Raw genomic sequence first — 57,671 nt, 5'->3', positions numbered from 1 at the left:
GAAAAAATATAAGGAGCTGATTTTTACATGTCAAATTCCACATCAAAAAATATTAACCCACCCCAGCACCAGAACCGCCAACCTGGCATTGAATCCGAAATGAAGCCGCTGCCGATATACGAATCTAATTCGTATAAGGCGGCAGGGAAGCTAAAGGGCAAGACAGCTATTATTACTGGCGGTGATAGCGGTATCGGCCGTGCGGTAGCCGTTGCTTTTGCGAAAGAGGGCGCAGATTTAACGATCGTTTATTTGAATGAACATGATGATGCGAAGAAGACGAAGGAAGTTGTAGAGCAAGCCGGCGTGAAATGCCTGCTTATTGCGGGCGACGTAGGTGAAGAGGCGTTTTGCAAGAGCGTAATCGAGCAGACGATTAAGGAGTACGGCAAGCTGGATATTTTGGTTAATAACGCAGCAGAGCAGCATGTGCAGCAGAAGCTTGAGGATATTACATCGGATCAGCTTGTGGCTACGTTCCGTACGAATGTATTCAGCATGTTCTATTTAACGATTGTTGCTTTGCCGCATTTGAAAGCGTCCAGCTCGATCATCAACACGGCATCTATAACGGCATACAAAGGCAATCCGACTTTGATCGATTACTCCGCAACAAAAGGAGCCATCGTCTCCTTTACACGCGCGTTGTCGGTAAATTTGGCTGAGCAAGGTATTCGTGTTAACGGTGTAGCTCCCGGACCGATCTGGACACCACTTATTCCAGCGACTTTTGATGATCAGTCCGTAGCTACATTTGGCTCAGATACACCAATGAAACGACCAGGACAGCCGCATGAGTTAGCAGCTGCCTATGTATATCTAGCCTGTGAGGATTCCAGTTATATGTCCGGTCAAATCCTACACATTAATGGTGGAGAAGTTGTAAACGGGTAAAGAGGGCTTTATAAGAAACCATGCTGCTTCGCATAATTTCCCCAGTGCGGCTGTCTGCCATCGACGTCGGTTATACCGAATTCATCAGACAGCTGCCAGCTTGGGAATATTTGTCCGGATCTTTCAAGCAAGTCGCCGCTTGCTGCAAGCGCTGCGATCCCGCGTCCAATGAAATATGGCGTTTCGGATTGACCGAAATGCTCTGCATCTGGTTTGCCGCCATGCACAGCATCTAGCCAAGTTTCCTCCGTTACTTCAAAATGCTCCAGCATTTCCTCGGAGCGAAGGAAGCCGGGAGTTACAGCAACAGCCGATACATCATATGGCTTTAGGTCAGCTGCCATGGCTGTCGCTAGATGGATAGGCGAAATTTTGGCCAAACTATAGAACAAACTTCCGCGATAACGGAAATCGATTCCATCGGTTACTTCAATGATCAAGCCCTTTCTCCGTTTCACCATTAAAGGAGCCCCATAATGGCTCGTAATAAGATGCGCCTTCACGGCACGCTCTTGCATTAACAGCCCCTTGCTTAAGGAATGCTCCCAAAAAGGCTTTCCCCATTCCGTTAATTTTTCTCCTCCCCATATGTTATTGACCAGCACATCTAGTTGCCCATCTTGTTCCTTGTTGATTTGTTCGAATAAAGCTTGAACATCCGCTTCTACCGTATGGTCAACTCGTAGCGGAATGCCTATGCCTCCTCGTGCTGTGACCAGTTCTGCTGTTTCTTCTATCGTTTCCACTCTGTTTAAATCAGAGGCTTGGCCGCGAATGCTCCTCCCCGTGCAATAAACAGTCGCTCCTGCTTCTCCAAGGCTTACTGCAATACCACGTCCAGCTCCGCGTGTAGCTCCGGCAACGACTGCTATTTTTCCTTCTAATGGTTTCATGACATGTCTCCATTCCGATCGATTTGTAAGGTTTACTCTTTGTCAGTTTAACAAACTATATACGACAACAACTGTCATATATTCATGCTACAATGAAAAAAAGGTTAAAACGGATAAGAGCGTGCCTAGGAGGTTTATCGTATGAGAGCAGGACGATTAATTGCGATTCTATTATGGATGCAGAACAACGGGAAAATGACTTCAAAAGAACTTGCTGAAAAGCTGGAGGTATCCGAGCGCACCATCATTCGTGACATGGAATCGCTAAGTGAAGCGGGCATACCTGTGTATGCGGAGAGGGGAGTGCACGGCGGTTGGGTTTTGTCCGAGGGGTATCGAACCAATTTGACTGGTATGCATGCAGATGAGTTGGTTTCTGTTATCGTTGGCAGTTCATCTGCCTTGCTCAGTGATCTAGGAATTAAAAGTCACTATGAAGCTGCTATCCATAAAATATTAGCTGCTGCTCCTGCTGACATAAGTAAAGGGGCTTATCTTATGAGGCAAAAAATACATATTGATGGAGCGGGCTGGCACCAAATGGAAGAGTCATTGCCTTACTTGTCTGTCGTGCAGGAAGCGGTTTGGGAGGAGCGTTTATTACAAATTCGCTACCATCGCGAGGATGGTATAGCGAAGCGAATCGTTAATCCCTTAGGTCTCGTTGCCAAACGTAATGTTTGGTATTTAATTGGCGAGGTGAACGGGGAGAAGCGGACATACCGAATTTCAAGGTTAATGGATGCCGTGATGCTGGAGGAGCGGTTCGAGCGGCCGGCAAACTTTGACCTAGCTGAGTACTGGGAGCAATCCATAGGTGAGTTTAAGCAGAGTCTTCCGCAATATCCAGCCGTGATTACACTGCATGAAGCAGTACTCACTCGGCTATCCAAAGAACGATATGTCAAAATAGTAGAAAGCAGCCCTTCGCAGAAAATGAATTGGCTAACAGCTCGAGTTGAATTTCAAGCGCTGGAATCGGCTTGCGAAATTGCGCTTAGCTTTGGCTCGCATATGGAAGTCGTTGAGCCTGCTGAGCTGCGACAAAAAGTGATGGCAGAGGCACAAGCAATCCACAATTTATATATGAATTTGTAAAATAAGAGGAAGCCCGAAGTCGGGCTTCCTCTTAATATATTGAGTGTCGCAATACGAACTGTATTACTACAATGGCAAGTCTCGTTTGCTAAATGCAATTACGCCTGCTATAAAGCCGGCAAGACCGATGAGGAAGAGAATGACTAAGGCTAGCACCGCGTCACCGCCGCCGCGTACGATTTCGCTCGGTCTATATAATGAAAAGAGGGAGACGAATCGGAGCCATTGTACACTCTCGCTTATTTTGCCGAGCATATCTAGTCCGAACATGCCAAACGTAATAACCCCCGAGATGCCCAGTGCTTTCTTCTCGTCGCTAGACAGTGCAGAAACGAAGAAGGAAATGCCGCCTATTGCGAAGAACAGCATTAATGCGATGACATTCAATAAAAGGAAACGGGAGCCGTTAAATTCATATCGATCACCTATAAACATGGCGTAACCGATAAATCCTGCAGCTGTCGTAACGACTATAATTAATAGCAGTCCGGCGATTAGAACACTTGCTTGCGTTGCGGCGATATGCCGCCGAGAAGTTGGCGTGGACAGCAGATAAGCCATGGAGCCTTGGTCAACGAGCCTCGCCATTAGACCTGTTGACAGCATGATGCTGAATATCGAGAGCAGAAGCGGCAGAATAAGTCCGTAATACTCCCCGGAGATGAAAGCTTCCATGCTTCCAAAGCCGGCTTGAATGCCAAAAGCATTGACGATTCCCTCAGGCAAAGCCAGCATAAGCTCATTAAGTGAGCCTGTATTTTGTGCGATTCCGGGATACAGCCAAAACATGAGCAGAATGTAGAAGGCCGAGCCGAAGGCATAGTTGCTTATCCCTTTGAGATTGATCTTCAGCATCTGTTTGAAAAGGGGAGCGTTCATCGGACGGGCTCCTTCCGGTCATAATAGTGCATGAATACATCCTCAAGGTTTTGTGCGGTTATATCGAGACTGCGAATAGGGTATTTGGCAGTCTCACGAATCAGCTCGTTATAATTGCCCTGCACAGCAACAGTGACCCGTCTGCCGTCTTGCGAATCAATAGGCACTGCACCGCTTTTTACAAACGTCTCAGCATCCTGCGTATTCTCAAAAACGATCTCAACCAGCTTCCGCTGCATGGATTGAAGTTCATGAATATTTTTGACGGTCATTACTTTCCCATCCTTTATAATCGCGGCACGGTCGCAAGTTCTCTCGATTTCGGGAAAACTGTGGGAAGACATAAGAAAGGTAGTTCCCTTCGCTTTCTCTTCGAGAACAAGCTCAATAAATGTTTGCTGCATGAGTGGATCGAGGCCGGATGTAGGCTCATCAAGAATGATCAGTTCTGGATCATGCATGAAGGCGGCTACGATTCCGACCTTTTGCTTCATTCCTTTAGACATCTTCCTAATCGGTGTGTTAACGTCGAATTGCAATCGTTCGATTAAGTGGCTCCGCTTGTCTGAACTGTCCACTTTCTGCATCGAGGCTAGAAATTCTAGAAAAGCTTTACCTGTCATTCCTTCGATAAATGCGATTTCTCCAGGCAAGTAGCCAATATACCTTTGCACGGTTCCTTGTTGAGTCCAGGTGTCAAGGCCTTTGACGGATACATTCCCATGGTCTGGCTTCATGAACCCCATAATATGCCTTATAGTCGTCGATTTGCCTGCACCATTAGGTCCCAAAAAACCGAATACTTCCCCTTTGTTTACCGTGAACGAGACATCCATAACGCCTCGTCCATTTCGAAAAAGCTTCGTCAGCCCATCAACGATTAACATATCGCGCTGCACCCCGCATTCAAAGTTATGAAATATTACTATGATATGATTTCATTAATTATGATAGATTTGTTGGAGGTAGAAGTCAATGGGTTATGAAATCTAAATGTGCTATAATTTCATTAAATTAAAATGGATATGATTTCGGGAGGCAGAATGAACGGATTCGAGAGAAGGACGGAATTAATCAAGGAGAAGATTAAGAAGACGGTATTGAGCATGCTCAAGACGTGGGAGCCGAAGAAAATACGAATCGCCGATATTGCAGCGGAGGCTGGCGTATCCCAGGTGACGATCTACAATTACTTCGGGAGTAAGGAAGCGCTGCTTAGCGAGGTGTTTAAACAATTTATTAACAAAAGCATTATGGATTTCGAAGCATTCATACAAGGTGATCACTCTTTGAAGGAGATCATTCAATATATTGTTTTTGCGGATAAAGAGGCTTATCGAGCCTTCACTCCACAAGCTTTCTCTCAGTTCCTGAAAGATGAAGAAACGCATCAATATGTGGAGGAATTGTACCGAACGAAGGGGATGCCCCTGGTCGTACAATTCATCGAGGAAGGCAAGCGGAAGGGGGAAATCTCGGCCAAGGTGTCGACTCCGACCATTATCGCATATATCAATATGCTAAAAGCACAATCCCACATGTTCCTTGATTTGGCGCAGCAAAGTGAACAAGTAGACGATTTTCTTGATGAGTTTATTCATCTGTTCTTTTATGGCATTTGCAGCTCTGAGCCAGAGTCTGATTCGTAACCATGTAATTTGACTATGGGCTTGTTTATTCGCTACAATTTAGACTACAGCATGTATGTACATATAGGCATTAACGAAGGGAGAATAAGAAACCATGAGTGGATTTGAACATCATTTAGATACGTACGCAGAATTGATTGTAAAAATTGGAGTAAACGTACAGCAGGGACAAGAGGTGTTCGTAACAGGGGCTGTCGATCAAGCAAAGCTTGTCAGACTTGTAGCCAGCAAAGCCTATGCAGCAGGTGCAAGCAATGTGCATGTGGACTGGACAGACGATTCTTTGTCCAGATTAAAGTATGAGCAGGCAGCCGATGAGGTGTTTACCCGCTATCCTGAATGGGAGACGGCTAAGCGCAACTCGTTCGTGGAGCGCGGAGCAGCGTTTATTTCCATCGTGTCATCAAGTCCTGATCTGCTCAAAGGTATCGATTCGGGACGGATCTCCAGCTTCCAGAAAGCATCCGGCCAAGGGTTGAAGGAATTCCGCAGAGCGATTCAAGCGGATAAAGTAAGCTGGACGGTCGTTGCAGCTGCAAGTGCGCAGTGGGCCCAAAAGGTGTTCCCTGAAGTGAACGAAGCTGAAGCGGTCGACATGCTTTGGAAAGCGATTTTTGATTCGGTGAGACTGCATGCAGCGAACCCTGTCCAAGCATGGGAAGAGCATAATGCGAATTTACATACGAAGGGCGAATTGCTTAACAAGTATCATTTCGAGAAACTGCATTATACGGCTCCAGGAACAGATCTGACAATCGAATTGCCGGAGAAGCACATATGGGTCGCTGCAGGCAGTACGAACGAAAACAATATTCCCTTCATGGCGAATATGCCAACAGAGGAAGTGTTCACAGTACCTCTAAAAACAGGTGCGAACGGCTATGTTTCCAGTACAAAGCCGCTTAGCTACGGCGGCAATATTATCGATCGCTTCAAGCTTACGTTCGAGAACGGACGCATCGTGAAGGTAGAAGCAGAGGAAGGGCAAGAAATTCTCCAGCAGCTAGTAGATATTGATGATGGCTCTCATTATTTGGGAGAGGTTGCGCTTGTGCCGCATGAATCGCCAATTTCGCAATCGAATATTTTATTCTATAACACATTGTTTGATGAGAATGCGTCGAATCATCTTGCGATCGGAAGCGGCTATGCCTTCAATATTGAGGGAGGCAAGACCATGTCGCCGGAAGAGCTTGAGCAGAACGGCGTTAATGCGAGTATTACGCATAATGACTTCATGATTGGCTCTGCTGAGATGGATATCGATGGAATACTGAAGGATGGCACGAGTGTTCCGATTTTCCGCAAAGGGAATTGGGCGATTTAGAAGGAATTAAGCTAAGTACAGCAAGCTAAATAAAGCATGATAAGTAAAGCAAGAAAAAGATCGTCTTGAAGAAGCCATGGCTTCTTTAAGGCGATTTTTTTCTTTTTAATGGGAGTAGTTCCATGTGCTTGGAGAAAATGGGCTAAGCTATATGACATTTGTCATATTCCTGTATTGACGTTTATGACTTATTTGTAATGACATCTGGCTTTACAATGAGATTAGAATACTGCGATAGACGTCTAGGACACACTCCAAGCGTCGTATTGAGGAGGAATTATGAGATGACAGAGCCGAAGCATGCTCACCTAAAGAAAGAAGTAGCCCCTTTTGAGAAAACGGATTTAAAGTCGAGCATCAGACAGCTTATTAACACCTTAGTGCCACTCGTTCTTCTCTGGTATGCCGCCTACTATAGTCTTTCGATATCGTACTGGCTTACTATTCCATTGGCTCTGCTTACTTCTGGGTTTGTTATTCGGACTTTCATTATTTTTCATGATTGCTGCCATGGATCGTTTTTCAAAAACAAAAAAGCAAATGATATTATTGGAACCATTACAGGCGTGATTACGCTTGTTCCTTATAGACAGTGGAAAAACTCGCATTCCATTCACCATGCTACGAGCAGTAATCTAGATAAGCGCGGAGTTGGCGATTTGTGGATTATGACCGTAGAAGAATATGCAGCAGCGCCTATGATGCGCCGAATTGCTTACCGTATGTATCGTCATCCGCTTGTTATGTTTGGACTTGGACCGATCGGGGTATTCCTTATACAGTATCGCTTTAATGTGAAGGGTGCTAGACGCAAGGAACGGATGAACACGTATTTGACTAACGCTTTAATTGTAGGTGTGTATGCACTATTAATTTGGGCTATTGGCTGGCAAGCTTTCGCGCTCGTTCAAGGACCAGTTTTCTTCCTCTCGGGTCTGCTTGGCATTTGGTTGTTCTATGTTCAGCATCAATTCGAGGATTCTTACTTTGAGAATGAAGATGAGTGGAGTTACGTAAAGGCAGCCGTTGATGGCAGCTCGTATTATAAATTGCCTAAAATATTACAATGGATTACTGGCAACATCGGATTCCACCATGTTCATCATCTAAGCCCTAAAGTGCCTAACTACAATTTGGAGAAGGCACATAATGCGACACCGCCGCTTCATAAAGCTACAACAATCAATATCAAAGAGAGCTTGGAATCACTGCAGTTCCGCCTATGGGATGAAACAGACAAGAAATTTGTCAGCTTCAAGGGCATTAAACATCGTCTGCGTAAAGTCGAGACTTCTTCAGAGAAGTTGAAGGCAACAACGCCAAGCTTGAAATTCAAGTAGGCTTGAATAGTTGCTTCGTTAGATTAGTTCGTTTGTATATAAATATGCTAAAATAAAGTACAGCTTCTAAAGCATTCCATTGAGCTTAACAGGAAAAAGGGTGACGACTTTGAACAAGTGGTATCAGATCTTTCACAAAAATACAGGTCTAAGCCCTTATGTCTGGGTCGTCTTCTGTATCCTGCCCTTTTACTTTATATTTCGATCTTCCTCACCGTATGAGGTTGTATCCGGCATTATAATGATCATCCTTTTCTTCGTCTGCTATAGGCTTTCGTTTGTATCCAAAGGATGGCTCGTCTACTTCTGGACTAGTGTGCAAATTGTCATTTCGATTGCGATGACTTTATTGTTCAGCTACGTCTATTTTTCGATTTTTCTTGCTTTTTTTATTGGCAATATACAGAATCGAGCCGGCTTTTTTACGCTCTATACGATTCATATTGTGAGTACTTTTGTTACGGTTAATTATGGCTTTGCCACGCAAAATAAATTGTTTTTCACGCAGTTTCCATTCATTCTGATTAGCCTTATTGTCGTCATCCTGATTCCGTTCAACACGTTCAACCGGAATAGACAGGGGGAATTGGAAGGACAGCTGGAGGATGCAAACAAACGAATTTCCGAGCTTGTGAAGATGGAGGAGCGCCAACGCATCGCTCGTGATTTGCATGATACGCTTGGCCAGAAGCTTTCCTTAATTGGATTAAAGAGCGATCTAGCGGGAAAGTTAATGGTAAAAAACCCTGCCCAAGCACAGGTGGAAATGAATGACGTTCGCCAAACGGCAAGAATGGCCTTAAAGGAAGTAAGGGAAATGGTTACTCAGATGCGCGGCACAAGACTTGAGGATGAGATGTTCCGTATCAAGCAGATATTGAAAGCAGCTGAAATCGAATTCCAGCTTGTAGGCGAGCCGATTCTGGAAAATACAGATCTGTTGACCGAGAACGTGCTTAGTATGTGCTTGAAAGAAGCGGTAACGAATGTGGTTAAGCACAGCGGTGCTTCAACATGCTCTGTTACGATAGAGTCCGCGCGAACCGAGCTGGTTCTTAAAGTGGCGGATGATGGCGTTGGAATTGCGGAACAGGATCGAAATTATAGAGGACATGGCCTGCAAGGGATGAAGGAAAGGCTCGAATTCGTAAATGGAAGTCTCGAAATTGTATCGAATCACGGGGCTACGCTTATTATCAGAGTACCGAAAGTATTGAAACAAACCTAATGTAGAGAAGGAAGGGACTGAGAGTATGATTTCAATCGTTATTGCTGAGGATCAGCGCATGCTGCTGGGCGCCCTCTCTTCTCTGCTTGATCTAGAAGAGGACATGAAAGTCGTCGGAAGAGCAAGCAACGGGGAAGACGCGATCAAGCTGGTACATGAGCATAAGCCTGACATTTGCATTATGGATATCGAAATGCCTGCCAAAACGGGGCTTGATGCAGCTGAAGAGTTGAAGGGCCAAGGCTGTAAAGTAATGATTTTAACAACATTTGCACGGTCGGGCTACTTTGAACGTGCGCTTAAAGCTGGCGTAAGCGGCTATTTGCTTAAAGACAGTCCAAGCGAAGAGCTTGCAGACTCCATTCGCAGCGTGATGGCCGGAAAACGGATATTTGCTTCTGAGCTGGTTGATGAGGCCTACGGCAAGGAAAATCCTTTAACCGAGCGTGAGAAGGAAGTACTTGGACTCGTAGCCGACGGCAAGAATACGAAGGAAATTGCGAGTGAATTATTTCTTACGACAGGAACCGTTCGCAATTATATTTCCGTCATATTGGATAAGCTGGACGTCAGCAATCGGATAGAAGCGATTACTCGTTTTAAAGAAAAGGGCTGGTTTAAATAAAGCGCTATTAAGAACAGCTTCATGTTCTTTTTGGCGTTTTTTTGGTTTTTTACCATAAGCGGCTGTTGGTGGGCTGTTTCTACGAGTTAGAATGGGTGGTAAAGGAAAGAGTAGTAAGGAAGGGAGTTTATGTGATGAGCTATTCGAACTTAACGCTTCATACGGATAAATATCAAATAAATATGATGTACGCACATTGGATTCAAGGCAGCCTAAATGAAAAGGCTGTATTTGAAGCTTATTTCCGCAAGATGCCATTTGGTAATGGTTATGCCGTATTCGCAGGACTGGAAAGAATTATGGACTATATCCGTTCGCTTCGTTTCGGAGATGAGGAAATTGCTTATTTACGGACGCAGGAAGAAAATTATAAAGAAGAGTTTCTAGATGAGCTGCGCCAATTTCAATTTACCGGGAATATTTATGCGGCCAAGGAAGGTTCGCTTGTGTTTGCGAATGAGCCGATAATCTGTGTGGAGGCCAGAATTTTTGAAGCACAGCTTGTGGAGACGGCTATTCTAAATATGATGAACTACCAGACGCTCATAGCGACAAAAGCTTCCCGTATTAAACAGATTGTACCCAATGATGTGCTGCTTGAGTTCGGATCTAGACGTGCACAAGAAGCGGATGCTGCGATATGGGGGGCAAGAGCTGCTTATATTAGCGGATTTCATGCGACCTCTAATATGCGAGCGGGCATGTTATTTGGCATTCCGGCCAAAGGGACACATGCCCATTCCTGGGTGCAGGGACATGATTCGGAAGAGGAAGCTTTCCACGCTTATGCGGAGGCACTGCCTGATCATGTAACGCTGCTTGTGGATACGTATAATACACTCAAGAGCGGCGTTCCGAATGCGATTAAGATAGCGCGTTTGCTCGAGGAGCAGGGCAAGCGATTGATCGGCATTCGTCTTGACAGCGGAGACTTGGCTTATTTATCTATAACGGCCCGTAAAATGCTGGATGAAGCAGGCTTTCCCGATGTGAAAATTGTAGCGTCCAACGACTTAGATGAAGATATCATTGCAAATTTGAAGTCGCAAGGAGCAGAAATTGATATTTGGGGTATTGGGACAAAGCTAATTACAGCTGCCGATCAGCCGTCTTTGGGCGGAGTGTACAAGCTGGTTGCAAGAGAGAAAAACGGAGTCTATGAGCCTGTTATAAAAATATCAGGAAATCCTGAGAAGGTTTCCAGTCCCGGTTTTAAGAATGTTTATCGCATTATAAATACCGATACAGGCAAAGCGGAGGCAGATTACTTAACGCTTAAGAATGAGCAGAATGTGCAAAGAGGCGAGCGGATCAAGCTGTTTGATCCGATCCACCCATATATGAGCAAATATATTGAGCGGTATGAGGCAATTCCTTTACTTATACCGATTATGATGCATGGAGAGCTTGTTTACGAGCTGCCAGCTTTAGAACAAATTCGTGACTATCATGCCGAACAAATGAAGCTGTTCTGGCCGCAATATTTGCGCCGGTTAAATGCTGAGCCATATCGTGTCAGCTTAAGCGAGACGGCTTGGACATTGAAAATGGATCTTATTAAGAAGTATCAGGAATAGGGTAATCAAAGGCGGAACCTAACAAAATTATGTTTTGATTTCTGAAATAAGTAACGTTATGATGATTCTGTTATTAGCATCGCCTTTTCGAAATATGAAACTAAATGAATAGGGTGAATGAAGTGGCAGACTATTTGAATAACGGACTGACGCCGATTAATGAGCCAGTCTCCGGTCATTTTGATTTGCAAGAGCATGCGCGTTACATCGGAAGAATGGATTGGAGCGATCCAAGAGGTCCGATCTTATCCTGGGCAGGAAGCTCGATAGCTATTCGGTTCCAAGGGAGCGCCATAAGCTTGAACATGGTCGTTGTTGAAAGGGAGAATACGTGGTTTGATATCACGCTGAATGGGGGAGAGCCTCGTAAGCTTCATATCGGTGAGACTGGTGGTGTAATATCGATCGCGGAAGGCTTGGATCCTAATGCTGTTCATTTGTTTGAAATTTATAAGCGGACAGAAGCGATGTTCGGTACTGTTCAGTTTCTTGGCGCTGTTCTTCCTGAAGGAGGCAGCTTTCTGGCTCCACCGCCGCATAAGGACAGAAGAATCGAGATTATTGGCGATTCCATTAGTGTAGGCTCAGGAAATGAAGGAAAAGACGGAGATCCTAATATTGCAGAGCATGAGAATAATAGCCTGGCTTATGGAACGTTGGCTGCTCTCGCGTTAGATGCCGAGCATCATACGGTAGCAATATCGGGAATTGGCTTAACAGTCAATTACGGCGATGAGCGTGTGAACACGATGAAGGATCAATATGAGTTGTTAAATCCGCTGCATGCAGAGCCGAAATGGGATTTCTCGCAGTGGATACCCCATGTCGTGGTGATTAATCTCGGTACGAATGATAACAATTATAAGATAGATCCGGCAGAGTTCGTACAGACCTATGCTGAGCTTGTGTCGCGCATACGTAAACGATATCCTGCTGCACAGCTATTTATGACGCTTGGACCATTCCAGGCCTCTCCTGTGAAGGAGCATATTTATGAGGCTAATCGTCAGATTCGCGAAGCCGGGGATGTTAACGTGCATTACTTCCTCTTCGATGAAGCTAATGCAGAGCGAGATGGGATGGGTGAAACAGGTCATCCTAATGTCATTACACATGCACTTATGGCCCAGCAATTAGTGGGCGAGATTAAACAAAAAACGGGCTGGTAAGTAAGCAATTGTTACAAAAAGCGGCTGTCCTTCATGGTTATATACCATGGGAGACAGCCGCTTTTCCTTATTCAAATTTAATTTAGCTGTTTTGCAAATAATCCATAAAAAGCTGTAATCGCGGTGCTATAGAACCGGGCACAAGCTCATGCCCGAAGTAACGATAAACGGCTATGTCTTTCTCACAAGTCAGATGATTATATACAGCGAATACGGTGGATGGCGGTGTAATGTCGTCGACTAGTCCAATGGTCAGCCAAGAATAGCAGTTGACCCGCGGAGCTAGATTCATAATGTCAAAATAGCTTAACGTTTCTTTCGCCTTTATTTCAAGCTCAGGATGACAGGAATGGCGGCGGAAATAATCATTAAGCTCACTGTAAGGCCCGTGCGGTGTAATGTCTATCGCGCGTTCGAAATGCGACAAATAGGGGTGGTCTGCAACCGCTAGCTTAGGAATATTAGATAATGCTGCGGCTGCGAGTGTAATCGCACCGCCCTGGCTTCCGCCCGTTACCGCTATTCGATCAGCGTCAACCTCTGGCATAGCTGCTAATATATCGATCGCGCGAACCGCATCCATATAGACAGCACGGTAATAATATTCCTCTTTATTCTGAATCCCCTTGGTCATCCATCCGGTAACATGGCCATTGGAAGAGACGACATTGTCTTCACTCTCTCCATGCTGGCCGCGGCAGAACATCTTCAGAACAGCATAGCCCTTCAGCGCCTGATTGACAGTATCATGAATGTCCCCGTCAACACACCAATTATAGCCATGATAAGCAACGATGCCGGGAAGCGGCTGCGCTTGCTCGGGCAGCGCTAGAATTCCTTCTATTCTCGCATGATTGAATCCTTTATAGAATACACGATAAACCTTCATGCCCTTTACGGGATAGCTGATCTCAACCCGTTCATAAGCTAGTGGCACAGCAGCTAATTCAGCTAGCGTTGCTGTCCAGAAATCATCGAAATCTTCTCTTCTAGTAAGTGCTGGCTTAAACTGTCGCAATTGATCGAGGGGCAAATCATAAGGCTGTGCCATTTGGTTAACCATCCCTTTTTATATGAAATGAAGACTAGAGTTTAAAGCTAGCCTGATAATATCAAGCATGAAGCGAAAGTACAATGGCTCTTGTTCATCTTCTGCGCGTCCAGCCGAACACCTTCACATGCACCAGCAGCTTCGTTACCCAGTGAGTGATGATGTACAGCAAAATGAATACAATGATTAATGGTTTAAACAAGGCCCACAGCACGATCCAGCTGACAAGAATTTGCCATGGCTTCATTTTTTTGAGGAAATTACCGGGAGTAAGCATGATGCGATAGAGCAAATAATTTTTCTGCAGGCCAATCAGATATTCTTGGCGAATTTGTGCATTGTCCGGATCAAGACGAATCGCGTTTTTGAGCATAAGCAAATAGTTATCATAATCATTTCGCTGCTCGGCCGCCCAAGCAAGGTGCAAGTAGACGAGCTCGGACTCTACATCCAGACGTAATGCTCTATTTGCGGATACTATGGATTCGGAGAAATTCCGCAACAATGCCTCGTTGTAGCTTAAGAGAGATAAATAAAGAGCATTCTCAGGCGTAAACTCCAGCGCCTTTAGAATCATATCTTTACCCTGCGCGAATTTACCTGTTCGGTTGGACAGGCATGCCTGCAAGAAATAATAAAAAGACTCATACGGATCAACACGCATCGCGTTTACTAGCGTATCACCAAGCTCTTTCCAGTTTTCCATATCGTAATAGACGGTGGATCGCACAAACCACGCCAAGGCGTTGTCAGGATCATGCTTAAGCGCCTCGGCAGACCAGTGAAGAGCGTGGTCATACTTTTCGGTTAGCAGATTGATTTGACCGAGCAGTGCGTAGGCATCGGGATCCTCCGGTTGTTCTCGAATAAGCTGCATCGCTTCATCTACAGCCTCATTATATTTCTTCCATTCCATTAGCTGTTGGATTCTAACAAATCGCAGACTGCTCGTATCTACCTCTATCATATGAGTGGCTACCTCTCTATTAATCTACTATTTCAGACCGTTCGCTTTCATATAATCAAGCACGATTTGATAGTCCTGATTGACGTCGCTAAAGGTTGCATAGTTTTTGGCTGTCGCAAACCAATCCAGCGTTGTCGCTTTCCGCTGCTTAGACGCCTTCTTCAAATCATCTTGCGAGATGGGTTGAATATCGCCAGTCTCAAGCGATCTCTCGAGAGCAACCTCGACTGCATCCTTCACAATTTGCTCCAAATCCGCACCGGAGAAATGCTTCGTTTCTTTGGAGATTTTGGTTAAGTCAAGCGGCGCTAACGGTTTGCCAGCCAGCTTCAGCTTGAGGATAGTCTCACGTTCACTCTCTTCCGGCGGCGGTACGAAGATCATATGATTAAATCTGCCTGGCCTGCGCAGCGCCGAGTCTAAGTACCAAGGCGTATTCGTTGCACCGATAACAAATACCTGATCATTGAATGTCCGCAGTCCGTCAAGCTCCATAAGCAGCTGATTAACCAAAATCCGATCATGATGCTGACGCATTTGGTTACGGCTGCCGCCCATTGCATCAAGCTCATCGATAAAGATGACGCAGGGCTTATTTTCGCGTGCTTTCTCAAAAATATCATGGAGGTTATTCTCGCTTTGTCCGACATACATGCCTAAGATCGCTTGCAGCTCAATATGCATGAAGTTGGCATCGATCTCGCCTGCAACTGCTCGAGCTAGAAATGTTTTCCCGCAGCCGGGAGGACCATAGAGCAGCAAGCTTCCGCCGGCTTCCTTGCCGTAGGCTGCGAATAGCTCCGGCTGCTTCAGCGGCAAAATGAAGTTCATGCGAATTTTTTTCTTCACGTCCTCTAGTCCGCCAACATCAGCAAATGATTCGTCTGGTTTCTCTGATTCGACTAAATCTTTTCCGTCTTTGTCGAAATGGAGCACCTTCAATTTATTGCGGCGGCGATCTGCGAGTTCATCACGGTCATTATGATCAGACATCGTTCATCATCCTTCAATAAGCAATTTTGCTACTATTGTACCAAATATCGGAAGAAGGTTGTGCATTTCTATGTAAAATAAACCTGCGTTCGAACCGAAATGGGTGAAGTAGAGCTAGGAGCTAGCTCTAACCCAACGCCGCGACCCGCCAACTGTTCTGGATGAGGCCGAAGCTCACGAAATAGAGCTAGAAACTAGCTCTATTTCTTGAAAACCAACCCCAAATATACGAATAGAGCTAGAAATAGAGCTAGAATAAAAAGTGGACACCTGTTAAGGAGAAATGGATAATTTACTTAACGAAGAAAGAGGTGTCCTTTATGGGGGAGCAACGTCAACGATTTAATGAAGATTTTAAGAAGCAAACGGTTAAATATATTCAGGATCAGACGAAGTCCGTACCGGAGATTGCTACAGAATTAAATATTTCCTCGAGTACTGTACACAAATGGTTAGCCAAGTACCGAGAATTCGACAATGAATCTTTAGCAAACCCCGAGAAAGTTCGTCAATTAGAACAACAATTAAAAGAGAAAGAACGCGAAAATCAACTGAAAGAGCGAGCGCTAGCAGATCTCCAAGAAGAATTGGCCATTTTAAAAAAGGCTCTGCACATCTTCAGCAAAGAAAAGAACTAAGGTTCCAATTTGTCGAAGATCATCGCTCTGAGTATCGACTAGAGAAGATGTGCAAGGTCATGGAGATTTCTCGGAGCGGTTATTATAAGTGGAAACTAGCTAAACCTAGTGAGCAAAAGCTTCGCAAGGCAGCTGTAATCGAGCGAATCAACTATCATTTCCACGATACCAAAGGGATCTATGGTAGTCCGAAGATTACCCATATGCTCTCGTTAGAGGGCATAAACACCTGTGAACGTACGGTAAGCAACTATATGAATGAGGTAGGATTGCGTTCCTGTGTTTCAAGGAAATTCAGAGTAAACACCACCGATTCCAACCATGACCAGCCTGTAGCTCCGAACATCCTGAATCAACAGTTTGCTACAGAGGAGCCTAACCGGGTGTGGGCAGCGGATATTACCTACATTCCTTGTCGTGAAGGACGACTTTATTTGGCCAGTGTTCTCGACCTCTGTACACGTGAAATTGTAGGTTGGCGGCTTGCTGCTCGAATGACTGTTGAACTTGTCCTTGGCGCATTAGAAGATGCTTTTAAGACGAAAAAACCCAAAAAGGGACTTATCCATCACTCCGATCGTGGTTCGCAGTATGCTTCTGCCGAATATCGAGAAAAGCTTTCCTCCTATAAGATGACAGCCAGCATGAGCCGTAAAGGTAACTGTTATGACAACGCGAGTATGGAATCTTTTCATAGCGTACTCAAGAAAGAGCTGGTTTACTGCAAGACATTCAAGACGAAGAAGCAAGCTTATGATGAAATATTCCAATACATTGAGCTTTTCTATAATCGCAAACGTATCCATAGCTCACTTGGCTATTTATCACCAGTTCGCTTTGCTGCGCTTTTTCATAAGAAAAGCGCTAGCTAATTCTCCTAAATAAGTGTCCACTTTATTGACAGAGGTCCAAAACTAGCTCTATTCGGCAGCGCGAACCGCAAATTTGCCGCAATGGCGCCGAATCCCATGAAATAGAGCTAGAAACTAGCTCTATTACTAGAAAACTAACCTAAAATATGAGAATAGAGCTAGAAACTAGCTCTATTCGGCAGCGCAAGCCGCTAACTGGCCATAATCGCGCCGAATACCAAGAAATAGAGCTAAAAACTAGCTCTATTTCTAGAAAACCAACCCAAAACATGAGAATAGAGCTAGAAATGGACCTCTGTCAATAAAGTGGACACTTATTTAGGAGAATTAGCTAGCGCTTTTCTTATGAAAAAGCGCAGCAAAGCGAACTGGTGATAAATAGCCAAGTGAGCTATGGATACGTTTGCGATTATAGAAAAGCTCAATGTATTGGAATATTTCATCATAAGCTTGCTTCTTCGTCTTGAATGTCTTGCAGTAAACCAGCTCTTTCTTGAGTACGCTATGAAAAGATTCCATACTCGCGTTGTCATAACAGTTACCTTTACGGCTCATGCTGGCTGTCATCTTATAGGAGGAAAGCTTTTCTCGATATTCGGCAGAAGCATACTGCGAACCACGATCGGAGTGATGGATAAGTCCCTTTTTGGGTTTTTTCGTCTTAAAAGCATCTTCTAATGCGCCAAGGACAAGTTCAACAGTCATTCGAGCAGCAAGCCGCCAACCTACAATTTCACGTGTACAGAGGTCGAGAACACTGGCCAAATAAAGTCGTCCTTCACGACAAGGAATGTAGGTAATATCCGCTGCCCACACCCGGTTAGGCTCCTCTGTAGCAAACTGTTGATTCAGGATGTTCGGAGCTACAGGCTGGTCATGGTTGGAATCGGTGGTGTTTACTCTGAATTTCCTTGAAACACAGGAACGCAATCCTACCTCATTCATATAGTTGCTTACCGTACGTTCACAGGTGTTTATGCCCTCTAACGAGAGCATATGGGTAATCTTCGGACTACCATAGATCCCTTTGGTATCGTGGAAATGATAGTTGATTCGCTCGATTACAGCTGCCTTGCGAAGCTTTTGCTCACTAGGTTTAGCTAGTTTCCACTTATAATAACCGCTCCGAGAAATCTCCATGACCTTGCACATCTTCTCTAGTCGATACTCAGAGCGATGATCTTCGACAAATTGGAACCTTAGTTCTTTTCTTTGCTGAAGATGTGCAGAGCCTTTTTTAAAATGGCCAATTCTTCTTGGAGATCTGCTAGCGCTCGCTCTTTCAGTTGATTTTCGCGTTCTTTCTCTTTTAATTGTTGTTCTAATTGACGAACTTTCTCGGGGTTTGCTAAAGATTCATTGTCGAATTCTCGGTACTTGGCTAACCATTTGTGTACAGTACTCGAGGAAATATTTAATTCTGTAGCAATCTCCGGTACGGACTTCGTCTGATCCTGAATATATTTAACCGTTTGCTTCTTAAAATCTTCATTAAATCGTTGACGTTGCTCCCCCATAAAGGACACCTCTTTCTTCGTTAAGTAAATTATCCATTTCTCCTTAACAGGTGTCCACTTTTTATTCTAGCTCTAAAACTAGCTCTATTCGGCAGCGCGAACCGCAAACTAGCCACAATGGCGCCGAATCCTATGAAATAGAGCTAGAAACTAGCTCTATTTCTAGCAAACCAACCCAAAATATAAGAATAGAGCTAGAAACTAGCTCTATTCGGCTGCGCATGCCCCCAAAGGTTCATCCCAAAGTGGATAGAGCTAGCTCTATCCGTCAACTGGCGCTCATCATACATGCAAGGCTGTCGCTTTCGTTGTGAGGCGATAGCTGCGTATTCGCTGGCCGCCGGAGGCTTGCTCAATCAATTGCATCTTCAGCAGCTTATTTAAGTACTTATGCGCTGTAAAATGGCTTACTCCTAGCTGCTTCTGTGCCTCTTTCGGACTGAAGGGTGCAGCATGACCGCTCCGGCATGCCCATCTTATGAGCTCGCGCTCGCTTGCAAGCAGCTGAAGCTCAAGTGGATCGGTACGACCAAGGCCATATAGTTTACCTAGCAGCTGTTGCAGGAATTGCTGACACTGCCGTGGCCTCTCCCGAACGTCGTCGTAGGAGAAACGCACGATTGTCCATCCGTCTAAAACAAGCTGGTTTTGCCGAAAACGATCATCTCCGAATACTCTTCGGGAGGCATTTCTTTGATGTGTTCCATAACCATCAATCTCAATAGAAATACGAAACGGTGGACGAATATAGGCGAAATCTAGGAAGCGGCTTCCGTCACGGTAATCATTCACTTCATACTCAGGATGTAAGAATTCGAAGTTGCCAGCAACCGGAAGCCATATGCTCAGCGCAAATAATCGTTCACCGTGATCATCCCGCTCCACTAATCGACGCCTTCGTTCACTGAGAGACTCCCGCAGCTCGCTATGCTCCAGAATCCAATCACTATAAACCTTATCGAATACTCCCGATCTGCCATTCCTATCTAACTTACTGGTTACTCCAATACCCGCACTTGCCAACGTCTCCTGATCATTCATCTGCTGCATCCTGCCCCCACCCCTTGGAAATAAAAAACACCGCTCCTCCACGAACGAAGTTCGAGGATAGAGCGGTGTGCTTCACCTGAAATTATTGTATGCGAACAGTAAGCAGAAGTCACCATCAATTTCTTTATAACCATTCTCGGAGCATTCTTTTTTACTAAGATCGGATAGGATATGGAGTGAATTTCAATTTGAAGCAAACGATCTGCCTTATAGTAATATAGGATGGTAGTACTGCTCTTCAATGAAGGGTGTTCTTTTCCACGTAATGTGGAAAAAGTAGATAATAAAAAATTTACAACTTTTTTGACCCCACAATCGTTTTACTTGCCGAGGTGAACAAATTGCCGACTGATGAACAATTAATACAGGAAATTCAGAAGGGGAGCCAAGCTGCTATGGAGGTGCTCGTTAAGCGCTACTACAAGCAGATTTATGCTTATTTATATCGCAAAACGAGCAGCGCGCATACGGCATATGATCTTACGCAGGATGTATTTATTAAGCTGGTTCAGAAACTTCCTTCCTACAAAAGCAAAGGCTCCTTCAGCAGTTGGTTATTTACGATTGCGATCAATTGCAGCCGAGATTATTACAGGTCTGCTGCCTATCGCCAAGCTGCCGCATCGTCAGAGTATGAGGAGCATCTGGATTTGAAGCAGGAAGAGTCAGTCTCGTATATATTCGAGAGAAATGAATCAAGAAAGCTGCTTAAGCAGGCGGTCAAGGACCTGCCAGATATACAGAGCGAAGCCATTCTGCTGAAGTATTATCATGATATGAAGATCAAGGAAATCGCTGCGATTACAAGCACGAATGAGAATACGGTAAAGGCACGACTGCGACAAGGGCTGGACAAGCTGAGGAAAATGCTTGGGAGGGATGAACATGAGCAAAAACACAATCAATAAGGGAATAACAGAATCCGAAGAGCTCGATGATCTCGATCAGGAGCTGCGTTTATTATTCAAGGAGTTTACGGTTGAATATCCGAGTGAAGACGCCATCATGCAGACGATTGATACGTTAAGGCCATATGTGAAACCTCCTGAAGAAAGCCGAGCGCTAGTATTACCTTTTAACCGAGCTATGTTACAAAGACTTCATATCCGTCCAGGCTTTTGGCTGTTGAACGCGATTTTCTTTGGTTTTGGTTTGCTTGCTTGGGGTATGTGGGATGCTGATCCGTACTTCATTATGCTTTTGCTTTCCCCGGTGCCATTTTTACTAGGCTTGCTGGAGGTTTTCAGGGGACGTGACGAGGGCTTGCTGGAGCTGGAGATGTCCTGCAAGTATTCCGCGCAGCAGCTGATGCTGTTTAAAATGCTGGTCGTAGGGAGCTACAATCTGCTGCTAAGCATGATGCTTCTAGCTGTTTTTTGTTCGTTTGGTGAACCGCTTCTTTTTACAAAAATTATTATGTATTGGGTAACTCCCTTTCTTGTAGCATCCTCCATTGGATTAGCAGTAGCCAATCATGTGCGAAGCATGGTTTCGATGCCGATTACTTTAACGATTTGGATCGGTATCGCATCTGTCATTACGAATGACAGTGAATTTACGGGGAAAACAAACGATTTTCAATTAACACTATGCGCTGTGGCTTCGACGCTTGCCACTCTATTTTTCATTTATCAAGCTAAACGGTTAAGAAGAGGTGATTATGTTGAAATTATCCATTGAAAGAGTCAGTAAGCAGTTTGGTCATAAAAGAGCGCTAGAGAGCATCACTTGTGAATTAACAGAAGGTGTTTATGGATTTCTTGGCGCTAATGGCTCGGGCAAAACAACGCTTATGCGTATTCTGGCAGCTGTATCCAGACCGAGCTCGGGCAGGGTGCTCTGCGACGGTGAAGATATTGGGCTCATGAACGAGCGGTATCGCGATTTGCTTGGTTATTTACCGCAGCAGATGGGATTGTATAAAAATTTCACCGTTGTTAAATTTCTTCTCTATATCGCATCGCTCAAAGGGATCGAAAAGAAGAAAGCTGAGGCAAAGGTAGAGGAGCTGCTTCAAATCGTTCATCTAACCGAGGAGAAGAGGACGAAGGTCGGCAAGCTCTCCGGCGGTATGAAGCAGCGAGTCGGAATTGCGCAGGCGCTCCTGAACGATCCCAAAATCATTATTGTGGATGAACCAACGGCGGGGCTTGATCCGAAAGAACGTATTCGCTTCCGTAATTTGCTTTCATCCATATCAAGTGAACGCATTGTTCTGCTATCGACTCATATCGTCTCCGACATTGAGTATTTAGCGAAGGAGCTGCTTATTATGAAGCGAGGAATGCTTATTCAGAAGGCGCAGCCGCAGCAGCTGCTGGAGGGATTAACGAATAAGGTGTGGACGATTCTTGTTCGGCCGGAAGAGATAAGCACGCTACAGGCAAGGCATAAGGTTAGCAGCCTCATTAACCATGGGGAATCCATTATGGTTCGTATGTTGTCTGATTACAAACCCGATCCACGAGCGGAAGCGGTACAACCCAACCTCGAGGATTTATACTTGTACTATTTTGACGAGGAGGCAGAGAAATGAAATCATTGCTGTCATTCGAGCTATACAAAATATATCGTCAAAAAAGTATTTATATCGCCATTATTCTACTTCTCGGTCTTATTACACTAAGCTTGAACAGTCAATCTGCATCCAACAGGTCCTCTTACTATAAAGAGTGGGAGGGCGAGGTTACAGCGGACAAATATGAACAGGCTGTGGCTGCTAACTCTGCATTGATGAAAAAATGGGAATCGGAGGGCACCCCGTTAACAGAAGAGGAGCGGGCGATGAGCGGCGTATATGAGAAGCTGAGTGTGCTTTATCGGCTAGAGGTGCAGAGACAGGAGAGCGTAGCGTCAGTAACGGAGCAGCTAAACGCGATGAAGGAGAATGGAGAGAAGGGTTACGAGCTGAGGAAGACGTCAACTACGCTGCGTATGCTCGAAGATTACAAGATTGATAAAATGTATTATAATCGGGCGCCAGCGGAGATGATTGATTTCGTCAATACCTTTGCCACGCTTATAAGCGGAGTTTTGATATTGATTGGATTATCCTCTATTTTTTCGAATGAATATGCGACAGGAATGGATCAGTTTCAATTAAGCTCGAAATATGGACGGAAGCAGGTCGTTACTGCAAAAATAATCGCTTCTATTATATATGTGATTTCCATTGTGGGGGCATGGGTACTCTATAATTTCATATTTCGGATTAGCGTATACGGCGGAGGAGGCTGGCAGACACCGTTGCAGGAGGTGTTCAAATACCGTGTCTCCCCTTACGGTTATAATTTAGGAACTTATATTATGGTTCAAATTGGCATGCACCTATTAGGTGCGCTTGGACTTGGATTAATTGTACTGTTAATCTCTGCTCTTTGTCGGCATACGCTGTTATCCTTTCTTATTTCAGGATTTATATTTGCAATGCCTATTGCAGTCCGCAGCATATTCGATCTGCCGCTGCCTTGGCTGAATAAACTGCTGGAGTTCAGCTTCACGGATGTAATGAGAGTAGAGGAGCTTTTTATAACCTTTCAAACCATTAATTTCTTCGGACTTCCAGTATCTTATCCTTCTGTGGCAATAAGCGTTACAATTGCATTATCAGCAGTAAGTGTGTATTTGCTCTATCATACAATGAAGCGTAAAGAAGCTTTTTAAAAACAATGGTTAAGCTATAGGGCTGCAATAAGTTCAAGGGGATATAATGATTTAGAGGGGGGATGGCGTGAGCGGGAATTCTATGTCAATACCGGGGCCGAAAAGGAAACGATCCACAAAGCTGCTCATTTGGGCAGCAGCTATTCTGTTCGCACTTGTTATCATTCTAATCATTGCTTATCCATTTATGATCTATTCACCCTCACCAGAGGCGGAAGCTGCACTGAAAAGTGATGAGTTGGTCGCGGTAAGCATCCAGAAAGATGGATTTCGCTTCGAGCCTGCAGCAATCCAGCAACCGAACGTTATATTTTATCCAGGAGGCCTTGTAGAGCCGGCAAGCTATGCGCCGATTGCGCGGAATCTAGCGGAAGCAGGCCATCGTGTCTATATTGCGAGCATGCCGCTTCATCTTGCGTTCACGGGTCAGAATCGCGCGGATACTTTCATCTCTGAGCATCTTAATGAAAGCTTTGTTATTGGAGGACATTCACTCGGGGGTGTATTTGCTTCTCGCTATGCTGCGGAGCATACGGATCAATTGAATGGCGTATTTTTCCTTAGAGCTTATGCCGACAAAGCAGGAAACCTTGCCGACTCGGATCTTTCTGTTCTGCAAATAACAGCATCCAACGATGGCGTGCTTAACTGGGAGAATTGGGGCAAAGGGAAGCAATTCATGCCAAGTCATACCGAGTATGTGAAAATTGAAGGCGGAAATCATGCCCAGTTCGGTTCGTATGGAGCTCAGAAAGGCGATAAGCCTGCTGCTTTGTCCCCTGAGGAGCAGTTGGAGCAGGTAAGCGCAGAGCTGCTGGGCTGGATGATAGGGATAAAGTGAATGAATAGAGGATTGTTCTCGGGTCATATGGACCTGTGAGCAATCCTATTTTCTTGTTAAAAAGAAAACAAACAACGATCTCGTTTAATTGGTATAATCGACTCATCGATTCAACTAGCGATACAAAAAGAATAATTTGTAATTTATTTATGTAAACAGGGAAAACTTAGCAGGAAATTTATCGAAGATTGTCGAAATACAGGCTTACATAAGATTTTATTAGACGTTTGAGGTGTTGTATGAAAGCTCTACATAGATTTGTAATTGCCCTCGTATTTTCATTCATGATCATATTCCCCATCCTAGCTGCTCCAGCGTTTGCCTTGTCGGATTCTCCGGAAATTAAGATCTCTGAGTGGGAAATGATGTGGGAAAATAATCTGAATAGCACGATAGAGGATGCAATGTCTCAGGATAAAAATAATGATTGGTTTTCATTATCTTCCGGTGATGGTTTGCCTGTTAAACCTGCTGGAATTCAATCCGCTTGGATCAAATTTCGTATTCCTGAATTTAATTTTGCAAGGCCTGCTTTATTAATAAGTGAATTATCATCATCAGATTTAACTATATATATTAATAAGAAGATCGTTCACAATTCCAGTTGGAACATTCCGGTAAATAGTGAAATCATATTCCCCTTATCCCTCAATGAATCTTATGAAATGGTGTATATTAAATTAGATTCAAATTGGAATACGTTTGGATTAAAAGGCTCAATGGCAGTAGGCGAATATCAAAATCTAACAAAGAACTATATGTCGAACGGGTTATTAGATGTAATTTTGGGTGCATCACTTGTTTTTATTGCAACAGGAATGCTTTTATGTTTACAGTTCATTAAAAAGTCTTATTTAACCGCTGGAAACTCTTTGAGTCTTATTATCTTAACTATTGGGCTGATAATATTAACATATTCCCCCTTCGTAATTAATATATATCCTGAGTTAGCTTTTGTTTCTTATCATACATTTGATATTGCTTCAACTTTGTTAATGCCATCTATTTATTTCTTTTTTGAAAGAGTTTTCGGTAAAGGGCCACATCATCTTATATATCGTTTTAAAAATGTACAAGTAGTTTTTGCCATAATTAATATACTTTTCTTTTTAGTTAGTTTTTTATCAAAGGATATAGGTGATTGGTATTCATTTTATGGCGCGCTTATTTTTATGGGGATAACTGTAATTAGTACCGTAATTCTAATTGTTCTACTCATCATATATTGCAAGGAAAAAAATAGAGAAGCAATTATTTTAACAACGGGTTTTGGTTTGTTTGCCTTATTAGCTGTTTTGGAGATTATATGGTTTCTTATTAAAAATAGGCAGTATTCAATGTTTTACTGGAAGTGGGGGATACTATTCTTTATAGGATCATTAGTTATCATACTTGTAAGTCGCAATCTTCAAAACTATGAGCAAGTTGTTAAATACTCAAAACAAATGGAAGTATTCAACAATGAGCTCCAAAGATCTGAAAAGATGGAAATTATCAGTCAACTTGCAGCGTCGGTTGCACATGAGGTGCGTAATCCATTGCAAGTGACAAGAGGTTTTCTTCAACTTCTTGGAGAAAAAGCGAATAATGACAAAGACAAAACCTATATGATCCTAGCTATTGATGAGCTAGATCGAGCCTCAGAGATTATTACTGATTTTTTAACTTTTGCAAAGCCTCAACTTGAAAATACGACTTTGCTTAATATAGGCGAGGAGCTGCAGCAAATTGAAGGAATACTAGTTCCACTCGCTACGATGCAAGGCGGGATAATTAAAGTGGATTTGGGGTCTGATCTGTATGTGCGAGGCAATTCTTCAAAATTTAAACAAGCACTTATTAATATAATCAAGAATAGTATTGAGGCTTTAGGAAATGAAGGGGTTATCCATATCCGCGCATTTGAGGATGAACAATCAAATAACGTCATTATTCAAATTAATGATAATGGTGAAGGAATGAATGAATCTGATTTGAAGAGGCTAGGAGAGCCGTATTATTCTAAAAAATCAAAAGGTACGGGATTAGGACTCATGGTTACTTTTCGTATAATTGAAGTTATGAAAGGATCTATTCATTTTAAAAGCCAAAAAGGGATTGGAACTGAAGCAATCCTTCGGTTTCCAATAGAAATAAAATAAAAACCGGCTTACTGAAAAGTAAGTCGGCTTTATTTTATTTAAGGTGTCCACCTAGGAATAAGCACTTCAGATTCATCAGTAACTTTAAGTTTAGAAGGTTGTTGTGGAAGTACAAAGTAAAATTTATTGGCTGATTCTTCTACTACTTCTACTTCAATTGTGTCAGGTACTTCGATGCCAAAAGCTTCTTTGACGGCTGCTTTAGGATTTGCTAGAAGCTGTTTCTTGAATTCAGCATCTTCCCAAGCTTTTTTAATAATTTTGTCTTGTACGTTTTGTTCTTCGGACACAATGATCAGCCTCCAAGTATGTATAAGTTTACCATAATAAGTCTATCATGTATGTTCGACAAAATCTACATATATTTACAAGAAATCGACAAAAAATACATACTAAAGAACCTGTTTTACTGGATTGGTAGATAAGAAGTATTCAAATCCACCCTTAAGGTGCAATGCTAGATTTGATTCAATAGTCTCAGCAACATCGATCAAATGTCCTATAATATACGCATGAAATTGTATTAACTCATTAGCACCGACCCTAGTAGCTAACAGTTTCTTGTGATTATCTTGGGCGATTTGTGTATAGGGCTTCATGCATCCCCGAATATAAATAGCATTCTCTACTTCTTTTTCTGTCAAAGGTTCAGTGTTGTCTCGGTCCGCAGCAATCATGGCAAGCAAACCGTTATAGCTGCCGTCGGCTAAGTCTTCTTTCCAGTCCGCATAGTCGTCAGCCATTTGCAAAGTCATCAGCACGATATCGATCGCATGCTCAAGCGATGGAATAAGCGCTTCACGTCCCGACAGCAGCAGCGCCCCGGTACTAGCGGTTTTGACAGGGCTGGCTTTGCCAGCTGTACGAATGGGGTCCTTTATAAAGAAGTCTTCGCTATTCTCGTTCACAACACTGTCCGCCCAGTCGAGCACATAGCTGTCGTAATGTTCCCAGAAGGCAGAGCTTGAAGGGAACAGCTTGCGAAATATGTTGAACATCTCAAGCATCAATAGATTGCCAAGCGCGAGCCGCTCCTTCCAATTAGAAGAGGGCTTGCTGTCCATTATGTCATCCTGAATAAAGAAATAGAGCATGCCATATACATTTGCTAATGCCAGCCGTTCACATTGATCGTCATTAATGCCAGCAGATTCCTTGACCCAGAAAGGAAGCAAGCAGCAAATGTAGTCCTTGCCGCTGTCCTGCTTAGTGGGATTGAATTTATCCGCATATGCAAGCCCAATAGAATCCAAAGGAGCTGGAAAGGCTGCGATTCGTTGTTCTGCTTCATTAAATACATAAGCTAATTGTTTTTTATAACGGTTATACCATTCCATAGAGCATCCTCCGCAACAAAAGAAATGATTCATTCGTCTATACTAAAATACAGCTGAATGCATATAAATAGTAAATGAATGATTAATATCTATTTCTACTATATCACCACTCTAGCAAACATAAGTTAACATTTTTAAAAATAAGAGGAAGGGAAAGCTTCGGAGTTACAAACATATTTACACCGTAGAGCCCTCTAACCCACGCTTCAATTATCGATCCCTAATATACTAGATTATTCCAACTGACATTCTATATGCAATAAGCGAATTTGAGCTCCAATTATGGTTTTGAGCAGATAAACAATTAAGTATATGTTGAGTAAAAATAGAAAATCCAGTAAAATGAAGGAAGCTTCTGAAAGCGTGTGAAAGGTTGCTAGAACAACCAATAGGCATTGAGCTGCAAAACTGGACTAAAGTCGAGTAAGCTCCTATTACCTAGGCAGGTTTAGAAATAGCTTCTCCTGCATTAAAGTAAATACTTAGATGAAAGTTCTTTAATGTGGAGGTTGTATGGCATGAATAAGGAAGTTGAAATTTATGTACTTCTTACAAATACCGGTACTCTATTCTCAAAAACAATTCAATGGTATACGAAAAACAGGCTAAATCATGCTTCCATAGCATTTGACAGCGATCTCAATGAAGTATATAGCTTCGGTAGGAAAAATCCGAGCAATCCTTTTTTTGCGGGATTTGTGAAAGAAGACGTTCGAGGTGAGTTTTTCGAGCATTCTACCTGCGCGTTATATAGATGCAAGATCAGTCCATGCGCCTACACTAGCATTCGCAACCAGATTATATATATGGAACAAAACCGAGATCAATATAAATATAATTTGCTTGGTATGCTCGGCATCATGCTTAATATCGAGATGAAACGCGAGTACGCCTATTTCTGCTCTCAGTTTGTAGCTTCTGTATTTGAGGAAAGTGGTGTGAGCTTAGTAAATAAGCCATCCTTATTCGTAACGCCTGGCGATTTGCAGAATACAGCATTGCTTGATCTCGTTTATCACGGTAAACTGCAGTCCTATACAGGGTGCAAAGAAGAGCTGCAGGCAACAGGAACAGGAGCCTTTCGAACGGCGTAAAGAAGATCTCACATGCGGGGGTCTTTTTTTCTTTATTTGGCGCTTATTTTGGTGAGCAAATATTCCATTGACAATGATTATCAATAGCGAATATACTTCATTTTAGGATAAACAAAGATCCAATTTATTGGAGTAGGGGAGTATTAAATAATGAAGTTTAAAATAGTTGCTTTTTTGATGGCTTGCACCATCGTATTTACAGGCTGCGGCTCGAATGCAGCAGATAAGAATGAGCCTGCGGCTGTAACCACTAATGATGGGAAGGAAGCTGCTGCAACTGATGATACATGGGAGCCTATTGTGAACAGCTATCGTCAATTCACAATCGAACAGGCAGATACTTTTATTATTGAAACAGAAAAATTTGTCACCGCTGTCAAAGCTGGCGATGTAGAGAAAGCGAAGCAGTTGTACGCTCCGACACGGATGTATTATGAGCGTATTGAGCCTATCGCAGATGCGCTTGGCGATCTTGATCCGAACATTGATGCTCGCGAGAATGATGTGGAGGAGAAGGATTGGCGCGGATTCCACCGTATTGAGCAAGCGCTTTGGGAGAAAAATTCAACCGCTGGAATGGATGATTATGCTGATCGTCTGCTAGAGGATGTCAAGCTGCTTCGCGCATTAATGGAAACAGTAGAGGTTGAGCCAGGCTTGCTTGTTACCGGAGCAGTAGAATTGCTTAATGAAGTATCCTCTTCGAAAGTTGTCGGTGAGGAAGAACGTTACTCTCATACCGATTTGTACGACTTTGTAGCGAATGTGGAGGGTGCCAGCAAAATTCATGAGCTGTTAAAGGATAAACTAAATGAGAAGGACGCAGCGCTAAACGAGCAAATTGCTAAAGGATTTGCTGATTTAGAGCAAGCGTTATCTGCTTACAAAACCGGAGATGGTTATGTTTCCTATCTCGAACTGAAAGAAGAAGATACGAAGAAATTAAGCCGGCTAATCGATGCGCTAGCAGAACCGCTTTCCCAAATGGGAATAATTTTGGAGGCGTAATAATATGACTAGACCGATAGATTCTGGGCCAGATCAAGGTGAGGATAAAGAGACCGGGATGTTGAAAAAATCAATCAGCCGCAGAGATTTGTTGCGGCTGGCTGGCGTTGGCGGTGCTGGCCTCCTATTTGGCGGCGCCGGTGTGGGTGGCCTTTTCTCTACGAAGGAGCGAACGGCTGCCAAGAATTCTGCAAGTGAAGCAAAAACAGCAGACAAGAATAATATCATAAGCTTCTATGGATCGCATCAGGCAGGAATTGTAACTCCTCCGCAGGATTTTATTGTATTTGCGGCTTTTGATTTAACGACAGCCTCTTTGGATGAAGTTCGCATGCTATTCAAGGCGTGGACTGCTGCATCAGCTTCTATGACGAGCGGGGAGATGATTGGCAGCTCCAACAACAATGTTAATATGCCTCCTTCGGATACTGGCGAAGCAGCAGGATTAACCCCTTCGCGCACAACGATTACTTTCGGAGTGGGACCGTCCTTCTTCGATTCCAGATTCGGTTTAGCCGGTAAACGTCCTGAAGCGCTCACGGAGCTTCCTCCTTTCGGCGGTGACGAGCTGCGTTCAGAATGGTCGGGCGGTGATATCGGCGTTCAGGTAAATGCTGATGATTTGCAGATCGCCTTTCATGCGATACGCAATCTTGCGAGAATAGCGCGAGGAAAAGCTGTTCTTCGATGGACGCAGGAGGGATTTCAGCGTACGAGCGGCTCCGATCCTACAGGCTCTACTCCGCGTAATTTAATGGGCTTTAAGGATGGAACAGGCAATCCTGACGTTCATAATGAAACAGAGATGAAGAAGGTCGTTTGGGCGAATGCATCCGACGGAGCAGGCTGGATGGACCGAGGAAGCTATATGGTCGTAAGACGGATTCGAATAAGAGTTGAAGTGTGGGATCGCTCAACGCTTGGCGATCAAGAAGCGACGTTCGGACGCCATCGCGATAGTGGAGCGCCAATAGGTGCTGCGCATGAATTCGACAAGCTGGATTTGGAAAGCAAGGATGACAAGGGGAAGCCCGTTATCCCGATGAGGTCCCATGTACGATTAGCCCATGGTGACGGATCAGTGAAAATTTTGCGACGCTCCTTCTCTTATTCCAGCGGTATGGATCACAAGACAGGGCAGCTTGATGCTGGCCTCTTATTTATTTGCTTCAATCGGGACTCTCGCAAGCAGTTTATTCCGATGCAGCAGAGAATGGGACAAAGCGATTTGCTAAATGAATATATTGTTCATACAGGCAGCGCGGTGTTTGCTTGCTTTCCAGGCGTGAAAGAGGGCGGCTATATTGGTGAAACGCTATTTTAATGAAATTGAAGCTGGTTATGATGAAAGGAGCGAACAAGGATGTTCGCAAAATATAACAGCGGAATGAAGCGGAGCGCTATCCGTTTCTGTTCCGTTTTTTTTCTGTTAATGATGATTTTTAACAGCCCCCTTCATGCTTGGGCAGAAGGGAATCAAGCTTCTGAGCTGGATCGGCTGCTTCCTTTAGTCGGAGGCGCATTGGTTGAGGCGGGTCAGGGCAAATGGGAGAAATCGGCGGCTCATGTAGAGGATGCAGCTGCTAGATGGGAGATACTAGCCCCTAAGGCTGCGGATGCAACTAAACAGTCAGATGAGGTTGATGCTGCTCTAACAGGAGCGCTTCAGGCGTTAGCTGCGTCAGAGAATGACCCTGAAGCTGCAAAATCCGCGCTTTCTACGCTTGCTAAAGCAATTAATCAATATGTGAAAAGCTTGGATACAGAAAAGTCGCAGCTAACCGGGCAAGAGGCTGCTATAAGCCTGCTGCCGCTTGCGGAGGATTTATTGGTTCGCATTAAAGCAGGCGAGTGGGATCATGCAAATGCGGATTATCGTAAAATGAATAACAGCTGGCCCCAAATCGAATCAGCTGTAAGGGCCGATAATTTTAGCGTGTACGGCAGCTTGGAAACAAGAATGAGTATGATTCGAATCTCGATCCAATCGGAGCCTCCACGTGCTGAGCAGGCGGAAGCGGAAACGCTTAGCCTCATTCAATTAGTGAACGATTATAAAGATGGCAAGATAGCAGCTGGTTCGAAGAAATCCGGATTGTCCATAGCGGACGAGATAGCTATTCTAGACCAGGCGCTTATTGCTACCAAATCCGGAAATTATGGAGATGCCGCCGGCCAGATGGAAACTTTCATTGTACAGTGGCCGGCGATAGAAGGAGAAGTGCGTCTCCGCTCGACTGCCGTCTATAAAGACATTGAAATCAAAATGGCAGAGGTTACGGGGTATCTATTATCCAAATCGGTGGATGCCGAAAAAGCAGAGAAGCTTATTGCAGAAATGCTGGTGCAGCTAGAGCCTATGAACGCAGATACACGCTATACAGCCTGGGATGCCGGCATGGTATTGCTGCGTGAAGGGCTTGAAGCCATATTGGTACTAGCAGCTCTGCTCGCGTATCTTCGGCGTTCGGGAAATGCAGATAAACAAAAATGGGTATGGTCCGGCGTATGGGCGGGCTTGCTGCTCAGCGGCGTTATGGCCGTCATCTTAACCTATGCGATTGCACAAATAGCTGCGGGAAGCGCGCGTGAATCGATCGAAGGCTTGGCTGGGCTTTTGTCCGTGCTTCTTATGATTACAGTGGGCAACTGGCTGCACAGCAAATCCAATATGAAGAACTGGAACCAATATATTGATGGGCAAATGGGCAAAGCGCTTGCTCGCGGCAGCTTATGGTCGCTGTTTGCGGTATCCTGTCTTGCTATTTTCCGCGAAGGCGCAGAGACAACTATCTTTTATGTGGGCATGGCACCCTCTATTGACCCGCTTCAGCTTGCGCTAGGCTTTGGTGTAACACTTGTGCTGCTGATTGCGCTTGGCTTTGCCATTATAAAGTTTAGTTCAAAGCTGCCGATTCGTCCCTTCTTTATGGTAGCATCAGCGTTAATTTATTATCTCGTTATCCGTTTTCTCGGAGAAAGCATTCACTCCCTCCAAGTAGCCGGCTGGGTTCCTTCACACACATCGTCTGATTTACTGACGATTGGCGCGCTTGGTATTTATCCAACATGGGAAACAACGCTGCCGCAAATTATGGTGCTTGCTTATATCATCTGTAAGGTTGCATGGACTCAGCTTAGAGGAAGATCCGCTGCGGTTGCTAATGCAATGAACACAGAATAGCTTTGTATCTCGCAAGGAAATCTAGAAAAAGGCGATAATGCAGCTATTTCAATAAATAGTACAGCATTGATGGTGATGAACTGGATGTTTATTTATACGTACGCAAGTCATGAGGATGAAGCAGCTTTATGTGAGCTGGAGCTGCATACGTTATTAGGTCAGCCCGTTCAAAACGGATTCATTAAGAGCAACTTTGAAATAACGGCTGATCGGAGTCCTTTTGTGAAACGCAGGATTGAAGTGCTGTACGAAGCGGGCAGCCTAGAGGAGTTAATTGCGTTACTTCCGTTTATTGAACTCGAAGGAAAAACGTTTAAGGTGCTGTTTACAGCCGGAGATGTGAAATTCACATTCGAGGAGCAGCGAATGCTGGAACGAACTGCTGGGTCGGTTATTCGCGGTCAAGCGCAGATGCGCGGGCCGGAGCAGCTATTCGGCCTTACCGTTTGGAATGGACGCTGGTATTTCGGACTTTGTGAGGAGAATAGCGCGCTATGGCTCAAGCATCAGAAAAAGCCGCAAAATTATTCCACAGCGCTCCCCACACGTGCCGCACGGGCAATCGTTAATCTCGCTGCTGGGCGAGACGCAGCAGCTATTCGGATGATCGATCCTTGCTGCGGTATGGGAACTGTCCTTATAGAAGCGATGTCGATGGGCATACCTATTGAAGGAGTAGATTTAAATCCGCTTGCTGTACGGGGTGCACGGGCTAATCTGGCTCATTTCGGCTATCCGAATCGGGTGAAGCTTGGAGATATGCGCTTCATTGAAGATCGATATGATGCTGCTATTGTGGATATGCCTTATAATTTATGCTCGGTGCTGCCCGAGAAGGAGCAGCTCGATATGTTGGAGAGTGTAAGGAAAATGTCGGATCATGCGGTAATCGTAACGACGGAAAACGTCCAGCAACAGCTCGAAATGGCAAATTGGCAGGTAAAAGATTGCATAACACTGAGCAAAGCCTCTTTTACCAGATATGTAAGTGTAGTAGAATAAGAACTATGTAGTGCATGAAGTGAGGTGAACCTATGTCTACAAATGAAGAGAACCAAGCTGTAGAGCAGCCGAAGCAGCTGACTCAAGCAGAGAAAGCAAAGCAATTGCTCGCCCAGAAGAAGCAAAATAAAACTGGCGGAGCTCCCGGCCAAACGCACCTTTCCACAGGGACGCAGGCGATGAAGAGCCAGAATACGAAAAAAGTTAACAACCAACGCAAAAAAATGGGTGTATAGCAATTGGAACGAAATAATTGTGTACAGCAATAGCAAGGAAGAAGGACGCCGGCTGGCAGCAGCTTGGCGTCTTTTTTTATATGAACTTGAGATTAACCGAATAACCGTTATTTGGAAAGCCGATGCTGAGAGTACAGCTATACTTTGCATTATACGATAAGTGTAAGCTTCCAAGGAGAGTGGGTTGATGGATCATCAAGGCAAAATCAGCAGCATTTCATTACGAAAGAAGTTATGGATGGCCATTCTCATAACGATTTCCGCTGCATTGCTAATGATTCTTAGAGTGGAGAATGCAACTTTATCCAGAGTAGTCACAAGCAGCCTAATACAGGCTAAGATGCTGCAATACCATCTTCCAATTGCCGAGAAGGGGGATTGGACCGTTCACTTTACTCCAAAGCAGCCTAGTTATAAGCTGGCCAAATTGGAGCCGGTGAATGGTGTTTATCTAGGGGCTTATGTGCTTCAGGATGATACAATTAGCTTCAGTATGAAAGCTTTCAATGAACGAACGGGCCGCACTCATGCAAGCTTCTTTAAGTATGTAGGTTATGGTCAGCCTTTCCCTTCTAAGTGGGTGGAGCAGGTGAAATCTGTAGGAGCTTTTCCGCATATTGCGTGGGAACCCAATGAGGGATTGGAGCAAGTGAAGGACGATGAGTATATCCGAACATTTGCTGAGCAGGCGAAGCAGGCGAACATACCGATTTTCTTGCGATTTGCTTCAGAGATGAATGGAACCTGGACCAATTACAGCGGCTACTCGAAGCAGTATAAGCAGACTTGGCGAATGGTTCATGATATTTTTGCAGTGCAGGCTCCTAATGTAGCTATGGTTTGGACGGTGCTCGCGATGCCGGTGGATACGATTGAAAGATTTTATCCTGGCGATGAGTTTGTGGATTGGGTAGGTGTAAATGTATACAATGTGAAGTACCATAATGGCAGCAAGCGTCAAAAAGCAGATTACGAGGACCCGCTTGATTTGCTTAATTATGTTTACAATCGTTTTGGCGCAGCAAAGCCGATTCAGCTGTCAGAATTTGGAGCAACCCATTTCAATACAACCGATGGCATCAAAGATAATGCTTTTGCGAGCACACAAATTTCGCGTTTGTACAGTCATTTAGAAAAGGATTATCCTCGAATAAAGGCCGTGTTTTACTTCGACGTAAATAATATAACAGCTGCTAATAAAGCGCGTAGAGTAAATGATTATTCCATAACGAGTGAGCCAGAGCTGCTTGACGCATACCGATCGGCTACTGATTCGGCACATTTTCTTACAGGTCTCTTCCAGCAGCAAGGTGAAGAAGGCTTGGACGTGCAGCAGCGATTTACCTACAGAGGCGGCGTGTTTCAAGAAGGCGGTATTTTGTATATAGGCACAGACTTCTTCTCGCGAGTATTGAAGCTGGAGATCAAGCTGTCACGCGACGACAATGGCAACCGAGTTGCTCATATCTTGTCGAATGATGGAAGGCTGAATGATATGGCACCAGTCGCGGTTATAGAACGTAAAATATGGACAGGCACCAAAACGAGAATGGATCAAAATATTTATCGCAATATACGTGCGCTGCCGCTTCAGGAAACGCTTGATCGGATAGGCTATGGAGTGGATTTACAGGGAAATAACATTTATATACAAGAATGAATTAGGCTGCAGACCCACATAATGAAGAGACAAAACAACATTTTATGATCGGAGGGACCTGTTGTGACTACGATAAAACCATCACGCATGAGTATATATTTGCTCGCTGGTGTAGCAACCTCAAACACATTGTTCAATGAATGCAAAATAAAACTCGAGAAGCTTTTCCAAAATGACGGTGTAGCGCCCTCCATTCATGTGCTGCTTCCTTATGGAGACGCAAGTCGCAGCTTGGTTAAACAAGTGCTCGAGGTAAGAAGTGATTTGTCTAATCGAATGACGGCCGGACGTGTGGGAGGCCAGCAGGCAATGAAGCAAATTAAACAGACGCTGACAAGCGACAAGGTGCTGTTAATTGGACACAGCGGCGGTGGCGCCGCAGCATATCAAGCTGCAAAAATGCTGCACGAAAAAAACGAGGTCAAGGATTTCCGTATCGTACAGATCGGTTCACCGCGAACGCCAATAGAACCACTGCTGCAGGATCGGGTCAGTTATTTCCACTCGATTGACAGCCTCGGCAAAATCAATGATCCCATTAGCCGTATAGGCAGCTGGGGCGGGTGGAGCAGAAGCGGCTTCTCGATGCCGCGCTGGAACCGTTTGAAGTATGCGCCTGGATATGTAGAAGGGATACAGATGATTGGCGGGCATGCTGATTATTTCCGCCATACTCAGCCCTATACCGACCACGAAGCGGTCTGCAATTTGGATAAAACAATTAACCGTATGAGCGAATGGTTGAAAGGCTGGGTATGATCCTTTAAACTAAGGGGAGAGCAAGCCGTTTTTCAAGCTTCTTACAGGCTTGCTAACGACGTTGGAGGTGAGAGGCCTATGGCAAATACCCATACGTATACGAAGAGGGAAGAAATCGCTAATGCCGTCACGCATGGCATAGGAACGGGATTAAGCATTGCTGCACTCGTCGTGTTGATCGTATTCGCGGCGACCAAAGGTACCGCCTTTCATGTTGTCAGCTTCACCATATACGGCACGGCCATGCTTCTGCTATATGCGGCTTCCACACTCGTACATAGCTTTCCTGAGGGAAAAGCAAAGCGAGTGTTCGAATCACTCGACCATTCGTTTATATATGTATTCATTGCTGGAACGTACACGCCAATTTTATTCCATATCGTAAAGGGAAGCCTAGGCTGGGTGCTGTTCGGCATTGTCTGGGGCGCGGCGGTGTTTGGTGTCGTATTCAAGTCGTTTTTCGCATCTAAATATTTATTTACCTCAACGCTTGTCTATATCGCAATGGGCTGGATTATTGTGTTTGCTTGGAAGCCGCTTACGGCTCATTTAGCCCCCGGGGGCGTACAGCTGCTAGTGACGGGCGGATTGCTTTATACGTTTGGAACGGTATTTTATATGTGGCGCAGCTTTCCGTATCATCATGCCGTATGGCATTTGTTCGTGCTTGGCGGATCTATCGTACATTTTTTTGCTATCCTGCTCTATGTGCTGCCGGCATAATAGAAATAGTGAGGACAATCTCTATCTCCGTGAAGATCGATTCATGGCGGGTGAGAATGTACTCACTATTTTTTTTGATAAACGTTATTCATTTTAAAATACTAATGCTGGGCAAAACCCAGGGGGATCCGCGCATATCGACATAGCGAAAGCAGGGTCTTCTTTCGCGAGATCAGAGAAGTAACTGGAGAGGACATGGTTTCCAGAGACGGAGCCCATGCGGAAAGAACGCTTAACTTCACCCTTCACATGCATGTAATAATAGGTTTGCTTCGTATTAGGGGATTGATATACGAGTGTCGGAAGATGCGGAACAATATCGAATTCATTCTGAAAGCGCCAATGTGTCGCGATCAGCGAGTTATAATGGTTTGCGAACTTTGGGTCACCTACTCTTGGCGCACCAAAGGTGTATACGATAGGCTCTGTGAACGCGGAATTGCTAGCAAGATCGAGTGCTGCAAGTGTAGAAACCGCTCCTCCGAGGCTGTGGCCTGTAATAAATAGCGGTATATCCTTAGGCAGCTGGTTCACAATGTCGAAAATTTGATTTCTTGTAGACATATAAATGTCAGTAAAGCCTTTGTGAGTGAGGCCGGCATCTTTAACAGGCTGATATGCGGTTTGTTGGGCAATGAAATCAGAAACCCAGTCTACGGTAGATCCGCTGCCCCGAAAGGCAAGGACGGAAGCTCGAGGAGAAGTGAGCACAAATCCAAAACGTTCCTCGCTGTCATCAATTCCTTTTGCCGAAAATTCCCCTGCTAGGTGGTACGTTTTTGGTACTAGAAACAAGCCGTTCTTGTTCGTGAATTGTACATACGTTTGTCCGCAAACAGCAGCCAAAAACAGGGCAGTGCGGAAATCCAGCTCTTGCGGTTCTTGATACGTATTTCGTTTGATTTTCCCCATTTCATCCCTCCGCTCAAAGACCGCATTCCTTAGATATAGTAGTGTATGAAAGAGCGGGAAAATGGGTACCAGCGGATAATAAATGGACTTACTCTCATACTGGCACGTATAATCGATCATATAAGATCATTCTGAAAGGGGATTCATCTATGACGCTTCAGATAGGAATTATAGGTACAGGCTGGTTTGGTATGATGCATGCGGAGAAGCTATCGAAAATCGAGGGCGTGCAGGTAGCTGCTTTCGTTGCGACAAGCCAACAAAAGGCTGATAGCGCAGCATCGCAGTTTGCTGGTGCGCGAGGCTATGATTCAATTCATAATATGCTTGATGATCGCAAGCTGGACGCAGTATACATATGCGTACCGCCATTTGCGCATGGTGAAGCTGAGAATGCTCTAATTGAAAGAAGCATACCTTTCTTGGTTGAGAAGCCTATTGGCGTTAATGAGCAGGAGCCATATGCAATATTGAAAAAAATTGAAGCAAAAGAGTTGATAACATCGGTTGGTTATCACTTCCGATATATGGACGGCACAGACCGTGCGAGAGAGCTGCTGCGAGAGCGCACGGTGGGTATGGCGCTAGGTTATTGGATGGGCTCCATGCCGGGTGTAAGCTGGTGGCGGAGAATGGAAGGCTCAGGCGGCCAATTCGTCGAGCAGACGACTCACATCGTCGATTTGCTGCGTTACACAGTGGGAGAAGTGAGCGAGGTTTATGCTGCTTATGGGGATCGGATCATGTCCAGCATAGAGGAGGGCGTTTCTGTTCCTGATGTCGGTACCGTTACGCTTAAGCTGGCTTCAGGCGCGGTTGCAACAATAAGCAATACATGTGCCATTTCAGCAGGAGACCGCTCGGGACTGCATATTTACACCAATAAAGGTGTGCTTGAGCTGGGCCATGGCGGTTTGGTCGATGTGGAAGCGGGGGGCAGAACAGATTATGCCAACCGCAGCAATCCTTATGAGCTGGAAAATGATGCATTCCTGCATGCAGTTCGTACAGGGGATAAATCGAAAATCCGCTCTACCTACGAAGACGCTTGGCTGACGCACCTAGTGACGCTTGCCGCTAATGAATCGGCGCGCACCGGCCTGCCAGTGAAGCTTTAGGCTGTTTACGTATCAATAAAAAAGTCCGCCTGTTGAGTTCTTCTCTCAGCAAGCGGACTTTTATTTGTCTAGGTGCGATTCCGACGAGAAAGCCCATTGGCAGTAGGCCGCAGCTCTTTCTTGGAGGCATGTGTTTTTTTGGATGATCGTTTAGATCGCTTTCTGCCCAGAAGCTCACTGCTCTCTGGGGCATCCTCAGCAATGATTTCTTGCGGTTTGCGCGCATTAAGCAAATCGCCAGTCCAGCCTTTTCTCCACAGCCAAATATAGATCAAAATGGTAATAATGACAATGAGGGCAATCATTCCGTTAAATCCCCATCCGTAACTAATCAAAGGCAAATTCTCGAAGTTAGCGCCCCATATGGCACCAGCAACTGTAGCCGGCAGAATCATCACCGTGAAGATGGTTAAGGTTTTCATAATATCATTGCCTCTGAAGCTGGCGATCGCATCGTCCACTGATATAAGCGTATCAATCTCATGCGCATAATGCTTAAGAAGTGTTTCAATTCTCTCAAGCTTGTATGTAATTCGCTTATAGCCTTCCGATTCAGTCAGTTCTTCCATAAATGCTTCTTTGGCAGCGCCATGCAGTTCCCGCAGCGGGACGAATAGATGATTCCAATGCAGCAGCTCATAACGGCGCTCGATAATAATGTTGATCAAGCCGGTTCGATTACGTATCCGCATGGAAGACTCAAGTTCGCCCAAACGCGTCTCAAATTCATCCAGCCCTGTATGAAAGGTTTCAAGAAGCGTACTGAGCATAACGAAAAAGGCTTCCTGGGGTGTACCGCAGTTATTCAGCTTCAATGTATGCTCCGATGATTGAAGCCGCAGCGCTGGCCGCATATCATCATGCATGGTGATCAGTTTCTGCTGTGACAGCCAGAAATGAAGGGGCTGAATGTCAAACTGATTTTCCGATACTTGAATCATTAATGTGCCATAAAGGATAGGGCCAGAGGAAGGAGCTTCGCCCAGGGAGAAATTATTCGTCTTCCTGCCAGAGCATTCGTCAATCCATGCCGCGCTCTCTGGAAACATTTGTTTCAGCTCATCTGTATTTTCTTTGGAAACTTCTATTTCTTCTTTATTGGCGGCTGCTTTGCTAGCTCGCTGTTCTTCCTGCGAGACAGCCGTTTGTTTCATGCTATCTTTCCTGCTAGGCAGTGGCCCTTGCCTTACAGCCTGTTGCTTAGATTGCTGCAGAACATGCCATTCCCATCCTGCGGGATAGCGAAGCATTCGATGAATCATCGCTTTGCCTCCTGCTTGTCCGATTTTCCAACGTATATTTCTACATCATAACCTGAACTTCAAGGTTGAGCAACCTACGCTTTGCATTAGACAACTCTTTCTGCCTTTCATCCTGTATTACCGCGAAAACCGACTCATTTCGTCATAAATAGGGCATACCAGTCTTAGCTAGTGCGCTTGAAGAAGCCAGCGCTTTAAACTGGCTGCTTACGAAATCCATTTTGGCACTCGCAATGGACTCCGGGAGGAAATCACATGACAAGGAAGATTGGTATATTTGAAACCGAGCAGCAAGCCTTAACAGCGATACAGCAGCTGGAGCAAGCCGGATTTGTACCGGGTGAGCTTCGCGTGCTTGCGAAGGATTCTGAACATTCCAGACGCATCGAATCGGAGAGCGATGTACATGCCGACGAGCTCCGTGAATTGGAGGACATGACGAACCGCACGGGCGGATTCGATGATACCGGTATAATAGGCGCAACCGGCTATAACGGCCTCGGCCTAACGGCGGCAATGGCTATGCCTATCAATGGCAGCTCTTCGTATATGGGAGGTTCCTTTCCGCTAGCAGTGTCTGGACTATTTGGCGGAAGCAACCATGAGCGATCTTTGCAGACGCTCGGGCTGAGTGATAAAGAATCGCAAATTTGCGGTCAAGCGCTGCAAAGCGGCTCTTTAATCGTGATAGCAGAAACGGATGAAAGCAAGTCGCTGCTGGATAAGGAGGGCGGGCCGGATTTATCGCGGCTTGGCAAAGCCGAGGCTGTATTTCGTCAATGCCATGCCTCTAAGATTGTTGAAGGCGCATAGCCATTTGCCCAAAAGCCTCAAGACTGCTGCCAAAACGTGCAGAGCAGGCTTGAGGCTTTTTGCGGAATAGCCGTGTTCTATCTCCTTATACATTAGCCAGCGATTTGCGATCTAGTTTCACGATGTGGGTTAGAGGCTGCTCTTCGCCGCGTATAAGATCGCGAAGCAGATAAGCTGCCAGCACGCTGTACACGGTTCCGTTACCGCCGTAGCCTAGGCAGTAATAAACATTGCTCCAAGCAGGGTCAGCGCCGATAAAGGGCAGTCCGTCCCGCGATTCTCCGAATGTCGCGCTCCACTCGTATTCGATTTCTGCCGTTAAATCAGGAAACAGCTCTCGAAGCTGCTGTATGAGCTTCTCGCTTCGTTTATGCCGTCCAGACTCGCTATGAAGCGGCTGCTCGTTGTCCTCGTCTAGACCTCCAACGACCACGCGCCCGTCAACCGTAGTCCGCATATATAAATAAGGACGCGCTGTTTCCCAGATGAGAAATTGCTTATGCCAGCTTTGGAGACTTGGCTCTTTGTGCGTTACGAGTGCGAAGGAACGGTTTATTTCCGCTTTGATCAGCTTGCCTCGCAGCTCCTCGGGCTCATAGCCGATCGCATAAACGACATGCTCCGCTTCAATTTCAAAGCCGTCTGCCGTACGTAAGCGATGAAGTCCATTTGGCAGCGTAACATGCTCGACGACATCGGTATGTTCATGAATTTCCAGACCATTTAATGCAGCAGAATCTGCTAAGCCATTGACGAATTGATAGGGGTTCACCTCAGCGTCCCCATGTGTCACGATTGCACCAGACTTGCGAAATGGGAAATGCGCCGCTATTTCATCCGAGGACCAGAATTCAACATCGAGTCCGCAGGCTTTCAGCGCCTCGTATTCCTTTCTCAGCTTAGGCAAATCCTGCTCCGAGGAAGCATAATATAGACTGCTCCTTCTTATAAAGCCTACATCCGCAGGAAGCTCCTCCGCTATATCTGCTAGCATATCTACCGCATCTCTGCAGGATCTATAAAAGAGCTGCGCGTCATGCTCGCCAATTTGATCGATTAGATCACAAAGCATGATATCATTCGAAAATTGAAGCAGACCAGTATTGGCAGACGTGCTGCCCCCAGCGACTTCACCTCGCTCTAGGACCATGGCAGAAAGACCGCTGCGTACGAATGCGGAGCCGCATATCGTTCCAGACATACCGCCGCCAATAATGGCAACCTGCGTTTTTTTGTTTTGCTTCAAGGGTTCATATTGTTTAGTGCTGCTTAAAGTACTCGGCCAAAATAGGTTGCCGGTATGTAGCTCCTTCATTGGTATCACTCCCTCAACTAGTATTACCCCATTTTTTGAAAATGAAGCCTAAGGAAGCGCCGAAATAATATGTAATTTGAGCTTGGGAGAGGGCGGTATCGAAGTTGAATGACTAATTGCCCAAGCTTCTCATCGCCTCGCGATAAGCGCTGGGTGACTGGCCGTGCAGACGGCGAAATTGCTTGGAGAAATAAAGAGCATCTTGTAAGCCGACCGAAGCTGATATTTGCTCAATTGTGAGCTCGGGACGCTCGCGCAGCATATGGCGAGCCTTGTCAATTCTCAGATTCAGCAGAAAGGTTACAGGAGAAACGCCAGACCGCTGCTTGAAGAAGCGGGACAAATAGGCACGATTGTAGCCAAGCGATTCCGCCATATCCTCGATAGAGACGGGGTGCGCATACTGTGTCGATAAATAGTGCACAACCTGCTGCAGCAGGTGATCTCCTTCTGCATGACTGCTCCGTGGGGAGCTTCCGCTAAGCTCATCCCTCAATGCCTTATACTCAGCCAAGAGCAGATGCATATAGCCAGCCGCTTTCATATCTACAGCAGCGCCACCGCGGCGGAATGTTTCGTATATTTGCCGAAATAACGCACTTGCACGGCGCTTGTCTGCTGCGAAGACGATCTGCTGCTCACTTGAGAATCCAGCAGCAGCAACGAGCTCGGCAGCAAGCTCTCCGTTAAACGCTACCCAACGGTACCGCCAAGGCTCTTGATGGTCTGATTCATAGCTGATCAACTGCTCCGGCTCGATGAGAAAGGTATGCCCAGCAGACAGATTATAAGTTTTCCCGCCGCAGCTAAACGTACCCTTGCCCTCCAGCACGATATGCATTAAATAGAAGTCATATACTTTTGGTCCCAGTCTGTGCAGCGGCTTCGTCTGGCTCTCGCCGGCAAACCATACTTTCAAATGACGGTTCTCCTCATGCGTAATTACTGGATTAGAAGCTACCGTATACATATCCTGCCGCAACTTTTTTACACCTCCACCATATGAGTATGGTATCGTTATCTAATACCTTATTTCCACTATCATAGCATGTCCAATCTCAAACCTGAAAGTCACATTAATCCATACAAAAAGCACTTACCGCCATTTCGTTTTGATTTGTCTTACCTTATACTGATAATGAAAACAAAGACAAAAAAACTGATAAAAGGAACGTGATAGCAAATGGCAAACCTCCAAGAGCTGACACAGCAATTTATACAGCAATACGGCGGAGAGGCAAGCGACATCGCCATATTCCATGCTCCCGGCCGTGTTAACCTAATTGGCGAACATACGGATTACAACGGAGGATACGTGTTTCCAGCTGCATTAACGTTCGGAACGACGCTGCTTATTCGCAAACGCTCGGACAATCAGCTGGGTCTAGCTACAACAAACTTTCCAGCATCGAAGCAATTCTCATTAGAGTCTATCCATTTCGATGAGTCTGACGACTGGATGAACTATCCGAAAGGCATTGTCAATGAGCTGCTGCAGGGCGGTATCGTGTTCAAAAACGGTTATGATCTTCTTTACCATGGTGAAATCCCGAATGGCGCAGGCTTATCCTCTTCTGCTTCCATTGAAGTGGTAACCGCATACGCCCTGCAATCGCTTGAAGGCTTGCCAACGGATACAGTGAAAATCGCATTGCTCGCGCAAAAATCAGAAAATGAATTCAATGGCGTAAAATGCGGAATTATGGATCAATTTGCGGTTGCGAACGGCAAGAAGGATCACGCCATTCTGCTTATGTGCGATACGCTTGAGTATGAGCTCGTGCCTTTTGATTCGGGCAGCTACAAGCTTGTTATTGGAAATACGAATAAGCGTCGCGGACTTGTTGATTCGGCTTATAATGAACGCCGCAGCCAATGTGAGCAAGCGGTCCAGGATTTGCAGGATGCATTCCCGAATCTTACGCTGCTCGGTCAAATTAATCTAGAGCAATTCAATTCAGCAAAGCATCTTATCAAGGATGAAACGGTTCAAAAGCGCGCTCAGCACGTAGTTGAAGAAATTGATCGCGTTCTGCAATCGATCAAAGCGCTTAAGGCAAATGATCTACAGCAATTCGGCCTGCTTATGAATGGCTCGCATGATTCGCTACGCGATTTATACGAAGTAACTGGCGTTGAGCTGGATGCAATGGTTGCGGCAGCGCGCCTTGTTCCAGGCGTATTAGGATCACGTATGACAGGCGCGGGCTTCGGCGGCTGTACGGTATCGCTTGTTCATGAAGACAGTGTAGAGGCATTCCAAGAAGAGGTAGGCCGCAAATACAAGGAAGCAACAGGCTTAACAGCCGACTTCTATGTATGCACCATCGGCAATGGGGTAGAACGGATCGTATAAGCTTCATAATCGGATTAACAGAACGGAAAACGAGAGGGGAAATGACGAATGGCAGTACTCGTAACAGGGGGAGCAGGCTATATCGGATCGCATGCGGTTGCAGCTTTGCTGGAACGCGGGGAAGAAGTGGTTGTCATCGACAATCTGCAGCAAGGACATCGCAAGGCATTACTGGGAGGTAAGCTTTATGAAGGTGATCTCCGAGATGGGGATTTCATGGATACCGTATTTAAAGAAAACAAGATTGATGCGGTAATTCACTTTGCTGCAAATTCACTAGTAGGCGAAAGCATGAAGGACCCAGGCAAATATTATCATAACAACGTTTTTGGAACATTATGCTTGCTGGAGAAGATGAATCAATACAAGGTTCGCAAAATCGTGTTCTCGTCAACGGCAGCTACGTATGGCGAGCCGGAAAACGTTCCTATTGACGAATATGATCGCACGCTGCCAACGAATGCATATGGTGAAACGAAGCTGGCAATGGAAAAAATGATGAAATGGTTCGATGTTGCCCACGACATTAAATTTGTTTCTTTGCGATATTTCAATGCTGCAGGCGCTCATGAGAGCGGGAGAATCGGCGAGGATCACAGCCCGGAAACCCACCTGATCCCGATTGTGCTGCAAGCAGCGCTAGGACAGCGTCCGCATATTTCAGTATTTGGAGAAGATTATCAAACACCGGACGGCACATGCATTCGCGATTACATTCATGTCAGCGATCTTGCCGATGCCCATGTGCTTGCTGTGGATCGTCTTCGCGGCGGCGCTGACAGCTCTGTATATAATCTGGGCAACGGAACAGGCTTCTCGGTTAAAGAAGTTATCGATATCGCGCGCAGCGTAACGGGCAAAGAGATTCCGGCAGTAATGGAAGCCCGCCGCTCTGGCGACCCTGCCGTGCTTGTCGCATCATCGGACAGAGCACGCGAGGAACTGGGCTGGAGTCCGAAGCGCAGCAAGCTGGAAGACATCATTCAAAGCGCTTGGAGCTGGCATGAAGCAAACCCGCAAGGCTACAACGACTAAAGAGCAGGCTGCTGCTTTAGTGAAAGGAGCTACATCTCGTGGAAAAACAAAAACAGACACCATCAGCAGGCGATGCTTTGCTTCTTATTGAACGGCTGCTGCAATTCGCAGCACAGCGCCATATGCTGGGATCGCTTGATCTTATCGCAGCTCGCAATGCCCTGCTTGATCAATTCCATTTCACGGAGCCTTATGAGGGCACAGTGCCCGCGGAACGCTTGGAGAGCGCGGTGGAGCTGCTTGAGCCGCTGCTTGATTATGGCTTTTCAATTGGTCTTATCCCTGACAATATCGTTACGTACCGTGATTTGCTCGATGCACGAATTATGGGCTTCCTTCTGCCGCGCCCCTCTGAAGCGGCTGCCGCTTTCGAGAGAACAGCGAGCACTGAAGGGATAGAAGCAGCGACGGATGCTTTCTATAAGCTTAGCATTGATTCCAATTACATCCGAATGGATCGAATTCGAAAAAATGAATATTGGCTTCAAGAAACCGAATACGGCAATCTTGAAATTACGATTAATTTGTCGAAGCCTGAGAAAGACCCGAAGGAAATTGCGCTGCTCAAAACGCTGCCGCAAGCAAACTATCCCAAGAGCTTGCTGAGCTTAGCGAATGTAGGCTACGCAGGGCGCGCGGACCATCCGGCGCGGCAGAATCTGCGTGTGGTCCCCCTCACGCTGCAAGGAGAGCAATGGTATTTCCAATACTCGCCTTATGTTTATTATAATGAGCATAGCATTGTATTCAAAGGCGTGGATGATCCGATGGTCATTACACATACTTCATTCGCGAGACTGCTCGACTTCGTCCAAGAATTCCCGCATTATTTTATTGGCTCCAATGCTGATTTGCCAATCGTTGGCGGATCGATTCTAAGCCATGATCATTATCAAGCTGGCCGTCATGTGTTCCCAATGGAAATGGCGCCTGCAGAGAAGGCATTTCATGATCCAGAGCTTGCTGGTGTTCGCTTCAGCATAATAAAGTGGCCGATGTCAGTCTTGCGGATTAATGGCGCTTCCAAAGCGGATGTTCATCGCGCCGCATGCCGAATTCTCGACGAGTGGCGCGGTTACAGCGATACTTCTGCAGACGTGTTTGCCTATACCAAGCAAGCGGACGGCACGGTTATTTCGCATAATACCATTACGCCCATTGCAAGGCTGAAGAATGACAGGAATGAATATGAACTTGACTTGGTGCTTCGGAACAACCGCACAAGTGATGAGCACCCTGACGGTATATTCCATCCGCATCAGCATTTGCATCATATCAAGAAAGAAAATATCGGCTTAATCGAGGTTATGGGTCTAGCTGTTCTTCCTGGCCGGTTGAAGCAGGAACTTGGCCAGATTGCGGATTATTTGACCGGCGCTAATGAAGCTGACGAAGAAGCACTTCGTCAGCCCGATCACCCGCTTCAAAAGCATGCTTCATGGCTGATATCGCTTGTTGAGCGTTTCGGTACGGCCCTTTCTGCCGAAGAGGCGAAAGCCATTGTAGAGTCTGAAACTGGCGAGAAGTTTTTAGAGGTGCTGATGGATGCGGGCGTATTCAAGCGTACAGCAGACGGTGCCGCTGCATTTGAAACATTTCTAGCTTCAACGGGCCTTCACCCTTTGGAATAAGGATCATAATGACGGACCTCCGATATTACGCTTAATCCCGCGTATTATCGGAGGTTCCTTTTTTATTGGGCGTTTACAAGAAAAAAATTAATAACAATTCGTTTGAAATATATTTATTTGTAAACTGCCGAAATTTATGGTATTTTTTATAGGATAAACAAATTTAAAGATTTATAATATTATATGGCTATAAACTATTTATCGGAGGGGTCAAAATGTCCGAAAAAATGCTGCCGTTGGATGAGTTTTTGCAGCTGAGTACTGATGAGCAGGTAGAAAAGCTGAAGCGTTGGAAGATGGATTACACATTGAAGGACATTCGGGAAGCTTGGAATTTCAAGCATTCTGCGCAATATTACATGCTCCTAAAAAAGCTGCGTATTTATGAAAGAGTAGTAAACAAATCAGACAAATTTTATCCTGTTCAAGAGCATTTGCTAACACCGGCCAGTTCAAGCGGAGACCGCGGCTGGAGAGGCCAGAATGGGTATGGTGATCGCAAGCCGCCGTCAGACAGCTTTGATTATCAGTTGAATACAACGCTAAGCGGACCAGAGGTTGCAGACCGTCTGGAAAGAATTGCACACTTCTTAAAGGGCGAGTTGAAGAACGTAACCGTCAAGCTGTCTATCGAGGCTGTTGAGATACAAGAGGATGTACAGGAATAGATTTTCTCCAATCCAAAAAACCGAGTTCGGCGAATATGCCCGAACTCGGTTTTTCATCCATTTATCGTCAATTTCGCTGTGCATTAGACATGTATAACACTTGTATATTGAATGCGAATTATGAAAATAAATGTCTGATAATGGAATAAAATGTTTGAAAGTAATGAAAGGTTAAGGTGTTCTTAATTTACCGAGTTCGGATACGAGAGCTTCAACCTCGCTAATGCTGAATTTATCCTTTGCCACTACTACTTCATAGAGCTCCAATATATCCTCATATTGGTTGATGTCGAAATGAGAAGCTTGCATGGCGGCAGCAGAAGCCATCTTAAGCTTTGTTTTAATTACATCAATCATAAATTCTACATTTTCCTTCGATTGCACTTGTAAATCCATCAGGGGATGCCTCCTAAAATGATAGCGATCCAAACTGGCATCGTAATCAATGTCATATTTAAACGAGATGCTTCGCAGCAATTGTACCATGTTTCAATTAACGCTGACCACAAATTGAACAAGCCCTTAAAATTGGATACAATTGAATGAAGGAACTAACGGCAAAACATAATGTAAATAGGCAGGTGCGGGACGACGGAACGAGTGGAGAGAACGAACTTAGAGTTATTTCTTGAATCGGTTGCAGCTGCGCATCCGAAACGCAGTGGAATTGTATTTGTTTGTATTGGTACAGACCGCTCAACCGGTGATTCCTTTGGTCCTATTGTGGGTACAATGCTGCAAGAGCAAGGCTGGGCAGAGGTTATTGGAACGCTGGAGAAGCCCTGTGATGCTCACTCCGTTGAGCACGCAGTGAAGGGGATTAAAGAGGACGCTGTCGTGATTGCCATCGATGCCTGTCTAGGCAGCCCCAAATCGGTCGGTCATTTCCTCGTGTCGGATGGGCCGCTGCAGCCTGGGAAAGCCATCGGCAGAAGACTGCCGGAAATCGGACATTATAGCATCGCAGGCGTCGTTAACGCGAATGGACCTAAAGCCTATTGGATGCTGCAAACAACCTCGCTTCACCTCGTAATGGGAATGGCCAAAGAGACAGCAGGCGCAATAAACAAAGCTTGGAGCCAGCACAAGGACATATCGGCACTTCAGAAATACTGCTTGCCAATTTGAAGCGTTAGAAGGAGAGTGCATAAGATGACAAGAGAAACCGAACGGAACAATTACTCGATCGCACAGCGGAAGCTGTTTTTGAATAACGGTGTAGAGCTCGCTTACTATGATTCTCATCCCGACGGGGGAGCTGAGGACGGAATTACGCAGACCGTTGTTTTATTACATGGTTACTGCGGAAGCTCCGCTTACTGGGAACGTGTTATAGACGATCTGGAGCAGTCAGTTCGCATCATCGCGCCTGATTTACGCGGGCATGGACGGAGCAGCGCGCCGGTCTTCGAGAGCTACACGATGGAAATGTATGCGGAGGATATTGCTGAAATGCTCATAAAGCTGCAAATTCACAATTTGGTGCTGCTTGGTCATTCCTTAGGCGGATACATTACATTAGCATTTGCAGAGAAATATTCGAAGAAGTTGTCTGGCTTTGGTCTTATTCATTCAACTTCACTCGAAGACAGCGACACAGCGAAACAAAATAGGGACAAAGCAGTGGAAGCACTTCAGCAAAATGGTGTTCAGGCATTCGTGGACGGTTTAATACCGAAGCTGTTTGCGCCGGATAATCTCGAAGCCGAGCCAGAGGCGGTTGAGAGAATTAAAGAAATCGGCTATGCAACCGCGCTTCAGGGTGCAATTGCAACAGCAAGAGGAATGAAGGAACGTGCCAATCGCAAGCATGTAATCGAGCAATCGGACCTGCCGATTCTGCTTATTGCAGGAGCTAATGACAAGGTGGTAGCCAAAGAAAGCACATTTGCCGCCAGCAATGGTCTCACTATAAAAGAAGAGCTTAGAAAATCCGCTCATATGGGCATGATTGAGCAGCCGAAGGAATTGGCCGCAGCTATTGTCAGCTTTGTGAAATCCAAGCAGTAGCATATGGGGGGAGCTCATTGTTTCAACGCGATTATTTCATGAGAATGATAGAGCAAATGACCGAAGCGGTTGGGCAAATTATGAATTTGAAGCGCGAGCGCAAGCAAGAGGAAGCGCTGTTTGTCATCGATGATTGGTTGAATAAGCGGTTTCGCTTAAGCAGCAAGCTGATTCGCTCCTTATCCGATGAGGACCTGTTGAAGGTGATGACGACGAATGGGATTGTTGAAACCGATAATATGGGGGCAATTGCCGTATTGATGAAGCAAGAAGCGGAGCTGTGCGGCGAGCTTGACCGAGAGGATGAGAGCTTCGCTGCTTATATAAAGGCTTTGCATCTATTTATTCGTCTATCTCTTATTGGGGCCGAGCCAACGATTATTGAACCACGCGGACAAATTGAGGAGCTGCTGGTGCAGCTTGAGCCGTATGAGCTGCCTATATCAACCAAACGGCTGTTAATGGAATGGTATGAAGCAGAAGCGAAATTTAATCTTGCGGAGGATATGATGCACGAGCTGCTGGACGACCAGATGCTTCAAGCTGCGGACGCCGCAACTATATATAAACGGATGCTGCTTCATAGTGATGAAGATTTAGAAGCAGGCGGATTGCCGCGCGACGAAGTCGTGCAGGGGCTGCAGGCTCTACTCGGGGCATGACCTAACAAAACTTTTTAGAAATGAAGGTAGAGCATGATTGAACAATGGCAGCAAGACGTTAATAACTGGATTGAGAGCGGAGAACTGCTGCAGGCTACACTTAGCCAGCTGCGGCGCAAGGATGGCGAAGCGTCTCCTAAGACGATCGTTCGGCCAATAGAGCTTAAGAATGGTCTGCATTATCAATTTGAATATCATTTTGCGAATAAGGTGACGCATGAGAATATAACAGAGGAGCAGGCGGCAGAACGACTAATCAGCCTCCTCGAGCAGCATTACCGTCAAGCCCTTATGAAAACAACCGAAGCAGATGTACAGCTTCTTTTCAACAAAAAAGGAAAAGCGGCTATATTAACCAAGCCTCCTACGGGTGGAGCGCGTAAAGCGAGCCTCCAGCATAATCGACAGAAGCAGCGTATTCTGGAGGAAGGCAAGGCTGCGCCATTCCTTGTCGAGCTAGGCATAATGACGCAGGATGGTCTTGTTCATGCGAAAAAGCAGGACAAATACCGTCAAATCAATCGTTTTCTAGAGATGGTTACGGATGTGCTGGCCTATCTGCCGACTGATCGGGAGCTAACCATTGTTGATTTCGGCTGTGGAAAATCATATTTAACTTTTGCACTCTATCATCTGCTTGCTGTTGAGCAGCAGAGAAAAATTAATATTATCGGACTGGATCTCAAGGCGGATGTCATTGCGTTCTGTTCCAAGCTTGCGGACAAGCTAGGCTATGACAAGCTCCAATTTCTTGTGGGCGATATCGCAGATTATGAGGAGCTGCAGGAGGCGGATATGGTTGTAACGCTGCATGCATGTGACACGGCTACCGATGCGGCGCTTGCGAAGGCAGTTAATTGGGGAGCATCCGTTATTATGTCAGTGCCTTGCTGCCAGCATGAGCTCTTCCGGCAAGTCGGCAATGACGCGCTTTCGCCGATTTTTTCCCAAGGCTTGCTAAAGGAAAGATTTGCTGCGCTGGCAACGGACGCTGCGCGAGGAACTTTGCTTGAGGTGCTTGGCTATAAAGTGCAAATGCTGGAGTTTGTTGATCCAGAGCATACGCCCAAAAACTTGCTAATTCGGGCTGTGCGTTCGGAGCAGCAAAAGCCTTCTATGAAAAAGTGGGAGCAATACGAGCAATTCCGTCAATTTCTGAACATTTCACCTTCGCTAGAGCATATGCTAGCTGAACGCTGGCCTAACCATTCGAAATAAGGGGAATATATACGGCATAAACGTGCTTTTGCTGCTAAACATGACAGTAGAAGCACGTTTATGCTTGTATTTTTAAATAGGTAATTGTCGATAGATTTAACATTTGTTACAATGGAAGAAGATGGCTTTCAAATGGATGGGTGAACCGTATTGGAATGGATGATCTGGCTAGACTTCAGCATGTTTCTAGTGATGCTCGGCTTGTTTTTTTACGTGTTTGCTTCAAGCTCGATTACCGTACTGCACCGCATTTATTTACTGCTCCATATGGTTTTTATGATTTGGCCTCTTTTTCAATTTCTATCACAGACGACTTCCTTGACGAACTATAAGCTAGTATACTTAACCGTTTCATATGTAGGCCTATCACTGATTGGGGTAGGTTGGTTTGTGTTTATTGTTTTTCTTACGGGACAATCATATGTCATCCGAAAGAGCAGGATATTCCTCTTATCTACGCCTGCCATTCTTTCCGTCGCATCAGTTGTGATTAACCCTAATGGCCTGTTTTTGAGCATTAACGATAGTCTTGATAAGGCTAAGCAGCTTCAGCATGGTCCATTATATTGGTTTATGATATCGCAATTGGTAGCCTATATGATCGTCTGCGTTATTATTATGATGTACAAGCTGCACGGCGAGGAGTCTGTCCGGCAGCGGACGCTGGTGAAGACCGCATTGACCGGTATTTTGGTTCTGCTGCTGTTCTCTGCTGGAGATTTAATAATGAACGTGCTGCTTATTCATTTACTTACCCGTTATATTCCGCTAATATCAGTCGGCATGGCGTTTGCAGGTATTTATTTAGTTTATGCGATTGGAAAAAATAAGGTATTTGACATTATTCAAACGGTTCAGCGCGATGTTATGAACACAATGTCGATGGGCATGATTGTACTGGATGAGAATGATATTATTATTGAAGTGAATAAAGCGATCAAGCCGTTTATTAGACTGCGGATCGGTGATAAGTTTAATCCTGCGGTCATCGCTTCACAGTTCAAGGGTGACACCGGAAAAGACTTTTTGGCTTTTTTTGAAGTGCTGCGCAAGCATCCGCTGGAGAAGCTGGAGTTTGAGGTTGCGCTTGATTCCGATCGATACCGCCATTTCATCGTACAGTCCGCCCCAATCCTCAACGGGAGGAAAATACTGGTTGGGCGCCTGCTTACCTTTCAGGATGTGACAGAGCTGCGGCTTCTGGTGAAGGAAACGAATATCCAGAATGAACAGCTGCAGGATCGAAATCGCGATTTGCTTCTCATGCAGGACGAGCTGTTCCAGGCGAATAAGAAGCTGGAGCATATGGCTATTACGGATGGCCTGACAGGCTGTTTCAACCGCCGTTATTTGCTGCATCAGCTTGAACAGGAGGTCGTTGCCAATATCCGCTATGGCATCCCTTTTTCTATTTTTTTATTTGACTTGGATTATTTCAAATCGATAAATGATCAATATGGTCATTTAGTTGGTGATGAGGTGCTGTGCAGTACGGTTGATGCGGTGCGAAGCAAGCTTCGTCTAACCGATGTTTTGGCGCGCTATGGCGGTGAGGAGTTTACCGTATATTTGCCCCATACCAATCGGGAGCAAGCAGACATTATTGCGGACATGGTTATGAAAGCGGTTGAGCAAAACGAAGTGTACCCCGCCATTGGGGAGAGTGCGATATCGGTTACGATCAGCATGGGTGTCATATCGATTGAGCATTTCGAGCCGTCTGATCTTGCAAACCCGAAAGCCTTCTTAAGAGAATTGCTTGCACAAGCGGACGCTGCTTTGTATGAAGCCAAGTATAGCGGGCGCAATCGGATCGTGAAGCGTAAATTAGCTTAAAGCCTGAACGGGAGCGTTCGGGTTTTTTTTACTGCTCCTTACATAGTAAGTCCGACATACTTCTGATAAAATAGAACGTATCCGACTACTAGCTTTATAAATTAAAGGCGGGAACAAATCTAATGAGAAAAATACAACTTGAATTGGTCAAGCCTGGTGATAAGGTGGCAAAGCCCATTTTTCAAGAAAACGGAAACGTGCTTCTTGGAGAAGGGGTTGAACTGAATGATCGTTATATTGATCGATTAAGAAATTTAGGCTTTGATTTTTTGTTTATCGAGGACGGAAACACTTTGGATCTCATTCCAGAGGACACCATTCGTGATGAGACTAGAAAGAAATCAGTCGATACGATCTTTAAGACAATGAGCTCATTCAAAGACCAAACGATGTCAAAAGGCAGAACCATTGCACCTGATATGGGCCGTAATTTTCGAGCGATTTTCGGAGAAATTATGCAGGATCTATCGTCGAGACCAAATATGCTTGTCAATTTAACGAGTATTCATGCGATGGATGGCTATTTATTTCAGCATTCGTTCAATGTCGCGGTACTCGCAGGAATTATGGGGATTGCAAAAGGCTTTAATCGAAATCAACTGGAGGAGCTCGGCATTGGCGCGCTGCTCTTCGATATTGGCATGACCAAAATCCCGCCTAAGCTGCTGGCGCATACCGGAGGCCTTTCGTTTGCGGAGCGTGATCTGATTCAAACCCATCCCAAAGAGGGCTTCGATATTTTACGGAAATATCATGATATTTCAATTGTTTCTGCACACTGCGCGCTTCAGCATCATGAACGCTTCAATGGTTCAGGCTATCCGCGCAAGTTGAAAGAAAATGACATTCATATGTATGCGCAAATTGTTGGCATAGCGGATACGTTCGATGCGCTCACTTCGCCAAGGCCTTACCGCAAACGTTATTCGGCAAGTGAAGCGATCGAGTTTTTGTTCGCAGCGGGAGGCACTTATTTTGATTTGGAATTGATCAAGCTGTTTTGCCGCCATATTTCGATTTACCCGGTTTCAACCTCGCTTCTTCTCAGTACAGGTCAGGTAGGCGTCGTATCGGAGAATACCGAGCTTGCCGTGCATCGTCCGCGCGTACGAATCATTATGGAGAAGGATGGAACGCAGCCGCAGTCGCCCTATGAAATTGAACTAAAGGACGAGCTGCATATTACGATAGTGAAAGAGCTTTAAATTGTAATTTCTACGGGTCTTCCATTTCGGCGGCTGTTTTGTCGCGATTATGGAAGGCTTCTTTTTTTCTATTACGAGCAGAGTTGCTTTATATATAAGAGAGTTTAAGGTAAAATAATGAGAAATAGACCAAATAGGGGATGTGCATTCATTTATGGGAACATTTCAGCACCACAAGCTATCAAGGCTCGAGGTGCTGCGAAGAGTGCTGTTTATTACGCTCGGAGCGGTCCTAGTTTCGGTTGCACTAGAAATATTTCTTGTACCCAATCATATTATTGATGGCGGTATTGTCGGCATATCTATCATGGCATCCCATTTGTCCAATGTGCCGCTTGGTCTCTTTCTATTTCTATTAAATCTTCCATTCTTATTTCTTGGCTATAAGCAAATCGGCAAAACATTTAGCATTTCTACGCTTTACGGCGTATCTGTCATGTCGATCGGCACATTTCTGCTTCATCCGGTAAATCCGCTTACGGTAGAACCGTTTCTCGCTGCAATATTTGGCGGCGTTATTCTTGGGGTTGGTGTCGGAATGGTTATCCGCTTTGGCGGCTCGCTTGATGGGACGGAGATTGTAGCGATCGTGTTCAATAAAAGAATTCCGTTCTCGGTCGGCGAGACGGTTATGTTTTTGAATGTATTTATTCTAGGAAGCGCGGGCTTCGTATTTGGCTGGGATCGGGCGATGTTTTCGCTGATTGCGTATTATATTGCTTTCAAAATGATTGATATTACGATTGCCGGCTTCGATGAATCGAAGGCGGTCTGGATTATCAGCGAGGAATCAAAGGAAATCGGTGCTGCTATTATGAACCGCCTTGGTCGTGGTGTCACTTATTTGCATGGCGAGGGCGGTTTTACAGGAGGCCGTAAACGTGTTATTTTCTGCGTCATTACAAGGCTTGAGGAAGCCAAGATGAAGTCCATCGTCCATGAGCTTGATCCCGCCGCGTTTCTCGCAGTCGGCAATATTCACGATGTGAAGGGCGGACGGTTTAAGAAACGCGATATTCACTAATGATGATAGTAGTGTGCAAGTATTCACTGCTTGCACGAGATGAGGGTGATGAACGCATTGGACGAGTTTGCAAGTATTAGGCACTGGACAGCAGAGCGGAAATCAAGCGAGCAGCAGCGGCAGCGGGGGGTTGTCATCGGCATCGGCGATGACACTGCTGTGGTTGATCCGGCCGCGGCAGCGGACGGCGTAGCAGAGCCGAAGCGGCTGCTGATGACGGTCGACACGATGGTGGAGACGGTCCATTTCAAGCAGTCGACGATGCGGGACGAGGATGTCGGCTACAAGGCGCTTGCCGCCAACATTAGCGATATTGCCGCGATGGGAGGCGTACCCTTGCATGCGCTCGTATCGGTCAGCGTGCCGCCCTCGTATACGCCTGAGCGGATGCGAAGGCTGTACGACGGGCTGTACGAGTGCGCCGAGCGCTATGGGGTTGCTCTTGTAGGAGGCGATACGACATCGTCGCCGCTGCACTTGGTTGTCGCGGTAACGGTGACGGGAACCGTGGAAGCGGGGCGTGAGCTGCGTCGCTCAGGCGCTATGCCTGGCGATGCTGTATTTGTGACCGGCGCCCCAGGAATGGCGGCGGCGGGGCTTCACGCCTTGCTGGCGCAGGAGAAGCTGGCTGCTGGAGATGATAGATGCACGGCTATTGCGAGCAGCAGCGGAATTGAGCAAGCTCAGGCCGAAGCGATTGTCCGGGAGCATCAACGACCAAGTCCATCTGTGCGCGCAGGCCGGCTGCTGCTTGAACGCGGCTCGTGCCGCTCCTTGAATGATGTCAGCGATGGACTGGCAAGCGAAGCATGGGAAATAGCGGAAGCGTCCGGCCTGCGGATCGTCCTTCATGAGAAGCTGCTGCCAAAGAGCGGAAGCCTTGCAGCTTATGCTTCTGCAGTAGGCGAAGACCCGCTGGAGTGGATATTGTACGGCGGTGAAGACTATATTTTGCTGGGCACGATGGCTTCTGAGGATGCGGAAGCGGCTCGAATCGCTTTCCATCAAGAGGGTATCCCTTTTTTTGTTATTGGGGAAACAGAGGCTGGAGAGGCTGAAGTAAAGCTGATAAGCAGCGGGGGAACTGCGGCGGCAAGCGGAACAAAACCACATCTTGAAAGACGTATTAAGCTCCAAAAACGAGGTTATAATCATTTTTTGTAATTACTTCTGGTAATAAGCGGGTGAAGC

At 45.5% G+C, this 57,671-nt stretch carries 57 protein-coding genes (1 of these 57 running past the window's edge); 41 read left to right on the top strand and 16 right to left on the bottom strand.

Translation table 11 applies throughout. From position 1 onward, the window contains the following. Together speD and CEF13_RS24435 are read left to right on the top strand one after the other, a co-directional pair. Positions 1-20 carry the 3' end of an adenosylmethionine decarboxylase gene (gene speD / locus CEF13_RS24440; protein ID WP_102714824.1) on the top strand. It extends 790 nt beyond the left edge of the window, so only the last 20 of its 810 coding nucleotides appear in the window; its start codon lies off the left edge, out of view; the stop codon is at positions 18-20. A 7-nt stretch (positions 21-27) separates the two neighbouring features. Then, on the top strand, positions 28-894 hold the full coding sequence (locus CEF13_RS24435; protein ID WP_102714822.1) for an SDR family oxidoreductase: 867 nt from the start codon (positions 28-30) through the stop codon (positions 892-894). Positions 895-902: 8 nt separating this feature from the next. Here CEF13_RS24435 and CEF13_RS24430 read toward each other — a convergent pair whose 3' ends face one another. Further along, the gene (locus CEF13_RS24430) at positions 903-1,787 is read right to left on the bottom strand and encodes an SDR family oxidoreductase (protein ID WP_102714820.1); all 885 of its coding nucleotides are present in this window, start codon (positions 1,785-1,787) and stop codon (positions 903-905) included. 141 nt (positions 1,788-1,928) lie between these two features. Here CEF13_RS24430 and CEF13_RS24425 point away from each other — a divergent pair, with 141 nt between their 5' ends. Next, positions 1,929-2,885 carry a helix-turn-helix transcriptional regulator gene (locus CEF13_RS24425; protein ID WP_102714818.1) on the top strand — a complete coding sequence of 319 codons (957 nt, stop codon included), beginning with the start codon at positions 1,929-1,931 and terminating at the stop codon, positions 2,883-2,885. 66 nt (positions 2,886-2,951) lie between these two features. Here CEF13_RS24425 and CEF13_RS24420 read toward each other — a convergent pair whose 3' ends face one another. Both CEF13_RS24420 and CEF13_RS24415 read right to left on the bottom strand, forming a co-directional pair. Continuing rightward, a complete protein-coding gene (locus CEF13_RS24420) occupies positions 2,952-3,764 on the bottom strand; it encodes an ABC transporter permease subunit (protein ID WP_102714816.1) in 813 nt (270 codons plus the stop codon). Beyond that, a complete protein-coding gene (locus CEF13_RS24415) occupies positions 3,761-4,651 on the bottom strand; it encodes an ABC transporter ATP-binding protein (protein WP_102714814.1) in 891 nt (296 codons plus the stop codon). Before CEF13_RS24415 ends, CEF13_RS24420 begins: the two co-directional genes overlap by 4 nt. A 156-nt stretch (positions 4,652-4,807) precedes the next feature. Between CEF13_RS24415 and CEF13_RS24410 the strand changes: the two genes are divergently transcribed. The 7 genes from CEF13_RS24410 (at position 4,808) to CEF13_RS24380 (ending at position 12,679) form a co-directional block, all read left to right on the top strand. After that, positions 4,808-5,413 (top strand): TetR/AcrR family transcriptional regulator, encoded by a 606-nt coding sequence (locus CEF13_RS24410; protein ID WP_102714812.1) that lies wholly within the window; start codon positions 4,808-4,810, stop codon positions 5,411-5,413. 94 nt (positions 5,414-5,507) lie between these two features. Continuing rightward, positions 5,508-6,740 (top strand): aminopeptidase, encoded by a 1,233-nt coding sequence (locus CEF13_RS24405; protein WP_102714810.1) that lies wholly within the window; start codon positions 5,508-5,510, stop codon positions 6,738-6,740. Positions 6,741-7,024: 284 nt separating this feature from the next. After that, a complete protein-coding gene (gene desA / locus CEF13_RS24400) occupies positions 7,025-8,080 on the top strand; it encodes a Delta(5) desaturase DesA (RefSeq protein ID WP_102714808.1) in 1,056 nt (351 codons plus the stop codon). 109 nt (positions 8,081-8,189) lie between these two features. Then, positions 8,190-9,308: a sensor histidine kinase gene (locus tag CEF13_RS24395; RefSeq protein WP_102714806.1), complete on the top strand. Its 1,119-nt coding sequence runs from the start codon at positions 8,190-8,192 to the stop codon at positions 9,306-9,308. Positions 9,309-9,333: 25 nt separating this feature from the next. Continuing rightward, a complete protein-coding gene (locus CEF13_RS24390) occupies positions 9,334-9,933 on the top strand; it encodes a response regulator transcription factor (protein WP_102714804.1) in 600 nt (199 codons plus the stop codon). Positions 9,934-10,067: 134 nt separating this feature from the next. Then, complete coding sequence (locus tag CEF13_RS24385) at positions 10,068-11,510, top strand: nicotinate phosphoribosyltransferase (RefSeq protein ID WP_102714802.1); 1,443 nt, start codon at positions 10,068-10,070, stop codon at positions 11,508-11,510. A 122-nt stretch (positions 11,511-11,632) separates the two neighbouring features. Continuing rightward, positions 11,633-12,679 carry an SGNH/GDSL hydrolase family protein gene (locus CEF13_RS24380; protein WP_166742993.1) on the top strand — a complete coding sequence of 349 codons (1,047 nt, stop codon included), beginning with the start codon at positions 11,633-11,635 and terminating at the stop codon, positions 12,677-12,679. An 82-nt stretch (positions 12,680-12,761) separates the two neighbouring features. On the opposite strand, the gene CEF13_RS24375 is transcribed toward CEF13_RS24380, so the two are convergent. From CEF13_RS24375 to CEF13_RS24365, 3 genes are all read right to left on the bottom strand, one after another. Beyond that, the gene (locus tag CEF13_RS24375) at positions 12,762-13,730 is read right to left on the bottom strand and encodes an acetylxylan esterase (protein WP_102714798.1); all 969 of its coding nucleotides are present in this window, start codon (positions 13,728-13,730) and stop codon (positions 12,762-12,764) included. 94 nt (positions 13,731-13,824) lie between these two features. Further along, positions 13,825-14,697 carry a tetratricopeptide repeat protein gene (locus CEF13_RS24370; RefSeq protein ID WP_102714796.1) on the bottom strand — a complete coding sequence of 291 codons (873 nt, stop codon included), beginning with the start codon at positions 14,695-14,697 and terminating at the stop codon, positions 13,825-13,827. 27 nt (positions 14,698-14,724) lie between these two features. Next, complete coding sequence (locus CEF13_RS24365; protein WP_102714794.1) at positions 14,725-15,690, bottom strand: ATP-binding protein; 966 nt, start codon at positions 15,688-15,690, stop codon at positions 14,725-14,727. Between the two features lie 320 nt (positions 15,691-16,010). Here CEF13_RS24365 and CEF13_RS24360 point away from each other — a divergent pair, with 320 nt between their 5' ends. Beyond that, positions 16,011-16,328, top strand: a complete 318-nt coding sequence (locus tag CEF13_RS24360; RefSeq protein WP_102709085.1) for a transposase — start codon at positions 16,011-16,013, stop codon at positions 16,326-16,328. Continuing rightward, positions 16,214-17,200, top strand: coding sequence for an IS3 family transposase (locus CEF13_RS24355; RefSeq protein ID WP_146022663.1), 987 nt, complete (start codon positions 16,214-16,216; stop codon positions 17,198-17,200). Before CEF13_RS24360 ends, CEF13_RS24355 begins: the two co-directional genes overlap by 115 nt. 327 nt (positions 17,201-17,527) lie before the next feature. Here CEF13_RS24355 and CEF13_RS24350 read toward each other — a convergent pair whose 3' ends face one another. The 3 genes from CEF13_RS24350 to CEF13_RS24340 form a co-directional block, all read right to left on the bottom strand. Beyond that, positions 17,528-18,451 carry an IS3 family transposase gene (locus tag CEF13_RS24350; RefSeq protein WP_244917140.1) on the bottom strand — a complete coding sequence of 308 codons (924 nt, stop codon included), beginning with the start codon at positions 18,449-18,451 and terminating at the stop codon, positions 17,528-17,530. Beyond that, complete coding sequence (locus tag CEF13_RS24345; protein WP_102709085.1) at positions 18,400-18,717, bottom strand: transposase; 318 nt, start codon at positions 18,715-18,717, stop codon at positions 18,400-18,402. Before CEF13_RS24345 ends, CEF13_RS24350 begins: the two co-directional genes overlap by 52 nt. A 282-nt stretch (positions 18,718-18,999) precedes the next feature. Continuing rightward, positions 19,000-19,767 carry a hypothetical protein gene (locus tag CEF13_RS24340; protein ID WP_102714793.1) on the bottom strand — a complete coding sequence of 256 codons (768 nt, stop codon included), beginning with the start codon at positions 19,765-19,767 and terminating at the stop codon, positions 19,000-19,002. 341 nt (positions 19,768-20,108) lie between these two features. Between CEF13_RS24340 and CEF13_RS24335 the strand changes: the two genes are divergently transcribed. From CEF13_RS24335 to CEF13_RS24310, 6 genes are all read left to right on the top strand, one after another. Beyond that, a complete protein-coding gene (locus CEF13_RS24335; protein ID WP_102714791.1) occupies positions 20,109-20,675 on the top strand; it encodes an RNA polymerase sigma factor in 567 nt (188 codons plus the stop codon). Next, positions 20,653-21,447 (top strand): hypothetical protein, encoded by a 795-nt coding sequence (locus tag CEF13_RS24330; protein WP_102714789.1) that lies wholly within the window; start codon positions 20,653-20,655, stop codon positions 21,445-21,447. The genes CEF13_RS24335 and CEF13_RS24330 overlap by 23 nt, the downstream gene beginning before the upstream one ends. Then, positions 21,428-22,303 (top strand): ABC transporter ATP-binding protein, encoded by an 876-nt coding sequence (locus tag CEF13_RS24325; RefSeq protein ID WP_341806388.1) that lies wholly within the window; start codon positions 21,428-21,430, stop codon positions 22,301-22,303. Before CEF13_RS24330 ends, CEF13_RS24325 begins: the two co-directional genes overlap by 20 nt. Further along, a complete protein-coding gene (locus CEF13_RS24320; protein WP_102714787.1) occupies positions 22,300-23,430 on the top strand; it encodes an ABC transporter permease subunit in 1,131 nt (376 codons plus the stop codon). The genes CEF13_RS24325 and CEF13_RS24320 overlap by 4 nt, the downstream gene beginning before the upstream one ends. Positions 23,431-23,497: 67 nt before the next feature. Further along, positions 23,498-24,271, top strand: a complete 774-nt coding sequence (locus CEF13_RS24315) for an alpha/beta hydrolase (protein ID WP_244917121.1) — start codon at positions 23,498-23,500, stop codon at positions 24,269-24,271. Positions 24,272-24,510: 239 nt separating this feature from the next. After that, the gene (locus tag CEF13_RS24310; RefSeq protein ID WP_102714785.1) at positions 24,511-26,412 is read left to right on the top strand and encodes a sensor histidine kinase; all 1,902 of its coding nucleotides are present in this window, start codon (positions 24,511-24,513) and stop codon (positions 26,410-26,412) included. A gap of 38 nt (positions 26,413-26,450) precedes the next feature. Here the strand turns inward: CEF13_RS24310 and CEF13_RS24305 are convergent, their stop codons facing one another. Then, positions 26,451-26,702: an NHLP leader peptide family RiPP precursor gene (locus CEF13_RS24305; RefSeq protein ID WP_102714783.1), complete on the bottom strand. Its 252-nt coding sequence runs from the start codon at positions 26,700-26,702 to the stop codon at positions 26,451-26,453. A gap of 102 nt (positions 26,703-26,804) precedes the next feature. Further along, entirely contained in the window at positions 26,805-27,749 is a 945-nt protein-coding gene (locus CEF13_RS24300; protein ID WP_102714781.1) for a hypothetical protein, read from the bottom strand. 518 nt (positions 27,750-28,267) lie between these two features. Here CEF13_RS24300 and CEF13_RS24295 point away from each other — a divergent pair. The 9 genes from CEF13_RS24295 to trhA all read left to right on the top strand — a co-directional run bounded on the left by CEF13_RS24295 (position 28,268) and on the right by trhA (position 37,415). Then, positions 28,268-28,843 carry a hypothetical protein gene (locus tag CEF13_RS24295; RefSeq protein WP_102714779.1) on the top strand — a complete coding sequence of 192 codons (576 nt, stop codon included), beginning with the start codon at positions 28,268-28,270 and terminating at the stop codon, positions 28,841-28,843. Between the two features lie 150 nt (positions 28,844-28,993). Further along, positions 28,994-29,851, top strand: coding sequence for an iron uptake system protein EfeO (gene efeO / locus CEF13_RS24290; protein WP_102714777.1), 858 nt, complete (start codon positions 28,994-28,996; stop codon positions 29,849-29,851). A gap of 4 nt (positions 29,852-29,855) precedes the next feature. Continuing rightward, positions 29,856-31,175 carry an iron uptake transporter deferrochelatase/peroxidase subunit gene (efeB, locus tag CEF13_RS24285; protein ID WP_102714775.1) on the top strand — a complete coding sequence of 440 codons (1,320 nt, stop codon included), beginning with the start codon at positions 29,856-29,858 and terminating at the stop codon, positions 31,173-31,175. A 39-nt stretch (positions 31,176-31,214) separates the two neighbouring features. Further along, positions 31,215-33,035: an FTR1 family iron permease gene (locus CEF13_RS24280; RefSeq protein WP_243864734.1), complete on the top strand. Its 1,821-nt coding sequence runs from the start codon at positions 31,215-31,217 to the stop codon at positions 33,033-33,035. A gap of 84 nt (positions 33,036-33,119) precedes the next feature. Beyond that, positions 33,120-34,037: a TRM11 family SAM-dependent methyltransferase gene (locus tag CEF13_RS24275; RefSeq protein ID WP_244917120.1), complete on the top strand. Its 918-nt coding sequence runs from the start codon at positions 33,120-33,122 to the stop codon at positions 34,035-34,037. A gap of 32 nt (positions 34,038-34,069) precedes the next feature. Beyond that, positions 34,070-34,273 carry a hypothetical protein gene (locus tag CEF13_RS24270; protein ID WP_102714771.1) on the top strand — a complete coding sequence of 68 codons (204 nt, stop codon included), beginning with the start codon at positions 34,070-34,072 and terminating at the stop codon, positions 34,271-34,273. A gap of 187 nt (positions 34,274-34,460) precedes the next feature. Next, positions 34,461-35,933: a glycoside hydrolase family 26 protein gene (locus CEF13_RS24265; RefSeq protein WP_102714769.1), complete on the top strand. Its 1,473-nt coding sequence runs from the start codon at positions 34,461-34,463 to the stop codon at positions 35,931-35,933. A 63-nt stretch (positions 35,934-35,996) separates the two neighbouring features. Further along, the gene (locus CEF13_RS24260) at positions 35,997-36,692 is read left to right on the top strand and encodes a lipase family protein (protein ID WP_244917119.1); all 696 of its coding nucleotides are present in this window, start codon (positions 35,997-35,999) and stop codon (positions 36,690-36,692) included. A 78-nt stretch (positions 36,693-36,770) separates the two neighbouring features. Next, entirely contained in the window at positions 36,771-37,415 is a 645-nt protein-coding gene (gene trhA / locus CEF13_RS24255) for a PAQR family membrane homeostasis protein TrhA (RefSeq protein ID WP_102714767.1), read from the top strand. Positions 37,416-37,508: 93 nt separating this feature from the next. On the opposite strand, the gene CEF13_RS24250 is transcribed toward trhA, so the two are convergent. After that, positions 37,509-38,327, bottom strand: a complete 819-nt coding sequence (locus tag CEF13_RS24250; RefSeq protein ID WP_102714765.1) for a lipase family protein — start codon at positions 38,325-38,327, stop codon at positions 37,509-37,511. A 149-nt stretch (positions 38,328-38,476) separates the two neighbouring features. Between CEF13_RS24250 and CEF13_RS24245 the strand changes: the two genes are divergently transcribed. Continuing rightward, a complete protein-coding gene (locus CEF13_RS24245) occupies positions 38,477-39,445 on the top strand; it encodes a Gfo/Idh/MocA family protein (protein ID WP_102714763.1) in 969 nt (322 codons plus the stop codon). A gap of 68 nt (positions 39,446-39,513) precedes the next feature. Here CEF13_RS24245 and CEF13_RS24240 read toward each other — a convergent pair whose 3' ends face one another. Then, positions 39,514-40,707, bottom strand: coding sequence for a magnesium transporter CorA family protein (locus tag CEF13_RS24240; protein WP_102714761.1), 1,194 nt, complete (start codon positions 40,705-40,707; stop codon positions 39,514-39,516). A gap of 255 nt (positions 40,708-40,962) precedes the next feature. Between CEF13_RS24240 and CEF13_RS24235 the strand changes: the two genes are divergently transcribed. Beyond that, positions 40,963-41,520, top strand: coding sequence for a general stress protein (locus tag CEF13_RS24235; RefSeq protein ID WP_102714759.1), 558 nt, complete (start codon positions 40,963-40,965; stop codon positions 41,518-41,520). An 85-nt stretch (positions 41,521-41,605) separates the two neighbouring features. On the opposite strand, the gene CEF13_RS24230 is transcribed toward CEF13_RS24235, so the two are convergent. Together CEF13_RS24230 and CEF13_RS24225 are read right to left on the bottom strand one after the other, a co-directional pair. Continuing rightward, on the bottom strand, positions 41,606-42,835 hold the full coding sequence (locus tag CEF13_RS24230) for an NAD(P)/FAD-dependent oxidoreductase (protein ID WP_102714757.1): 1,230 nt from the start codon (positions 42,833-42,835) through the stop codon (positions 41,606-41,608). A gap of 112 nt (positions 42,836-42,947) precedes the next feature. After that, positions 42,948-43,817, bottom strand: coding sequence for an AraC family transcriptional regulator (locus CEF13_RS24225; RefSeq protein ID WP_243864736.1), 870 nt, complete (start codon positions 43,815-43,817; stop codon positions 42,948-42,950). A gap of 201 nt (positions 43,818-44,018) precedes the next feature. On the opposite strand from CEF13_RS24225, the gene CEF13_RS24220 reads away from it, so the two are divergent. From CEF13_RS24220 to CEF13_RS24205, 4 genes are all read left to right on the top strand, one after another. Next, positions 44,019-45,191, top strand: a complete 1,173-nt coding sequence (locus tag CEF13_RS24220; protein ID WP_102714755.1) for a galactokinase — start codon at positions 44,019-44,021, stop codon at positions 45,189-45,191. A 48-nt stretch (positions 45,192-45,239) separates the two neighbouring features. Continuing rightward, positions 45,240-46,226, top strand: coding sequence for a UDP-glucose 4-epimerase GalE (galE, locus tag CEF13_RS24215; RefSeq protein ID WP_102714753.1), 987 nt, complete (start codon positions 45,240-45,242; stop codon positions 46,224-46,226). A gap of 38 nt (positions 46,227-46,264) precedes the next feature. After that, on the top strand, positions 46,265-47,857 hold the full coding sequence (locus tag CEF13_RS24210) for a UDP-glucose--hexose-1-phosphate uridylyltransferase (RefSeq protein ID WP_102714751.1): 1,593 nt from the start codon (positions 46,265-46,267) through the stop codon (positions 47,855-47,857). Positions 47,858-48,072: 215 nt separating this feature from the next. Beyond that, on the top strand, positions 48,073-48,525 hold the full coding sequence (locus CEF13_RS24205; protein WP_102714749.1) for a hypothetical protein: 453 nt from the start codon (positions 48,073-48,075) through the stop codon (positions 48,523-48,525). A gap of 171 nt (positions 48,526-48,696) precedes the next feature. On the opposite strand, the gene CEF13_RS24200 is transcribed toward CEF13_RS24205, so the two are convergent. Then, a complete protein-coding gene (locus tag CEF13_RS24200; protein WP_102714747.1) occupies positions 48,697-48,921 on the bottom strand; it encodes a DUF1128 family protein in 225 nt (74 codons plus the stop codon). Between the two features lie 204 nt (positions 48,922-49,125). On the opposite strand from CEF13_RS24200, the gene yyaC reads away from it, so the two are divergent. The 8 genes from yyaC to thiL all read left to right on the top strand — a co-directional run bounded on the left by yyaC (position 49,126) and on the right by thiL (position 57,644). Further along, positions 49,126-49,653 (top strand): spore protease YyaC, encoded by a 528-nt coding sequence (yyaC, locus tag CEF13_RS24195; RefSeq protein ID WP_244917118.1) that lies wholly within the window; start codon positions 49,126-49,128, stop codon positions 49,651-49,653. A gap of 24 nt (positions 49,654-49,677) precedes the next feature. Further along, positions 49,678-50,535: an alpha/beta fold hydrolase gene (locus CEF13_RS24190; RefSeq protein ID WP_102714743.1), complete on the top strand. Its 858-nt coding sequence runs from the start codon at positions 49,678-49,680 to the stop codon at positions 50,533-50,535. A 17-nt stretch (positions 50,536-50,552) separates the two neighbouring features. After that, the gene (locus CEF13_RS24185; protein WP_102714741.1) at positions 50,553-51,197 is read left to right on the top strand and encodes a DUF6483 family protein; all 645 of its coding nucleotides are present in this window, start codon (positions 50,553-50,555) and stop codon (positions 51,195-51,197) included. A gap of 33 nt (positions 51,198-51,230) precedes the next feature. Next, a complete protein-coding gene (locus tag CEF13_RS24180; RefSeq protein WP_102714739.1) occupies positions 51,231-52,415 on the top strand; it encodes a class I SAM-dependent methyltransferase in 1,185 nt (394 codons plus the stop codon). 159 nt (positions 52,416-52,574) lie between these two features. Next, positions 52,575-54,251 (top strand): histidine kinase N-terminal 7TM domain-containing diguanylate cyclase, encoded by a 1,677-nt coding sequence (locus CEF13_RS24175; RefSeq protein ID WP_243864752.1) that lies wholly within the window; start codon positions 52,575-52,577, stop codon positions 54,249-54,251. Positions 54,252-54,373: 122 nt separating this feature from the next. Beyond that, positions 54,374-55,456 carry an HD-GYP domain-containing protein gene (locus CEF13_RS24170; protein ID WP_102714735.1) on the top strand — a complete coding sequence of 361 codons (1,083 nt, stop codon included), beginning with the start codon at positions 54,374-54,376 and terminating at the stop codon, positions 55,454-55,456. 154 nt (positions 55,457-55,610) lie between these two features. Further along, positions 55,611-56,480: a YitT family protein gene (locus CEF13_RS24165; protein ID WP_102714733.1), complete on the top strand. Its 870-nt coding sequence runs from the start codon at positions 55,611-55,613 to the stop codon at positions 56,478-56,480. A gap of 48 nt (positions 56,481-56,528) precedes the next feature. Next, positions 56,529-57,644, top strand: a complete 1,116-nt coding sequence (thiL, locus tag CEF13_RS24160) for a thiamine-phosphate kinase (protein ID WP_102714731.1) — start codon at positions 56,529-56,531, stop codon at positions 57,642-57,644. Positions 57,645-57,671 lie beyond the last annotated feature (27 nt).

Origin of the sequence: Paenibacillus castaneae, from assembly GCF_002884445.1 — a bacterium.
Taxonomy (GTDB): Bacteria; Bacillota; Bacilli; order Paenibacillales; family Paenibacillaceae; genus Pristimantibacillus; species Pristimantibacillus castaneae.
The sequence above is the reverse complement of the archived record's forward strand: the minus strand, read 5'-3'. Positions and strand labels throughout refer to the sequence as shown.

Excerpts from the sequence above, each read along its gene's own strand:
- CEF13_RS24435 (WP_102714822.1), top strand. The coding sequence starts at position 28 with ATGTCAAATTCCACATCAAAAAATATTAACCCACCCCAGCACCAGAAC.
- CEF13_RS24430 (WP_102714820.1), bottom strand. The coding sequence starts at position 1,787 with ATGAAACCATTAGAAGGAAAAATAGCAGTCGTTGCCGGAGCTACACGC.
- CEF13_RS24425 (WP_102714818.1), top strand. The coding sequence starts at position 1,929 with ATGAGAGCAGGACGATTAATTGCGATTCTATTATGGATGCAGAACAAC.
- CEF13_RS24420 (WP_102714816.1), bottom strand. The coding sequence starts at position 3,764 with ATGAACGCTCCCCTTTTCAAACAGATGCTGAAGATCAATCTCAAAGGG.
- CEF13_RS24415 (WP_102714814.1), bottom strand. The coding sequence starts at position 4,651 with ATGTTAATCGTTGATGGGCTGACGAAGCTTTTTCGAAATGGACGAGGC.
- CEF13_RS24410 (WP_102714812.1), top strand. The coding sequence starts at position 4,808 with ATGAACGGATTCGAGAGAAGGACGGAATTAATCAAGGAGAAGATTAAG.
- CEF13_RS24405 (WP_102714810.1), top strand. The coding sequence starts at position 5,508 with ATGAGTGGATTTGAACATCATTTAGATACGTACGCAGAATTGATTGTA.
- desA (WP_102714808.1), top strand. The coding sequence starts at position 7,025 with ATGACAGAGCCGAAGCATGCTCACCTAAAGAAAGAAGTAGCCCCTTTT.
- CEF13_RS24390 (WP_102714804.1), top strand. The coding sequence starts at position 9,334 with ATGATTTCAATCGTTATTGCTGAGGATCAGCGCATGCTGCTGGGCGCC.
- CEF13_RS24385 (WP_102714802.1), top strand. The coding sequence starts at position 10,068 with ATGAGCTATTCGAACTTAACGCTTCATACGGATAAATATCAAATAAAT.
- CEF13_RS24375 (WP_102714798.1), bottom strand. The coding sequence starts at position 13,730 with ATGGCACAGCCTTATGATTTGCCCCTCGATCAATTGCGACAGTTTAAG.
- CEF13_RS24370 (WP_102714796.1), bottom strand. The coding sequence starts at position 14,697 with ATGATAGAGGTAGATACGAGCAGTCTGCGATTTGTTAGAATCCAACAG.
- CEF13_RS24365 (WP_102714794.1), bottom strand. The coding sequence starts at position 15,690 with ATGTCTGATCATAATGACCGTGATGAACTCGCAGATCGCCGCCGCAAT.
- CEF13_RS24360 (WP_102709085.1), top strand. The coding sequence starts at position 16,011 with ATGGGGGAGCAACGTCAACGATTTAATGAAGATTTTAAGAAGCAAACG.
- CEF13_RS24345 (WP_102709085.1), bottom strand. The coding sequence starts at position 18,717 with ATGGGGGAGCAACGTCAACGATTTAATGAAGATTTTAAGAAGCAAACG.
- CEF13_RS24340 (WP_102714793.1), bottom strand. The coding sequence starts at position 19,767 with ATGCAGCAGATGAATGATCAGGAGACGTTGGCAAGTGCGGGTATTGGA.
- CEF13_RS24330 (WP_102714789.1), top strand. The coding sequence starts at position 20,653 with ATGAGCAAAAACACAATCAATAAGGGAATAACAGAATCCGAAGAGCTC.
- CEF13_RS24325 (WP_341806388.1), top strand. The coding sequence starts at position 21,428 with ATGTTGAAATTATCCATTGAAAGAGTCAGTAAGCAGTTTGGTCATAAA.
- CEF13_RS24320 (WP_102714787.1), top strand. The coding sequence starts at position 22,300 with ATGAAATCATTGCTGTCATTCGAGCTATACAAAATATATCGTCAAAAA.
- CEF13_RS24310 (WP_102714785.1), top strand. The coding sequence starts at position 24,511 with ATGAAAGCTCTACATAGATTTGTAATTGCCCTCGTATTTTCATTCATG.
- CEF13_RS24300 (WP_102714781.1), bottom strand. The coding sequence starts at position 27,749 with ATGGAATGGTATAACCGTTATAAAAAACAATTAGCTTATGTATTTAAT.
- CEF13_RS24295 (WP_102714779.1), top strand. The coding sequence starts at position 28,268 with ATGAATAAGGAAGTTGAAATTTATGTACTTCTTACAAATACCGGTACT.
- efeO (WP_102714777.1), top strand. The coding sequence starts at position 28,994 with ATGAAGTTTAAAATAGTTGCTTTTTTGATGGCTTGCACCATCGTATTT.
- efeB (WP_102714775.1), top strand. The coding sequence starts at position 29,856 with ATGACTAGACCGATAGATTCTGGGCCAGATCAAGGTGAGGATAAAGAG.
- CEF13_RS24280 (WP_243864734.1), top strand. The coding sequence starts at position 31,215 with ATGTTCGCAAAATATAACAGCGGAATGAAGCGGAGCGCTATCCGTTTC.
- CEF13_RS24275 (WP_244917120.1), top strand. The coding sequence starts at position 33,120 with ATGTTTATTTATACGTACGCAAGTCATGAGGATGAAGCAGCTTTATGT.
- CEF13_RS24270 (WP_102714771.1), top strand. The coding sequence starts at position 34,070 with ATGTCTACAAATGAAGAGAACCAAGCTGTAGAGCAGCCGAAGCAGCTG.
- CEF13_RS24265 (WP_102714769.1), top strand. The coding sequence starts at position 34,461 with ATGGATCATCAAGGCAAAATCAGCAGCATTTCATTACGAAAGAAGTTA.
- trhA (WP_102714767.1), top strand. The coding sequence starts at position 36,771 with ATGGCAAATACCCATACGTATACGAAGAGGGAAGAAATCGCTAATGCC.
- CEF13_RS24250 (WP_102714765.1), bottom strand. The coding sequence starts at position 38,327 with ATGGGGAAAATCAAACGAAATACGTATCAAGAACCGCAAGAGCTGGAT.
- CEF13_RS24245 (WP_102714763.1), top strand. The coding sequence starts at position 38,477 with ATGACGCTTCAGATAGGAATTATAGGTACAGGCTGGTTTGGTATGATG.
- CEF13_RS24240 (WP_102714761.1), bottom strand. The coding sequence starts at position 40,707 with ATGATTCATCGAATGCTTCGCTATCCCGCAGGATGGGAATGGCATGTT.
- CEF13_RS24235 (WP_102714759.1), top strand. The coding sequence starts at position 40,963 with ATGACAAGGAAGATTGGTATATTTGAAACCGAGCAGCAAGCCTTAACA.
- CEF13_RS24230 (WP_102714757.1), bottom strand. The coding sequence starts at position 42,835 with ATGAAGGAGCTACATACCGGCAACCTATTTTGGCCGAGTACTTTAAGC.
- CEF13_RS24220 (WP_102714755.1), top strand. The coding sequence starts at position 44,019 with ATGGCAAACCTCCAAGAGCTGACACAGCAATTTATACAGCAATACGGC.
- galE (WP_102714753.1), top strand. The coding sequence starts at position 45,240 with ATGGCAGTACTCGTAACAGGGGGAGCAGGCTATATCGGATCGCATGCG.
- CEF13_RS24205 (WP_102714749.1), top strand. The coding sequence starts at position 48,073 with ATGTCCGAAAAAATGCTGCCGTTGGATGAGTTTTTGCAGCTGAGTACT.
- CEF13_RS24200 (WP_102714747.1), bottom strand. The coding sequence starts at position 48,921 with ATGGATTTACAAGTGCAATCGAAGGAAAATGTAGAATTTATGATTGAT.
- CEF13_RS24190 (WP_102714743.1), top strand. The coding sequence starts at position 49,678 with ATGACAAGAGAAACCGAACGGAACAATTACTCGATCGCACAGCGGAAG.
- CEF13_RS24180 (WP_102714739.1), top strand. The coding sequence starts at position 51,231 with ATGATTGAACAATGGCAGCAAGACGTTAATAACTGGATTGAGAGCGGA.
- CEF13_RS24175 (WP_243864752.1), top strand. The coding sequence starts at position 52,575 with ATGATCTGGCTAGACTTCAGCATGTTTCTAGTGATGCTCGGCTTGTTT.
- CEF13_RS24170 (WP_102714735.1), top strand. The coding sequence starts at position 54,374 with ATGAGAAAAATACAACTTGAATTGGTCAAGCCTGGTGATAAGGTGGCA.
- CEF13_RS24165 (WP_102714733.1), top strand. The coding sequence starts at position 55,611 with ATGGGAACATTTCAGCACCACAAGCTATCAAGGCTCGAGGTGCTGCGA.
- thiL (WP_102714731.1), top strand. The coding sequence starts at position 56,529 with ATGAACGCATTGGACGAGTTTGCAAGTATTAGGCACTGGACAGCAGAG.